This window comes from Streptomyces sp. NPDC043870 (assembly GCF_056435785.1).
This window is the reverse complement of sequence record NZ_JBWKDT010000046.1, coordinates 1-51,138: the sequence shown is the minus strand read 5'-3', so window position 1 is coordinate 51,138 and position 51,138 is coordinate 1. Positions and strand designations below refer to the sequence as shown.

Below are 51,138 nucleotides of genomic sequence, written 5' to 3'. Positions count from 1 at the left end.
ATCCCCACCACCCACTGCGGTAGTCACACTCGTTCCACCCACCAAACCAACCAGCAAACGCCAGAAAAGCACCTAAATCACCGGTATTGGGCCTAAAGGGTGTCCCACAACTGATCTTTGAGTCGGTGCGGGGTGGCTGGTCGATGTGGCTCGATCTTCTATCCGGTCAAGGTGGGGTTGTGCAGGCGGGCGATGCCGGTTATGGCGTGGTGGACGCCGTCACCTTTGAGGCGGCAGTCGCGGAGGATCTTCCAGGTCTCCATGCGGGCGAAGACGTGGTCGACTTTGGCGCGGACCTGTCTGTGGGAGCGGTTGTGCTCCTCCTTCCAGGCGGATAGTTCTTCACCGGCCCGACGGCGGTGGGGCATCACCAGTCCGGTGCCGCGACAGCCGCCATCGGCGATCGTGGTGGTGTCGCCGACGGCGGCTTTGGCGCCGGATTCCTCCCACGCCTTGCAGTGGTTGCCCGGCAGTGGTCGGCCAAGCGCGACGACGAGCCGCGTATCGGCGTCGATGACGACCTGATGGTTGGTCGAGTACCGATAGTTCTTGGACTGCTCGGCGACTTTGTGATCACGGGTTGGGACCAGGGACCCGGGCGGACTGTCTCCCGGTCTGCGGGGCGTTCGTCTCTGCTGCTTCGGGTACGGCGCCGGGGGCGCGGTGTCATCCGGGCCAGGTGCCGGTTAGGCGGCGTACCACGACGGCGCCGCCGCGGTCGGTGGCGGCTTTGACCGCGGCGAAGATCGCCCCCTGCAGTGCTGCCGCCAGGAGGACTTCTTGCCAGGCGCGGTGTTCATCGGTGGCGTCGGGCGCGTCCTGCTCATGGCCGACGATTCTCCAGACCTGTTTGAACAGTGCACCTGCCGCCGCTCCACTGGCCGCCCCGGCCAATACTCCGACCGGCTTGTAAGCGATCTTGGAAGGTTTCACCATTCTCACCTCCTGGCGCGCCGCACCAGCATCACCGTCACCAGGATGCCTGCGCCGCCGGCGAGCAGAGCGATGCGGTTGCGGCGGGCTGCACCGGCAGCTTGGAGAAGGGGCTGGGGGGTGTTGTCGTGCAGGAGATGGGCGGCTTGGGCGGCCTTGTCCTTCGCTTCGGCCGCGGCATGTTCGACCTGCGTCTTGATGTCGCCGACCATCTCCTGGGTTCGCGCCTTGACGTCCGTCTTGTCGGCGAGTGCCTCCAAGGTCTGACCCAGTTCCTCCCGAGTGGCCTGGGCCTCTTCGACCAGTTCCTCGGGCGTGTCGGGAATCGCGTCGTCCTGGGGGGTGCCGGTCATCGGTGACTCATCCTTTCCTTGATCTCAGCGGCATCGGCCTTGACGCCCTCGATGGCTTGCTCGGGCGCCGCGGGCGTGCCTTGAGCGACCTGCTTCTTCCCGGCGGCCGCGAGGACGGCGGCGACAGCCGCCAGAACCGCGGCGGTGATGAGCGCGGACGCCCACACGGGCAGGGCCAGAGCCAGGGCCGCGATCACCGCGGCGACCAGGGCCTGCAGGGCGAGGAATCCGGTCAGGCCCGCGCCGCCGAAAAGGCCGCCGCCGATCCCGAACCTTCTGCCTTTCTGCCGCATCTCGGCCTGCGCCAGCCGCAGCTCCTGCCGGATCAGCCGGGAGAACTGCTCCGATACCTGTTCGACCAGCTCGCCCACTGATTCCTGGCCGTGCCGCACCGGTGGGTGCTCATTGCCGTCCGGCATGGTGTCGCCTCCTCGTGCTGGGGACGTAACCGCGGCTACCCGCGATGGCCGGGCTCACCCTGCAGAGAGCGCCGGGCGTCGACGTCCGCGAGTGGCGCAGCTGCCAGGAAAGGGGGAGTCAGGATTCGCCCATCCCCCTTCGGTCTTCTTCGGTCCACTTGCGAGTGTCGCGCGGTTCGACGTAGGGCTCGTCGTCCGCGGGGTGCCCGGCGATGATCGCTCGTTCACGGGCCATCTCTGCGTCGAATTCCAGCCCGAGGAGGATCGCCAGGTTCGTGATCCACAGCCACACCAGGAAAATGATCACACCGGCCAGAGTTCCGTAGGCCTTGTTGTAGGAGCCGAAGTTCGCCACGTACAGCGCGAATCCAGCCGAAGCGATCATCCAGATCGCCAGTGCCAGGAAGCTGCCCGGAGTGACCCATTTGAAGCCCCGGCCGCGGGCATTGGGGGCTGCCCAGTAGAGAACCGCGATCATGATGATGACCAAGACGAGGAGGACCAGCCACTTCGCGATCGCCCAGACCGTGAGCGCCGTCTGCCCGATGCCCAAAGCCGTCCCGGCCCGCTGGGCCAGGCTGCCGGTGAACACCACGATGAACGCACTGACGCACGCCAACCCCATCAAAACCAGCGTCAGCACCAGCCTGAGCGGTGTCACCTTCCACACCGGACGACCTTCGGGAATGTCGTAGACCGCGTTGGATGCGCGGATGAACGCCGCCACATAGCCCGAGGCAGACCACACCGCCAGCACAAGGCCCACCACCGCGAAAACCGAGCCGGTGCCACTGCTGGACTGCAGCTGCGCAACCGCATCGGTGATGATGCCGCGGGCAGCACCAGGCGTGAGCTTGGTCAGACTGTCGACCATGCTCTTCGTGGTCGACGGCCCTGCAATGCCCAGGACAGAGACGAGAACCAGAATCGCCGGGAACAGCGCCAGCACTCCGTAATAGGTCAGCGCCGCCGCCCGGTCGCCGAGCTCGTCGCCGGTGAACTCCTTCACGGTGCGTTTCAGCACCGCCCACCACGACTTCTTCGGCAGGTCCGAAGGCTCATCGGGGGCAGCGCCAGCACCCCGGGTGCCGGGCCACGGGGGCTCCTCGCTGCCGGCCCTGCCAAGCTCGTTGCGCCGTCCGGAAGCCATACCAGGCGCATGCCCCCACACGCGCGGTGAACTCCCCAACCGGCGCCGATTCCCAGGCAATCCTGCTCGCCCCTGTCTGAGACAGCGGTGCATCACCAAACATGCCTTTAGAGAGAAGTGGGTCGTCAAGCGCGCCCGTCGGTACCTCGCACAGCCACAACCGTGCCATTCGACGGCACTACGGGTGGCCGCCCACCCTGCTTCTCGGCCGCCCCGAGTACACAGCCGGGACCGACGGAGGACGTGTCCATGGGAGGTGCCCGTGCCTCTGAGGCTCGCCCGATCTGATCTCGATCATCCGGCTGGTGGAGGCTCAGCCTGATCCCCGGGAGCTACCAGTGGGATGCCACCGCACCCAATGTCGGGCACGGGGACCTCGCCCCGTGGCTCGGGCCCGACCATCATCGTCGGTGGTTCCCGGCGCGGTGAGGCGGTCCCCGCTACCCGCGGGCCCTCTACGCCAGACCCGCATGCGATCCCTGGCGCCACGTACTCCAAACGCCTGCCGAGACCATGCTGGCGGCGGCGATGGCCCCCAGACGCCGAAGCCCGCCCTCCGCCACCGAACCGTCCGCCGACAGCTGCCAGGCAAGCCTCAGGCTCGCGTTCAGCGATCCGCGAAGGCGTCGTCGGCGCCTCTGCGGATCGCCCGCCGGGGGCGGCCGCGGGCGTCGCGTGGCTGCGGCTTTCCTGGCATCTGGTCTTCTATGCGATCCATGCAAAACAGCAGCAGGGCCACCGCCGGGAGCAGCAGGCACGCGACAACGATCACGATGCGGGGGCTCCTTCCCTGCGGACGACACAAGTCGGCTACCCAGCAGAGCGCCGAGCATTGGCCGACCCGGCGAACCCGCCTGCCGGGGTACTTGCCTCCACGCGGGTCGATCGAGCGCCCGGACGACGGGTTGCACGTAACGACGCGCTGTGGGTTCCAGAGCAATCTCCAGTCCCCCTGGGGCCTACGCACAGCGGGACAGCCGGGCCCAGCATCCTGTCCTGCGAAGGGATTCAGCCGTCTGCCAACCGTGGCATTCGGCCCCGGGATCCGGTATCGCTGCATGGAATACCGCGCTGCGCTGGACGTTTCCGCACTGTCACCCGCGACATCCTAGCCACTGATTGAAAGTGGCACGTTTCCGAAATTCATGCATTGACTGGCACTCGCCGGTTGAGCCAAGCGAAGACGGAAACGCGAAATGAAGAGCAAGACCGAACAGGCTCACAAGGAAAGGAAAGGAAATGCGGAAGACCGCTCGGTGGACTGCGACCGGCGTCGCGCTCACCTTCGCGCTGATGGGCTCAATGGCCGGTACCGCGCACAGTGCCCCGTCCTCGCTGTACGCCCCCTCGGCCCTGGTACTTACCACGACACACGGAGAAAGCGCCGCTGCGGCACCTCAGCGCGCCGTGACTCTCACCTGTACCCCCACCGCGGCCGGCACACATCCTGCCCCCAAGGACGCATGCGCCGCGCTCCGAGAGGCACAAGGGGACTTCAGCCAGCTGGCGCAGATCACGCGAGAAGAGCCGCGCTTCTGCACCAGGCAGTACGACCCCGTCACGGTCACCGCACAAGGCGTGTGGCAGGGCAAGCGCGTGAGCTACGAGCACACCTTCTCGAACGAGTGCATAAAGAATTCCGAAGGCTCGAGCGTCTTCGAATTCTAAGATCCACATGGCACAGCCCAGGGGCAGCGGGCCTGGCCGCAACGGGGCTCAGTTCATTCGGATTGTCGCCTCCTGAGTCCTCTGATTCTGGGGAGCCCCACCGCGTGAGATGAGCGACGGCGTTGAGGCCCGCTGCACCCCGGCCGCGGTCCAGCACTCGGACTGTCCTTGCCATGTTCTGGACACGTATGCAACTACCCATAGTCTGTTCCGCGTTGAGACCTCCGCAACATCCCCTGCGGATTGCGCTTCAGGGTTGCTCGCCTACCTGGACCGGACCCAGCGAGGAGTACCGCACCCCCACGGATGCCGAATGGCAGGAGTTCCTCGGCCACTTCGAACGGCGCAAGGTCGCCGCCGGCCTCTGCGGACGGGCCCTCTCAACCCCCTGCATTCATGAGAACGCCTGCCTGCGATGCCCGAGACCCTGGCCCGACCCGGCTCAACGGGCCCGGATCATCGACATCCGCGACGACATCACCGCCCGCGTCGCAGAGGCCGAGCGAGAGGGCTGGCTCGGCGAGGTCGAAGGGCTCCAGATCACCCTCGCTGGAGCGAACGACAAACTCGCTCAGATCGACCGGCGGGTTTCCGCGAACCGTTGCCCCCCGTTGACCTCCCCCATGCCTACTGCCACGACCGGCCCCCGGAGCGGGCTGTCAGGGCCAGGTAAGAGGGTGCGGCCATGAACATCGTTGGGCAGGGGTGGGTTTGCGGATTCCTGTCCGTCGTCGCGGGTGCCGCTCCTACGCTCCGGCGCATGATGGATCCCGAAGTGCTGGAGCGGATCGCCGCGCGGTGTGCGGAGCTGGAGGGGCTCGAAGAACAGCTGGTCAAGCAGCTGCCGGAGGTACGGGCTGAGCGGGATGAGCCCGCCGTGGCCGAGCGGGTGTGGCAGCGGATGAGTGAGCAGCTCGCCGACGGGTTCGCGGAGGCCGGGTCGCCGGTCGTCCAGGTGGCGGGTCGGGCGGTGCGGCTGGTTCCGGATCGCGCGCCGGGGTTGCCTGAGTCCGCGCTGCCGGCGGAGTACGAGCGCATCCTGACCGCCGTGCGGCAGGCCGACGGCCCGGTCTCCACTCGGCAGATCGCCGAGGTACTGGGCTTGGACACCGGGGTGAGGGGCAAGTTGGAGCCGCCGCGCGGGAAGCTCACGAAGCTGGCCGACCGCGGCTGGCTGCACAAACGACCCGACGGGAAGTTCACCACCCGCGCGTGACCAGGCCGCACACCGGCGGGGCGTAACCGAGGTGCCCCCGGCGGCTGTTGGAATTGTGTGACGAATACCAAAGAGCACGCCGGGGACACCGACCCTGGTCTACCAGTGCCGCCTGCCGCTGTCCACGCGCACCCTGACCTACGTCGCCGACCTGTTGCGCCGCCATCTCAAGGCCATACGCTCCCGGTGGCGGGCATTGCCGCCCGGGAGGATCGCGGTGATCATCCTGGCCGTGCTCCGACACGACCAGCGCCTGGCCGGCATGGCCGACGGCAACGACATCTCCGCCACCACCGTCCGCCGCTGGCGCGACGAGCTGATCGCCCTCCTCGCCGCGAAGGCCCCGCGCCTGGACCGCGCCTGGACCGCGCCCCGAAGAAGATCGCACGGCGCGGCGGAGTCGTCCTGATCGACGGCACCCTCATCCCCACCCAGCGCCGCACCGCCAAAGCGAACCGCCCGAACTACTCCGGCAAGCATCGCCGCCACGGCCTGCACGTGCTTGCCCTGACCGACGAGCGGGGCCATCTGGTGTGGATATCGGCCGCCCTGCCCGGCCGCACCCACGACATCACCGCCGCCCGCCGCGACCATATCCTGGCCCACCTGCGCGCTGCCGGTCTCGGCGCCCTGGCCGACCTGGGCTTTGTCGGCCTGGACGACGACGGGGACGACCCCGTGGTCGTCCCCGGCTTCAAGGCCACCCGCGCCCGCAATCTCGCACCCGCCGAAAGGGAGGCCAACCGCATCCTGGCCGCCGGACGCGCCGCGGTCGAACGCGGCTTCGCCCATCTGAAGAACTGGCGGATCCTCACCAAGCTCCGCACTGACCATGCTCGCGCCACCCACCTGCTTCGCGTGCTGCTCGTACTGACGAACATCGAGGCCACTACAGGCAATTGATCTCTACCGCAGGCAGCCCATGACCAGCACAAGCGCCCGGAACAGCGTCACTGAGCCGGGATCGGCTGGGTGAGGTTCACCGGGTTGCCGTCGGGGTCCTGGATGTGGGCGACGCGCTGTCCCCACGGCATGTCGTTGGGGCCGCCGCGGACCGAGCCGCCCAGCGCCGTCACCCGGCCGAGCATCTCGTCGACGTCGTCGACACCGATGCTGAGCAGGATCCGCGGTGCCGCCCCGGTCCCCGGGTTCGTCTTGGCCACCAGCCCGAGGTCGGTGTCGCCGATGCGCAAGCCGAGGTAGAAGGCCGGGCCTTCCGCAGGTACCCGGAAGATCTCCTCGGCGCCGAACAATTTCGTATAGAAGCCGAGCAGAACGTCCTGGTCGGCAGTGATGATCACTGGCTGGATGGTGGACATGGCACTCCTGTCGAGAACGGTCGTATCGCTGGGTAGACCGTTCGAGGACGGTGAACTCATCGGCAAAACCACCCCGCCGGACGATCTACACCCCAGAGACCAGTACAAGCAGCCCGAAACGGGGTCACACCACCGCTGCTGACCAGCCACTTCAAGATGGCGCAGCCTCATTGAACAGCGTGAGAGCTCTGGAGACGCGTCAACGGAGCGCCCGCGCGGCGCGGTCGGTGGACGGGATCAGGACAGGCCGCGGAACTGGCGAGCCGCCTGCTTCATCCGCTCGGCAGGAGCTGCCCGCAGGGTTCCCAGTCCCGCAGATCCAGCTCCTCGGCAGACCGTGCGGTGAGGCGGGCCATGACCCATAGCTGCACGTCCGGCAGGTTTTCTCGGCTTTGCCCGGTCGCGGCCTCGATGGTCGAGGTGGCCACTGGGGCGAGGATCTGGCCTGCGTACCAGTCGGCGATGCAGACGAGCGTCGTCCGGCGCCCGGCGCGGATCACGGTGGCTCGAGTCTGCAGCGACTCCAGCGTCATCACGCCGGCACGCCCTCCCTAGGCCAGGACGCTCTCCAGCACCAGGCCGCAGAGGACGACCTCGCAGCAAATGACGCGAACACCACCGGCGCGAGACAGATACATACGTCCGATGCACTGTCAGTGGCGGCCCCTAAGCTGGTGGACTGGCTCGTCGACGATGGCATCATCGTGCGCGAGCAGACCGACTGCGTCTTCGGGCCGCCCCTCGGCCACGCCGAGGGCGCGCCGACTCACCCTCCCTGACGCACACGCCGAAGTCCTGCGCCTGGTCGAGCACATCGACAAAGATGTCGCTTCCTGGATCAGCCAAAGCAGCCGCGTCCCAGGGATCCTGTCCACTCGCCCCTGACAGGGCGAAATGCCAAGGAGCGCCACTACTGCCGCTGGCCCAGCTTGCCCGGATGGCGTCGGGAGCAGTTCAAGGCCGTCGTGTTCCGCGCGCCGCCCGGGCAGCCCAGGCGGTCATGACCGCATCCCAGGCCCCTTGCGGAAGGCGTCTACCGCTTCCCGCATCGCTGCTGTCCCACTCCACTCCGGCGACCTGTCCGGCGCGGAGAGTCCGCCGTACGCCAGGGCCATGGCGACGTCGACGAGCCCGTTCGGCTCCCCGTACACCGGAAGCTCCGGACCGCGGACCGTGCCGGGGATCCGCCATCTCCACAATTCTCGGAACGCGACACGCCTGGCCTCTGAACACCATCCTGAGCCGGGGCTCGGCCTCCCGGTGGTCCCTGCGGGCCTCACTCGTGCCGTACCGACCCGCCCGCCCCGGCACCCCCGTACGGGGTGCCGGGGCGGGCGGGTTCATGGGGAGCGTGAGGGTGGCGAGGTCGGGTGGGTGCGACCGGGCGCTTCGGCTGTGCCGGGCCGCACCCATAGTTACAGAGTGCGGGTCAGGCGGTCGGTGAGCAGCCGGGTGAAGCGGGCTGGGTCGGGAAGGTCGCCCCCTTCGGCGAGCAGCGCACTGCCGTATATCAGCTCGGCGATCTCCGCCAGTGCGGGGTTGTCGGCGTTGGCGTCGTGCGCTGTGCGCAGGGCGGTGATCAGCGGGTGTGCGGGGTTGAGTTCCAGGATGCGCTTGACGGTGGGAAGTTGCTGTCCCATCGCCCGGTACATCTTCTCCAGAGTCGGGGTGATGTCGTGGGCGTCCCCCACGATGCATGCCGCCGAGGTGGTCAGTCGCGACGACAGGCGGACCTGCTTGACATGCTCGGACAAGGCGGTGGTCAGCCATGGCAGCAGAGCGGCGTAGTCCTGCTCGCGCTTGGCCTGCTCGGCATCCTGGTCGCCTTCGGCAGGCTCGTCGAGGTCGACCTGGCCCTTGGCGATGGACTGCAGTCGGTGCCCGTCGAAGGCCGGGACCTGGTCGGCCCAGACCTCGTCGACGGGGTCGGTGAGGATCAGGACCTCATAGCCCTTGGCGGAGAAGGCCTCCATGTGGGGGGAGTTCTCCACCATCGCCCGGGTCTCGCCGGTCAGGTAGTAGATCGCCTCCTGGCCCTCCTTCATGCGCTCGACGTACTCGCGCAGGGTGGTGGTTTTCTCCGGGTCGTGCGTGGAGGCGGCCGACACCAGCTCCAGCAGCGCCTCGGTGTTGTCCGTGTCCTCGATCAGGCCTTCCTTCAGCACCCGTCCGAACTGCGCCCAGAGCGTTGCGTAGCGCTCGCCGTCGCCTGCCTGCATGTCCTTGATCGCCCCGAGGACCTTCTTGACCAGGCGCCGGCGTACGCCGCGGATCTGGCGGTTGTGCTGCAGGATCTCGCGGGAGATGTTCAACGACAGGTCGTGGGCGTCGACGACGCCCTTGACGAAGCGCAGATAGTTCGGCATCAGCGCTTCGCAGTCGTCCATGATGAACACGCGCTTGACATACAGTTGCACGCCGCGCTTGGTCTCGCGGGAGAACAGGTCGAACGGCGCCTGGGAGGGGATGAACAGCAGCGCCTCGTACTCGAAGGTGCCTTCGGCGCGCATGTGGACTGTCTCAGCCGGGTCGAGCCAGTCGTGGCTGATCTGCTTGTAGAACTCGTTGTACTCGCCCTGTGTCACCTCGGCGCGCGGTCGGGCCCACAGCGCCTTCATCGAGTTGAGGGTGTCGACGCCGGAGGTGGTGGAGCCGTCGGCGTCGGTACGCTCTTTGGCCATCCGGATAGGCCAGCGGATGAAGTCGGAGTACTGCTTGACGATCTGGCGGATCTTCCACTCGGACAGGTAGTCGGCCAGCCCGTCCTCGCTGTCGGCGGGCTTGAGGTGCAGGGTGACCGAGGTGCCCACGGGGAGGTTGTCGACGGCCTGGATGGTGTAGGCGCCCTCGCCGTCGGACTCCCACTGGGTGCCGGAGTCGGTGCCGGCCCGCCGGGTGCGCAGGGTGACCTTGTCGGCAACCATGAACGCCGAGTAGAAGCCGACGCCGAACTGCCCGATCAGGCTCTCAGCGGTGGCGGCGTCCTTGGACTCCTTGATCTTCTCCAGCAGGCTGGCGGTGCCGGACTTGGCGATCGTGCCGATGAGCTCCACGAGATCGTCCCGGCTCATGCCGATCCCGTTGTCACGGACGGTCAATGTGCGGGCGTCCTTGTCGACCTCCAACGAGATGTGCAGGTCGGTGGTGTCGATCTCGACGAGGCTGGAGTCGGTCAGCGATTCCAGCCGCAGCTTGTCCAGTGCGTCGGAGGCGTTCGAGATCAGCTCGCGCAGGAAGATGTCCTTGTTCGAGTAGATCGAGTGAATCACCAGTCGGAGCAACTGGCGGGTCTCGGCCTGGAATTCCAGCGTCTCGACGCTGCTACCCATGTGGGGCCCTTTCTGTGGGAACGTCATGAACGGGATAGGACTCGGGCCGGGGCGAATCGTTGTCCGCCGTCGGCGTGGTTCAGGGGGAGGACTGCACCCGCATTTGTGACTCTCTGTGATGTGAGTCAGGCATCATCAGTTGCTGTCGCCGTGAGCCGGTCGTGGAGGGCGTCCAGGCATTTGACGAGGTCGGTGTGGTGGGCATCGAGGTAGGGGCGCATGCCGGTCAGGGGGTCGATGAGCTCGGCGGCGTCGGTGGCGCCGAGGGCGGCATACAGGGCCTCCTGGGCTGAGCGCGCTTCGGGCGCGAGGTGGGCGAGCGCGGTGATCTGTCCGGCGAGGCGGCGCAGGTCGGCGGCGTTGGCGCGGGCCCAGGTGGCAGCGGCGCGTTCGGCGGCCCTGGCCTGGCGGGTGGCCGTCACGCGCTGCTCGCCGGTGGTGCCGACGGCGCCGGGGCGGCCGCGCAGGTATCGGCGTTCGGCGGCCTGGCGGCTGGCGACGCCGAGGGGAGAGGCGAGGTCGGCCCAGCTGGCGCCCGCGTCGCGGGCGGTTTCGATCAGGCCGGTCTCCCAGCCGGCGAGCTGCTCGCGCACCTGCCGCAGCAGCATCAGGGAGGCCAGCGCCTGCTCGGGACCGGGGCCGGCGGCGTCGGGTGTCTCCTGCTGGGCATCGCGCAGGGCGTCTCCTATGGCGGCAAGGGCCGCTGCGGCGGCGAGAAAGGACGCCGGGCTGTGGGCGTGAGTGCTGTTCGTGGACGGCTGGTCGGCTGCGGACACGAGCACCTCCCTCGGATTGTCATCGCCCCGACGACATCATGTTTGTCATCCATTGGATGACATGTTACAACGGTGTCAGTGAAGCGCATTGGCAGCGACTGCCTGAACCTGCTGGAGGTGTTTTCACGATGTTGATGCGCACCGACCCCTTCCGTGAGCTGGACCGGCTGGCGCAGCAGCTGATGGGCCCGGGCACCTGGTCCCGCCCGTCGGCGATGCCGATGGACGCCTACCGCGAGGGCGCCGAGTACGTGGTGGCCTTCGACCTCCCCGGCGTCACCGCGGACGCGATCGACATCGACGTCGAGCGGAACATGCTCACCGTCAAGGCCGAGCGCCGGCCGGTGGCGAAGGCCGACGACGTGCAGATGGAACTGTCCGAGCGGCCGCTGGGCGTCTTCTCCCGCCAGATCGTGCTCGCCGATACCCTCGACACCGAGCACATCAAGGCCGACTACGACGCAGGCGTGCTCACCCTGCGCATCCCGATCGCCGAGCGCGCCAAGCCCCGCAAGATCTCCATCGGCGTCGGCTCCGACCGCAAGGAGATCTCCGGCTGACACCGGCCGGACCGGTGCGGAGGACGGGCACCTGACCTCCCCCTCCCCCGCCCTCCGCACCCCGTGGACAGTCCGAAGAGGAAGGGGCGGCCGAGATGACCCTGCGACGCGAAGCGTTCCTCGACCGCGTGACTGAGCGCGGTGAGTACGACACTCCGGAGGAAGCCGAGCGTGCGGCCCGCGTGGTGCTCGCTCTGCTCGGCGCGCACCTGGTCGGCGAGGTCCGTGCCCAGCTCGCGGCACGCCTGCCGGAGGGCTTCGCTCTAATCCTGCTCAACCCACTGCAGAGCGCCGAGCCGCTGCCCCCAGAGCGGTTCGTCTGCGCGACCGCCGCCTGGATCGAGGGCGCCACCGAGCAGACCGCGACCTGGGACGTCAGCGCCGTGCTGTCCACCGTCGCCGACACGGCAGGCGAGGACCTGATGGGACAGATCCTGCTCCAGCTCCCCGCCGGCTACGACCTCCTCTTCGGCCGCCCCCAGCCCACCTGACCAAGACCGGGTGTGCCGCGCCCGGCCCCCATGGCTCCATGAAAGGCATACACCGCAGTGATCTCCGACGCGCGCGTACCGCTTGATCACCAGCAGTCGTACGGGACGGCGTACGAGCAGATGCTGGAGAAGGTCCGCCACGAGGGCGCCTACCCCACCCGCGAGAAGTCCGACGAAGCCGTCCGTCAGGTCCTGGCGGGACTGGGGCGTCAGCTGACCGGCGACGAACGTGTGGATCTCGCCGCCTGCCTGCCCCTGGAGGCCGCACGCGTGCTGACCGCGCAGATCCCCGAGACCCAGCCGCTGACCGGCTGTGCCTTCGTCAAGGACCTCGCCGCCCGCACCGGCGCCTCCCTGGCCACCACCCGCTGGGACACCGGCTCCGTCTTCGCGGCCGTCGCCACCCACGCAGGCCCCGACCTGATCACCCGCATCCTCCGCCAGCTCCCCACGGGCTACGCCCTGCTGTTCGGTCAAGCCGAACTCACCCCCGCCGCGTAGACGACGAGATGCGTGCTCGGGACGGACAGCGACGACCGCGGCGTCGCTGTCGTCCTGTGGCTTCGTTCATCTCTAGGAACAGCGTTTGTCGATGGGTTGCGGAGGCAGTTGGTGATCAACCGGCTCGGGACTGTCGACGAGAGATGACGGCACGTGTCCGGTCCCAGGAGGGCTGGTCATCTTACAGACCTGGCGATCGGTAGGTTGTGCCGTCGAACATTGAGTCGCCCGTTCAAAGGGGGGCGGGATGGAAGACCCAGAGATCACGATCAAGCTCACCCGTGACGAAGCGACGATCCTGTCGGACTGGTTGGAGCGGTTGCAGATGACCGACCTCAGCAACACAGTCGACGATCCAGCGGCCTGGGCACCGATCCATAGGATCGCCGGCCAGTTGGACAGGATGCTTCCCGCCTTGCTCTTCCCTGACTACGACGAGCGGTTGGAGGAGGCACGACGTCGCCTGCGTCCCATCGATGACGGCAGCCCCGAAGCCTGAGCCGATCGAACCTCGAGACAGGGAAGTGGCCCACTTCATGGTGGGCCTGCCCTTGCCTGGCCCCTCGGCCATCCGCTGGACCACGAGCGAAAGCGACGTCCGGTCCGCATGGCGCGGCCTGGTCCCGGCCCGGCAGGAACACCTCCGCGCCCGCATCTGACCCCCGTACGCGCGACGGCCCCGAACCAAGATGTGGTCGATGCTGTTGGTTAATCCGGGGCCGGGCGTGACGTCGGCCTTCAAGACCCGGTTGTGGTCCTGAAGGCCGACGTTGTCGTATGGGGTGGGTGCGGATGTCGATGCAGCCGAAGGGGTCTGGGGAGATCCCGGCGGAGACGGTGCGGGTGGCGCGGGCTGCGTTCCCGAAAGGGAGCCTGGCGATCCGGGTCCGTGATGAGCTGGGGCCGTTGTTCACGGACGAGGAGTTCGCGGACCTGTTCCCGTCACGAGGGCGGCCCGCCTGGTCACCGGGGTGTCTGGCGTTGGTGCTGGTGTTGCAGTTCGTCGAGGGGCTGACCGACCGGCAGGCCGCGGAGGCGGTCCGGGCACGGATCGATTTCAAGTACGCCCTCGGGCTCAGGCTGGACGATCCGGGCTTCGACTTCTCCGTCCTCTCGGAGTTCAGGGGCCGGCTGCTTCAGGCGGACGCTGGAAGGCGGTTGCTGGACGGCATCCTTGCCGCGGCACGGGACAAGGGGCTGCTCACCGGCAGGGGCAAGGCCAGGACCGACTCCACGCATGTGCTGTCTGCGGCGCGGGAGCTGTCCTGGCTGGAGATGGTCTCCGAGACGATGCGCGCGGCCCTGAACGCGCTCGCCGTCACCGCTCCCGACTGGCTGGTCGAGGTCGCTGAGCCGGACTGGTTCAGGCACTACGCCACCCGCGCCGAGGACTCACGGTTCCCCAAGGCTCCGGTGAAGCGGGACGAGGTCGGCCGGCGGATCGGAACCGACGGGATGCGGTTGCTTGAGGCCGTGACCTCGCCCGGTGCGCCTGCCGGGCTGCGGGCGGTGCCGGAGGCAGAGGTCTTGCGGCGGGTGTGGGTGCAGCACTTCCACCTGGTCGAAGGCGAGGTTCGGCGGCGGGACCCAAAAGACCGTCCGCCGGGTGTGATGCGCCTGGTCAGCCCCTATGACGTCGAGGCACGCGGCAGCGTGAAGCTCGACACCTTCTGGGACGGATACAAAGTCCACCTCACCGAGACCTGCGGGGCGAGCACACCGGACCTGATCACGAACGTCGTCACCACGGATGCCACGGTCAGCGACTTCGACCTGGTCCCGGCTGTCCACGCGGCTCTCGCCGAGCGTCGGCTGCTTCCTGATGAGCACCTGGTCGACACCGGTTACGTCACCGCCCGCCATGTCGTGGCCGCCCGGCGCGACCACGACGTGGAGCTGGTGGGGCCGATGATGCCCGCCCGTGGATGGCAGAACCAGGCCGGAGCGTCCGGGACCGGCTTTCCCGTCGGCGCGTTCAGCATCGACTGGGACCGCCGGACGGTGACCTGCCCCGGCGGGAAGAACAGCACCCGCTGGGCGAGGGAACCCGTTCGGGACATGGTCGAGATCCGGGTGCAGTTCTCGAAGACCGACTGCGGATCTTGCCAGGTCAAGGATTCCTGCACCCGCGGACCGCGCCGCAAGCTGACGTTCCAGGACCGGGACATCTATGAGGTCCTGCACCAGCGTCGGGCCGAGCAGGAGACCGACGCGTGGAAAGTGCGCTACAAGCTGCGCGCCGGAGTCGAAGGTGCCATCTCCCAGGCCGTGAATCGCTGCGGACTGCGCAGATCCCGCTATCGCGGGCTGGGAAAGACCGCCCTCCAGCACCAGCTCACCGGAGCGGCGATCAACCTCGCCCACATCGACGCCCACCTCACTGGCACCCGACGAGCCCGCACCCGTACCAGCCACTTCGCAGCACTTCGCCCCGCCGATCTGACAACCAGCAGGGCGAAGTAGACGGCCCCGGATTAACCAACAGCATCAGATGTGGTCTGGTTCGGGGCCGTCGCGCGTACGGACAGACTGGGCACCGGGCCCGGGGAATCAGCTGGCGTCAGGGCGCCGGCCGACGAGCTGGGTGAGCAGCTCGATGATCTGGGCTTGGTTGCGGTCGATCTTCTTGTCGAGGGCTTCGACCTTCTGGTCCAGGTTGCCGATCTGGAGGCACACCGCGGTGAGGTCGGACTTGATGATCCCGAACTCGCGGTCGTGCTTCTCCGCGACCTCTTCGAAACGCCGGGGCAGGGCAGCGAGCTCGCTGTGGGCGATGGGGTCCTCGGGCACGCGGGTACTCCTGCCAGATCACAAGAACCGCAGATAAGAGGACTCCACGATATCGCGCCCGCACCCCACGCCGTCTTCGTTCCACGTGGCCGCAGGCTGGACGAAGACGGCGAGCCCTTACGCCGTTCTCCTCAGCTCGACAGTGGCCTCCATCGGCGCTGCTCCGGCCCACTCGGCTCGGGCCCGACGCAGCGCGGCGAGGTGAGGGGGCGTCGGCTGGCGGCGGCGTTCGGCACGGGCGTCCTACAACCCCCGCTACGCACTGCGCGGTTTCCTGGCTGCGGCCTTCTTCGCCATCGTCTTCTTGGCGGCCGTCTTCTTCCCGGTGGTCTTCTTGGCCACGGTCTTCTTCTTCAGCATCTCGTGGACGGACGCCGACTCGCCGCGGCGCTCCTTCGCCTGCTCGACCGAGGCGTTGAGAGCGGCCATGAGGTCGACGACCTGGCCGGCCGGCTCTTCTCGCTCCGGTAGTTCTGGGGGTGCGTATCCTTCGCTCTTGGCTGCGATCACGGCTTCCAGTGACTCGCGGTATTCGTCGTGCAGGTCGGGCATGCCGTCGCTGCTCATCGTGTCCATGAGCGCGAGTGCGCCCCCGAGCTCCTGCTCGTCCAGCTCGGTCGCCTGCGGCGCCAGCTCGGCCGGGTCCCGGATCTCGTCGGGCCAGCGCATCATGTGGATCAAAATCGCGTCCTCGACGACGCGGAGCAGGCCGAGCCGCTCCGGGCCGTGGAAGGCCATCTTCGCCACGGCCACCTTCGAGGTCCGCTCCAAGGCCTTGCGCAGCAGCACGTACGGCTTGACCGCGATGGGTCCGTCGGCCCTGCAGGTAGTAGCCGTCGCCCACGCTGATCGGGTCGATGCTCTCGGCCGGTACGAAGGCCTCGATGTCGATCGCTTTCGCGGTCGGCAGCGGGATCGCCTCCAGCTCCTGTTCCTGGCCCTGGCCCTGGCCTTGCAGGCAACCCAGGTTGTGCCGAGAGGTAGGCAGGGGCCAGCTCTCACGCAGGGAAGGCCTGGCTCTACTGCGCCTGCTGCCCAGTCACCTCCCTACCCGTGGGAGGGAGGCTTGTCGTAGACGCCAGCCCGTCCTGAGCTGGACCGGTAAGACTCGACCGGCAAGGGCTGCACGGCCTGCGCCGACAGCAATATGTGCCATGGCTGCGCAGGGCTGCTGCAGGAAGTTGTGCCCGGGCAGGTCCTGCTCGCACAGCATCCGCCCTGCCTGCTCTGCAAGACAGGCATACCCATACCCCTGCCTCCGTGACGCCCTTGTCGGGTCCGCACTGCGGCGCAAGTTGCTCCAGGCTGAAGCGGCAGGGCTACCGCAGTCTTCCTGGACATGGGTAGGCCACCCGCACCTGCGGGATACGGCGGGAAGGCGTTACGAAGGTACCTCTCGTCCAGGGGTTGGCTTTGCAAGGCCAGGCAGGGGAGGGGCGGTTGCGAGAGTGAGCAGTTGTGCCGAAAGCGGCGTACTGAAGGTGGAGGGGAACCGCCCCCCACGAAGCCTTTCCGTACCGGAGGTACCTCACCCGTGATCACCAGAGCAGCGCCACCGCGGGTTGACGGCCGTGAGGCGGACGATGCGCAGGGTTGGCAGTTCAACTCGTCTCTCGTGCTGACAATGTTGCTGCTTCTGGTGGTTGGGCTGCAGGGTCCGATCCGCGGAGCGTTGTCCGCGCCGGTGATGCAGAGCTGGATGACCGTGTTCGTCGCGGTGGTCGTCCAGGCCCTGCCCTTCCTCGTGCTCGGCGTGCTGCTGTCGGCGATCATCGCGGTGTTCGTCCCGCCATCGTTTTTCGCCCGCGCGCTGCCGAGGCAGCCCGCCTTGGCGGTGCCGGTGGCCGGGACGGCCGGGGCGGTCCTGCCCGGCTGCGAGTGCGCCTCCGTGCCGGTGGCCGGTGCGCTGGTACGCAGGGGCGTCACCCCCGCTGCGGCGTTGGCGTTCCTGCTGTCCGCCCCGGCGATCAACCCGATCGTGCTGACCGCCACCGCCGTCGCATTTCCCGGCAACTCGCGCATGGTCCTCGCCCGGTTCGTGGCGAGTCTGCTCGTGGCGTGCGCGATGGGCTGGTTGTGGCAACGGCTGGGCCGCACCGACTGGCTGCGCCCACCAGCCCATCCGTCGTTCGACGGCCTCAGCAAGGGGCCGGCGTTCTGGGGATCCGTACGGCACGACGTGATGCACGCAGGCGGCTTCCTCGTCGTCGGCGCGATGGCCGCGGCCACGCTCAAGACCGTGGTACCGGCCGGCTGGCTGCACACCGCGGCCAACAACCCTCTGGTCTCGATCCTCGCCCTGGCGGTGCTTGCGGTGGTGTTGTCGATCTGCTCCGAGGCCGACGCGTTCGTAGCCGCGTCCCTGTCCCAGTTCTCGCTCACCGCCCGGCTGGCATTCCTCGTCGTCGGACCGATGATCGACCTGAAACTGTTCGCCATGCAGGCCGCCACGTTCGGCCGCGGGTTCGCGCTGCGGTTCGCCCCCGCCACCTTCACCCTGGCCGTCCTGGTGTCGGCCCTGGTCGGGGCGGTGCTGCTGTGAACCGGCAGGCGCAAGCAGCCGTGCTGTTCCTCGTCGGCGGGGCGGTGCTGCGCGCCGGCCTCACCGACCTCTACCTGCGCTACGTCAAGGCCGGGCTGCGCCCGTTGCTGCTCGTGGCCGGCATCGTCCTGATCGTCACCGCCGTGGCCACCGTCTGGTACGAACTGCGACGGCCACGCGCGGCCCAGGAGGACCAGCCCGAGCGTGAACCAGACGACCAAGGCAACCATACCCACCGCGAACCACGGATCTCCTGGCTCCTCCTCCTGCCCCTGTTCGCCCTCATCCTGGTCGCCCCACCCGCACTGGGCTCCTACAGCGCCATGCATACCGGCACGGCCCTGCAAGAACCCCCGGGCTTCCCCACCCTCCCCGCCGACGACCCGCTCCCGCTCGACGTCGTCGACTACGCCGGCCGCGCCGCCTACGACCACGGACGCTCCCTCGGCAACCGCCGGATCAAGGTCACCGGCTTCATCGCCCTCGACGGCGGCGGCGCGCCGTACCTCACCCGCATGGTCCTCAACTGCTGCGCCGCCGACGCTCAACCCGTCAAGATCGGCCTGTCCGGGCGGATTCCGCCCATCTTGCAGCCCGACTCGTGGTTCGAGGTCACCGGCACCTACACCGGCAAGCGGACCAAAGACCCCCTCAACGGCGGCGTCATCCCGTTCATCAACGTCATCCAGGCCAGGCCGGTCCCCGCCCCGCACAACGAGTATGGAGACTGAAGAGGGCGAGTGCGCCATCGGCCCGGGGAGCCGCCAATGAGTGCGCCAAGTCGAACTTCCGGGGAGGCGTGCTATTGGCGGCTGCTGCACTGGATGGTCAGGTCCAGATCTTCGGAGAGGCGGCAAGCGGAGGGAGGGTCCACGGCTTCCTGTTACGGTGGCCGACCGTCAGGGACGCGTATCCGCTGCCGGGCGCGCCGAGCCTCGCACGAGTGAAGCGGTGAACCCGTGCCGAGGCGCGGTGAGTACCTGCTGCGCCGGTCCCTGCTCGATGAGCTCGCCGGCGTCCAGCACGGCGATCCGGGCGGCAGCCCCTGCGGTGTCGAGATCGTGGGTGATCAGGACCAGGGCCAGTTCGGGTCGGTCGCGCAGCAGGGCGGCGAGCGTGTCCAGGAGGCCGCGCCGGGTGACCGTGTCGAGGCCGGAGGTGATCTCGTCGCAGATCAGCACCCGCGGCCGGGCGAGCAGGGCCCGGGCGAGCGCGGTCCGCTGCAGTTCGCCGCCGGACAGCTGACCTGGCCTGCGGCGTACCAGCTCTTCCGTGAGACCGAGGCCGGTCAGGGTGTTCAGGGCTTCGGCGAGAGCCTCTCGCGGGTCCGCTCCGCGCAGGCGCACCGCCGTGCGTGCCACCTGGTCGACAACCGGCCGGTATTCGTCGAACGCGGCCCTCGCGTCCTGGAAGACGTACTGGACCGCGGCCAGTTGTTCACGGGTCCGGGCGCGCAAGCTGGGCGGGAGCGGGGTGCCGTCGAGCAGGACCTCGCCTTCGTAGTCCCGGTGGAGTCCGGCGAGGCAGCGGGCGAGCGTGGTCTTGCCGCTGCCGGAGCGGCCGACGACGGCCACGCACTCGCCCGCGCGGACGGTGAGTTCGGGGATACGCGCCACTTCCCTGGTACTACGGGGGCCGTCGCGGTGCCGCGCAGTGAGACCACGCACTTGGAGTGCCGCGTGTCCCTCACACACGGGTGGACGCCCACCCATGTCCCCTTCCGCTGCCAGGAGTTCGACGGTCCAGGGATGCCGCGGAGCGAGCCACAGCTGCTCCGCGGGAGCTGCCTCCACCACTCGGCCGCCACGCATGACCAGAACCTCGTCGGCCAGCGCCCGGACGACGTCCAGGTCATGGCTCAGCAGGACCACCGCGATGCCCTGCCGGGCGATCGCCGCCAGCTGGTCGACAATGCGCCGCTTCGTCACCACGTCCTGCCCCGTCGTCGGCTCGTCCGCGACCACGGCCCTCGCACCCAGCAGCAGAGCCTGTGCCAGGACGAGGCGCTGCTGCTGGCCGCCCGAGAGCTGGTGCGGATAGCGGCGTAGCAGGGACTCTCCCTCCGGGAGCTGCGCGAGCGCCAGGGCCTGCTGGATGCGCGCTCGAGCCGCTGCCCGGCGCTCGGGCCTGGGCAGCGTCCGCGCCTGGTCGCGAGCGATGTCCCGCAGCAGTAGGCCGACCCGGCGTGCCGGGTTGAGGACGGCGCCGGGGTGTTGGGGTACGTACCCGACGAGGCCGTCGGATGGCCGTACGTCGCCTGTCACCCGGGCATCCGCCGGGTACTCGCCGAGCAGCGCGAGGCCCGTGGTCGTCTTGCCGCTGCCGGACGCGCCGACGAGCGCGGTGACCTTCCCGGGCCGGACCTGAAAGCTGACCCCGTCGACGATCGCCCGGCCGTCGATCTCGATTCGAAGGTCCTCGACCTCAGCGACCGCGTTCACGCTCGTTTCCTCTCTTCCGGTGCGGCTTTTCCAGTGCGGCGTCGAAGAGCAGGTTGCTCCCCATGGTCAGGGCGACGATCAGCAGCGTCGGCACCACCACGGCCCAGGGCTGCACGAACAGCCCCGTACGGTTGCGGTCCACCATCACCGCCCAGTCGGAGGCGTCCGGCGCGACACCGACGCCGAGGAAAGCCGCGGTGGCCACGAGGTAGAGGACGCCTGTCAGCCGTACGCCCGCGTCGGCGGCGAGTGTGCGCGCGATCGACCTGCCGACATAGCCGACGGCCAAGCGCCACCACGTCTCCCCCTGCAGGCGCAGCGCCTCGACGGCTGGTCGTGAGGCCGCCTCGACCGCGGCCGCGCGGACGATCCGCCCGGCGTCCGGGATGTTGACCAGGGCCACCAGCAGTGACAGGCCCACTGCCCCCGGCGAGAAGACGGAAGCCACCAGCAGGATCAGCAGCAGCGACGGCACGGCGAGCAGCACGTCCAAGGGCCGCATCAGCAGCTCTTCGAGCCATGTCCGGTGTGTGAGCGCGCTGGTGAGCCCGAGCGGAAGGGCCACCAGGTAGGCCAGAGCCGTCGCGGCGAGGGCGACGAGGACCACGGACCGCCCACCGAGCAGTATCTGCTGCCACACATCCCGGCCGACGAAGTCGGTGCCGAGCCGGTGTCCACCACCGAGCGTGAAGGAGGGCGCTCGTGGCCCGGACTCGCCCGCGAAGAGCGGCCCGAGCAGCGCGATGGCGAGCGGTACGGCAACGATCACCAGCCCGAGCACGAAGCGTCCCGGCCGGACGCCGGCATGCCTTTTCATGCCGCCACCCCCGCCCGGGGCGCGAAGCGGTGGGCAACCAGGTCGGCGCCCAGATTGAGGACGACAGCGGTCAGCCCGAAGACGACCGCGAGGCCCTGCACCACAGGAACGTCCCGTTCCGCGACAGCGTGCATCAGCACCGTTCCCAGCCCGGGGATCACATACAGCGTCTCCACGACGATGACCCCGCACAACAACCAGTCCACCGTGCGCGCGAGCTGCTGGGCGGCAGGCGCGATCGCGTTGGGGAGCGCGTGCGCGTAACGGATGCGGACGCCGGAGATGCCGTAGCGGCGGGCCTGGGCGACATACGGCGAGGCCAGCGCATCGATCATGCCCGCCCGTACCAGGCGCGCCAGCGAACACACCGGCCGTGACAGCAGGACGAGAACGGGGATCACCAGCGCCGCAGGGTGGGCGAGCAGGTCGGTGCCGTAGCCGACGGCGGTCGGCGGCAGCCAGCCGAGGCGCAGGGCGAACACGGTGACCAGCAGCACGCCGAAGGCGAACTCCGGGACCGCGTACACGCCGAGCGTCACCGAACTGACGAGCCGGTCCACGAGCCGGCCCTCGTGCCGGGCAGCAAGCACACCGAGGCCGACTCCCACCGGCACCAGCAGCACCACCGTGAGCACGGCGAGCAGCACGGTCGGCCCGAAGCCGTCCGCGATGTACGTACTGACGGGTCGCCCCGAGGCCAGGGAGGTGCCGAAGTCGCCGTGCAGCAGCCCGGCCGCCCAGTCCGCCAGGCGTTCGTGGGCGGGCCGGTCCAGGTGCAGCGCCTCGCGGATGGCCGCGATCCGCTCAGGGTCGGGCTGGTCGCCGGCGAGTGCCACGGCGGCGTCGCCCGGCAGAGCCTCGGTGAGGGCGAAGACGAGCAGCACGACGGCTGCCGTCTGCGCCCCACCGAGCAGCAGCCGCCGGGCGACCCAGGACCGGAGTCCGATCACGCCAGCCAGACCTTGTCGAAGCGGGCCCAGTCGAGGGAGTTGGCGGGGGCCTTCTGCTCGACGCCCCGGACGCCCCGGGCGGTGCCGAGGATCCAGTCGGCGAAGCCCCAGATCAGGAAGCCGCCCTCGGTGTGCAGGCGGCGCTGCATGCGCTCGTAGACCGCGCCGCGGTCCTTCTTGTCCTTGGTGGACTGTGCCTGCTGGTACAGGGCGTCGAAGTCCTTGTGCCGCCAGTGGGTCGCGTTGGTGGTCGAATCGGTGAGCAGGCGCTGGGAGATGTGGGACTCGATGGGCATGGCGCCTGAGCGGTAGGAGGCCAGGGTCCCGGAGTCGAGGATGTCCTTCCAGTAGCTGTCCTTGCTGCCCATCTTGATCTCGATGGTCACTCCGGCCTTGGCAGCCTGGTCACGGAAGATCGCCGCTGCCTCGGTGAATCCGGCGGCGACGGGGGAGGTGTCGAGGGTGACCTTGAGCTTCTCGGCGCCGGCCTCCTTCAGCAGCTTGCGGGCCCGGTCGAGGTCCTGGACGCGCTGCGGCAGGCTGCCGGCGTAGTACTCGTAGCCCTTGCCGAAAAGGTCGTTGCCGATCTCGCCGGCGCCGGACAGGGCTCCGTCGACCAGTTCCTTGCGGTCAGCGATCAGGAAGAACGCCTCGCGGACCCTCTTGTCGTCGAACGGCGGCCGGTCGGTCTTCATGACGAAGCCCTGCATGGCGCTGTTACGCAGCCGGACGATCCGGATCTGCCCCTTGTTCTCGTGGGCGCGGGCGGTGGCGGGGTTGAGCTCATGGGCGTACTCGACCTGTCCGCCGAGCAGGGCGTTGGTGCGTGCCGATTCCTCGTTGGCGACGACGAACTCCAGCTCGTCGAGGTAGGGGGCGCCGTCCCAGTAGGAGGCGTTGCGCTTGAAGACGGCGGACTTGCCGGGCGCGAAGGACACGAAGCGGAACGGGCCGCTGCCGATCGGCTTCTTGTCGAAGTCCTGAGCGCCGTCGGGCACGATGTATGCGCCGAACGCGGCAAGTACGTTGGGGAATTCGGCGGTCGGGCGCTTGAGGACGAACTCGATGGTCCGCTCGTCCAGGGCTCTACTCGCCTTCAGGTCGATGGGTTCCAGTGATGCCTTGGCCCGGAACGCCTTCGCCGGGTCGGCGATGCGGCGGTAGCTGTAGAGGACGTCCTGGGCGGTTACTGGCTTGCCGTCGTGGAAGGCGGCCTTGCGCAGGGTGACCTTCCAGCGGTCCAGGCCGGCGTTGGGTTCCCAGGCCGAGGCGAGCCGGGGCTGTGCGGACAGGTCGGCTCCGTAGTCGGCGAGCTTGTCGAAGAGGGCCTTGGCGCGGGCGGCGTCGGCGAAGAGGTTGCTCAGGTGCGGGTCGAGGGTCTCGCTGGCACCGCCGCCTGCGAAGGCGGCGCGCAGCCGTCCGCCGCGCTTGGGCTTGCCCTCTGCCTTGGCGGGGTCGGCGGCGGTGCCGGAGCCGGCGCAGCCGGTGAGGGCGAGCGCGCCGAGTCCGGCCACGCCTCCGGCTGCGGCGAGGAAGCCCCGGCGGTGCAGGCCGGGAAAGCGGGAGTCGTTGACGGGGACGTCGTTCATGAGGGTGTCCTTGCTGTGCGAGCGGATATCGGCGTGGGGGGCGACGGTGTGTGGGGTTTCAGCGGGCGCTGGTGAGGCGGGCGACGAGATGGAGCCGGTCGGCATCGGCCGTGGCGGCGGGCAGGTCGCCCTCGCGCCACGGCGGATCGGTGCGCGGACCGGGCCGGTCGTACAGGGCGAGCACCTCGAAGCCGTGAGAGGCGAAGATGTGACGCAGTTCCTGGGGGAAGAGCAGTCGCCAGGCGGAGCGCTGCTCGACCGGCGCAGATCCGTCGTCGGCGCTCCACACCCGCGTGCGGCGCAGCAGTTGCGCGGCCCGGTCCACGTGCAGGGTGGTGGTGGACCGGTAGGCGGTGCCCTGCCAGGTGAAGCCGTTGACGGACGGACAGTCGAGGAGTTCCGTCCGGCCGAGGAAGAAGGCCCCGTTGCGCATCTCCGCGACGAGTAGCCCGCCGGGTGCCAGAGAACGGCGGCACGAGGTCAGGAAGCCGTCGAGTTCGTCGTTGGTGTGGCAGTACAGCAGGGCGCTGTCCAGGCACACGACGGCGTCGAAGGACCGTTCGCCCAAGTCGAATGAGCGCAGGTCGGATCGGAAGTAGTCCGGTCCTGGGTGGTGGGTGCGGGCGTACTGCAGCATCGCCTCGGACAGGTCGGCGCCGGTGACCGTACGGCCCGCGCTGTGGAGATACGCGGCGTCGCGGCCCGTACCGCATCCGATGTCCAGGACCCGTGGACCGGCCCCGTACCGGCGCAGACAGTCCTCGGCCCAGCGCCCGGCCAGCCGTGTCTCGTCGGGGAAGCGAGCCTCGTACAAGGCCGGGTTGTCGGTCAGCAGGTTTGCGTTGCTCATGTGTGTCTCCTCACGCCGGCACCGGTACGGCCGCCATGGGAGCGGGAAGGACGCGGAGGCGGTGCAGCCATGCGACGCCTGCAGCCGAGGCGAGTCCGAAGATCAGGCAGCACGCCCATGGCAGCCACTGCGCCGCCGCGCGTTCACCGGCGTCCATAGCCCAGCCGACGACCGTGTTGCCCACGGCCGCGGCGATGCCCGAGACCACGTAGAACAGCCCGAAGTAGGTGCCGGTGAGCTCCGGGCGGCCGAAGCGGGGGATCAGCTCCATCACGAACGGCTGGGCGATCATGACGCCCAGGTAGAGCAGCACCGCACCGGCCAGGACGGGCAGCGCGCGGAGCGCCGCGCCTGCGGCATCGCCGTGCGCCGTCCCGGCGTCCGCCACCACCATGGGTGGTACGAAGGCGAGTCCCATCAGCGCCAGACCGGCGCTGATCCATCGCGCCCGGCTGCCCCGCTCCTTCAGCGCCCGAGTGATGCGCAGCTGCAGCCAGAGGTTCGTGAGGGTGCCGGTGAGGAAGACCATGCCGGCCGCGCCGTCCCAGCCGGTGGCCTGGCGCGCCCCTTCCGGTAGCAGCAGATACAGCTGGTTCTCCATGGTGAACATGCCGACCATGGCCAGGGCGAACGCCACGAACCCGCGATTGCCGACCACCTCTCGCCAGTCCGCAAGGACGCTGTTCGTGGACGGTGTGACCTCGCGTGCCGGAAGCACAATGGCCTGAGCGACCGTGAGCACCGCGAAGATCCCGGCCGCGGTGAGCGCGGAGGCGCGGAAGTCGACCAACAGCAGTGCGCTGCCGAGCAGCGGCCCTATCAGGGCGCCGGTGGTCGCGCAGACGTTGAACAGGGCGAACGCCTCGGCCTTGCGCTCCCCGGCCTCCAGGGCGAGATACGCGCGCACGGCCGGGTTGAACAGCGCCCCGGCCAGTCCGCTGAGTACGGAGGCGGCCAGCAGCACCGGCAACCCGTCGCCGAGAGCGAAGAGCCCGAAGCCGACGGTGCGCAGCGCGCAGCCGGCGATGATGACTCCGCGCGCTCCCAGCCGGTCCGATGCCGATCCGCCGATGAGGAACAGGCCCTGCTGGCTGAGGTTGCGTACGCCGAGCACGATGCCGACGACAGTGGCCGAAAGCCCGAGATCCTCGCTCAGATACACGGCGAGGTACGGGATGAGCAGGTAGAAGCCGGTGTTGACGCCGAGCTGGTTGACCAGGAGGAGCCGTATCGCGAGGGGGAAGCCGCGTATCTCGTGCCACGTCTTCACCTGCGGTCCTCCTTGGTGCGCGGGCGGACACCCAGGCCGGGGTAGCGGCTCGTCCGTATGGTGCCGTCGGCGCCGCCGATGCCGGTCCAGGGGTCGTCGGCGAGCAGCAGATGCCCGTCGAGGTCGATCCACCGGGCGCGATCGGCTAGGTGCACGGCGGGGGCGATGCCGAGCGTGCTGGCGGTCAGGCAGCCGAGCATCAGCTCGGTGCCGGTGCCGTCGATCAGTTCGGCGATCCGCAGTGCTGCGCTGACGCCGCCGCACTTGGCGAGCTTGACGTTGATGCCCTGGACGCGTCCGGCGAGGCGGCGGGCGTCCTCGTGGCCGACCGCGTCCTCGTCGGCGATGAGCGGCAGCGGCGAGCGGTCGGCGAGTCTTGCCAGCGTCTCGGGGTCGCCGGGTGCGATCGGCTGCTCCACGGCTTCGATGCCCAGCTCCGCGAGGCGGGGCAGCAGCCTCTGGGTCGTGCTGACCGTCCAGGCTCCGTTGGGGTCCAGGAGCAGCCGCGCGTGGGGAGCGGCGGCGCGTACCGCCCTTACGCGCTCCAGGTCGTCGGCGGGGTCCGGGGAACCGGCCTTGATCTTGATGACCGAGAAGCCGTCACGCACCAGGCGGGCGGCCTGGGCTTCGGCCCGGCTCGGCGACGTGATGCCGATGGTGCGGGCGGTCGCGGCGGACGGCGCGACGGAGGCGCCGAGCAGGGCGTGGACCGGGATGCCCGCCTGCTTGCCCAGGAGATCGAGCAGAGCGGACTCGACGGCCGCGGTCACGGCCGGCGGAGTGCTCTCCCGGCCTCCGTTGCGCAGGGCCTCCAGGGCGCTCTCCGGTTCGGCGAAGCGGGCCAGCCACTGGGATTCCGCGTGCAGCAGTCGTCCGAGGGTGTCGGCGTCGAGGCCGTAGTACACGCTGGTGACGGCCTCACCGTGGCCGTGCCGGCCTGCGTGTTCGATGGACAGCCAGATGGCCTCGCGGGCCGCCATGGTCGAGCGGGATATGCGCAGCGGCTCGGCGAGTTCGAGGCGTACGGTGCGCTGACGGGCCTTCACGGACTTCCTTCCAGATGCGGGGTTCGGCTGTCCAGCGGGTCAGTGACGGCGCTGCACCGCGCCCATCCGCTGGCCTCCACGGCCCTCGGGTGCGGGATCTCGACCGGGCGAGTGGCGGCGGTGGCCAGATCGAGACCGTGTGCGGCGGTGAAGTCGTCGTCGTAGACGGTGGAGAGGTAGCGGTGCGGCCCGTCGGGGAAGACGGTGGCGACGACGGCTCCCGGGTGAACACGGGCGGCCCAGGCGGCCACCAGCGCCACAGCTCCGGTGCTCCATCCGCCGCTGACGAAGTTGCCGACGGCCAGCCGTCGGCAGGCGTCCGCGGCCTCCGCCGGCCCGACCCAGTGGACTTCGTCGAAGGCGTCGTAGGCGACATTGCGCGGATGGATGCTGCTGCCCAGGCCGCGCATCAGACGCGGTCTGGCCGGCTGGCCGAAGATCGTCGATCCGGTGGCGTCCACGCCGATGAGCCGGAGCCCGGGCCAGTGACGGCGCAGTGGGCCGACGACACCGGCGCTGTGGCCGCCGGTGCCGACGCTGCACACCAGCACGTCCAGGTGGTCGAGCTGTACGCCCAGCTCGGCGGCGAGGGAGGCGTAACCGGCGATGTTGTCCGGGTTGTTGTACTGATCGGGCCAGTAGGCGTCCGGCAGCGATGTCAGCAGTGCACGCAACCGGGCCAGCCGGGCGGCCTGCCAGCCGCCCTCAGCAGCCGGACGGTCGACCAGCTCCAGCCGGGCGCCGTACGCGCGCAGCAGCTGTCGCATCGAGGGCTCCAGCTCGGTGTCGCCGACCAGCACGATCGGATGCCCCAGGGCCTGACCGGCGAAGGCCAGCCCGATACCGAGCGTTCCGGAGGTGGACTCCACCACCGGGGCACCGAGTCGCAGTTCGCCGCGCTCCTTGGCTCCGAGCAGCATGGAGACGGCTGCTCGCGCCTTCATCCCGCCGACGCCGAGACCTTCGAGTTTGGCCCAGAAGCCGGGCTGCGGGCAGGGCAGATCGACGGTGACGCGGGCGAGGGGGGTACGGCCGAGCAGGGCGAGCAGATCCCGGTTGCCCGCGGGGCTGAGGACGGCTGTGGTCACAGGGCCGCTCCGGAGCGCTCGCTGCCGCCGTAGCGGTGGACAATTCCGGGCCCGCCGTCGAGCCAGAAGAAGGGATAAGGCTCGGCGGACACCGCGCTGACTCCGGCGCCGATGAGGCGCGGCAGCACCGCGCTGCCGGTCTGGGCGAACATCACCAGCGGCTTGCCGTGCCGCAGTGCGTGCTCGCGCAACGGCTCGAAGCTGCCGTTGCCGAGTGTCATGCCCGAGGCGAGGACGGCGTCGCAGCCTTCCAGTTCTGTGAGCGCGTCGGTGCGTACCGGCTCGCCCCACTCCGTCGTGCCGCCCTTGAGGTCGCAGGGGATGTAGGCCAGACCACGTGCGCGCAGCGCCCCCAGCAGTGAGTTGACCACTCCGACGACCAGCACGGTGCCGCCAGGCGGAACATCGAGCAGGTCGACGACGGCCCGGGCCCTGGCCCGGGACTTCTCCAGGGAACTCCCGGCGGGAAGGGCGCAGGGGCGTGCGCCGCTCACGGGGCTGTGAGGGAGGACGTGCATCAGGTAGGCGTCGAGTGCGGCGATCCGCACCGAGAGCAGTTCGTGCGCCAGAAGGCGGCCGACATCGGCGCCGACGCAGTCATCGATCGCGCCGTCGGGCAGTTCGCCGGGCTCCACCGCGCAGGAGCCCACGGCTTCGGCCAGACGCAGGCTCAGCACTTCGTTGCGGTAGCCACCGCTGCGCCCGTCGTGCCGTACGGCCTGACGCGTGGTGAAGGCAACGGCGATCCGAGTTGTCCTCGGGTCAGGTCCGAAAGCGCCCCGGAGCACACGGTCGACGAGTTCGTCGTACGAGGCCGCGGTGAGGTTCGTGTGGGTGGTGGCGGTCATCGTCCGGCCACCTTCGGGCAGAGGGACGACAGCAGTGTCTCGGCGCGGTCGCGGGCCCCGAGTCCGTCGGCGTCGCCGGCCATGACATGGCCCAGGTACTCGTTGTTGCTGCCCGCCGCCGTGACGACCCTTCCGGGCTCGGGCAGCTGTATCTCCAGCAGACCCGCTGCCTTGCGTACGCCGTCGGCGCCGTCAATGGAATCCAGCACTCCGCCGGTGTCCGGCACCAGGAACGCGATGGCGGCGCTGCGCAGACCGGTGGCTCGTAGGCGCAGGTCCGGTTCGCGGCCGAGGGCCACGTCGACGCAGGCGGCCGCGAGGTCGATACCGGTGACATGGCGAATCAGTTCGGTGATGCGGTTGCCGGCGGGGCGGGGGTTGACCTCCACCACACGGGGGCCGTCGGCCGTCAGCTTGATCTCGGTGTGCGCCACGACCCTGTCCAGACCGAGGGCCTTCAGCGCCCGAAGTGCCGTCTCCACGGCCGCCTCGGCGTCAACGGCGGTGAGCGCGGCGGGGAACATGTGGCCGGTCTCGACGAAGGCCGGCGCCCCTCCGATGCTCTTGTCGGTCACACCGACCACCTGCGCAGCGCCGGCGAACGACACGGTCTCGACGCTGACTTCCGGCCCCCGGAGCAGCTCTTCCAGCAGGACCACGGGCTCGCGGCGCTGCCCGCGCGCGTTGACGGGGAAGTCCGCGAGCGCCCTGTAGGCGCGGGCCAGCTCCGACTCGTCGTCGATGCGCCGTACGAACATCCCGGCGCACAAGTCCACGGGCTTGAGGACGAGCGGGTAGCCGAGCTCCCGCGCCGCGCCGGCGGTCTCCGCCCAGTCCGCACAGACCGCGAAGCGTGGCCCCGGCACTCCGGCATCGGCGAGGACCCGGCGGGTCGCGTCCTTGCGGCAGGCGTTCTCGATCGCCGTGGGAGCCGGGCCCGGCAGCCCGAGGCGTCCGGCGATCCGCGCGGCCGTCGGAAGGTAGTAGTCGCAGGAGGTGATCACCCCGTCGAAGCCCAGCGCACCATGGGCTCGCTCGACGAGGGGCAGCAACGTCTCGACGTCGTTGGTGTCGGCGGTCAGCACGTTGCGCGCCGCCAGCAACGGGTGTGCGATCCCCTCAGAGGCGGAGCGCAGGTAGTGGTGCAGATCGCGGGTGAGGAAGGTGAACTCGTGCCCGCCCTCGCGGATCGCTCTTGGCAGCAGCCTGCTCATCGATCCGACCCAGCTCTCGACCATCAACAGATGGGCCACGGCTTCCTCTTCTCAGAACGCGGGTTGGACTCATGAGGCGTCGATGACACCCGTCCGGGACGGCCCGCCTTGACGGAGCCACACGTTATCGACAATCGTTTTCATTGTCATCTGATCCAGTGTCGATTCTCTGAATGTGAGACCCGTGACTCCCGCTGCATGTCACCGGGGCGCTGTGCGTCCTCGTGGCGCCGCCGCCCTGGTCGCAACGCGTGCGCGGACAGCGCCGCGGCCGCGTACCTGGTCAACGGGACCGCGCCCGCGACGGATCTGCACTGCGTCGACCCCGGCCTGCCGGCGCCCCGAGTCCCCAACGAATGAGCTCTCAGCGAATAAGGAGTCAGCGATGACCGATGCCCTGCAAGACGCACCGCACCCCTCGTACACCGTGCGCCCTGCCACGGTCGCCGACGTGGAGGGAGCGCGCCGCGTGATGCTCGAGACCTTCTACCGGGACTTCGGCTACGGCTACGTACCCGAATGGCACCGCGACGTCGTCGACATCGTGGGCACCTACCTGGACGACCCCCGGCATCTGCTGCTGGTGGCTGTACACGGCGGTGAGGTGGTGGCCACGACCGGCGTCCGATCGGTCGGTCCGGCTCATCCGCCGCACCCGCGCTGGCTTGCCGAGCGCTACCCGCCGGGCACGACCGCGCAGATCGTCCGTGTCTACGTCAAAGCCGGGCACCGGCGGCATGGTCTGGCGCGGACCCTGGTGCGCAGGGCATGCGACTTCGCCGCCGCCATCCCGGGCTACGACAGCATCTATCTGCACACCAATGTCCACGTGGAGGGGGCCGAAGTTTTCTGGCGGAGCATGGCCAAGGAGGTCTTCGACGCCCGGACGACCGGTGAGCACGGTCCCGGTGTCGGCACGGTGCACTTCGAGATCCCGATGCCTCGGTGACGCAACCCTGAATTGGAAATGGAATCCATTTCCATGTAGCGTTTGCGTCGCGCCGCCCAGAGAGGACCCGAACACCATGGCTGTACCCAAGCGGAAGATGTCCCGCAGCAACACCCGTCACCGCCGCGCTCAATGGAAGGCGATCACGCCGCAGCTCGTGCCGATCACGGTCGACGGCGTCGCCTATCTGGTGCCGCAGCGGCTGACCAAGGCGTACGAGCGCGGTCTGCTGCGCCCCGAAGGCTGACGGGCATGGCCGAACGACTGCCCGTCACCGTCCTGTCCGGCTTCCTCGGAGCGGGCAAGACCACGCTGCTCAACCATGTTCTCAGCAACCGCGAGGGCCTGCGCGTCGCGGTCATCGTCAATGACATGAGCGAGATCAACATCGACGCCGCACTGGTGCGCGGCGGCGATGCGGCCCTGTCGCGGACCGAGGAACGCCTGGTCGAGATGACCAACGGGTGCATCTGCTGCACCCTGCGCGACGACCTGCTCGAGGAGGTCGACCGCCTCGCCCGCGAGGACCGCTTCGACTACCTGCTCATCGAGTCCAGCGGCATCTCCGAACCGATGCCCGTCGCAGCGACCTTCGCCTTCCCCCGCGACGACGGCGCCACCCTCGGTGACCTGGCGCGCCTCGACACCATGGTCACGGTCGTCGACGGCGCCAACTTCCTGCCGGAACTGGCAGGCGGGGACGGGCTCGTCGAGCGGGGACTCGACCAGTACGAGGACGACGAACGCACCGTCAGCGATCTGCTGATGGACCAGATCGAGTTCGCCGATGTCATCGTGCTCAACAAGCTCGACCTCGTCGATGCGCGGACCGCCGACCGGCTCCGGGCAGCCCTGACACGTCTCAACCCGGCGGCCAGGATCGTGGCCGCCACCCGCGGACGCGTGGACCTCGGCGACGTTCTCGGCACCGGCCTCTTCGACCTGGAGCGTGCGCAACAGGCCCCGGGCTGGGTCATGGAACTCAACGGCGATCATGTCCCGGAGACCGAGGAGTACGGCATCTCCAGCACGGTCTTCCGCTCCGAGGTGCCGTTCCACCCGGGCCGCCTGTGGACGTTCGTCACCGAGGAACTCGACAGCGGGACCTTCGGGCAGATCCTGCGCTCCAAGGGCTTCTTCTGGCTGGCGAGCCGCCCCCATGTGACCGGACTCTGGTCGCAGGCCGGCTCCGTAGCCCGCTTCGAACCCTCGGGCGCCCGGGACGCGGACAGCGGCGCCCAGGGCCAGGAACTGGTCTTCATCGGCACCGGCCTGCGCACCGAGGCACTTCAGGCCGCCCTGGCCGACTGCCTCATGAAGGAAGGCGAGAACCTCCCGGCCGTCGATCCGTTTCCCGCGTGGGACACCTACGGCATCGACGACGCATGCGAGCACGAGCACGTGTCCGAGCAGGGGCACGAGCACGGCCGCGGCCACGAGCACGAGCACGAGCACGAGCACGCCGAGCTCGTACCGCAGATGTGAAGCCTCCGGGTTGGGCAGTGGTCGCAGCCACGGCACTGCCCAACCCGGTACGGGGGTAGTAGAGGCTGCCATGCCGGTTCGACCGTGTGTCCGACGATGGCGGGGATCGGCCAATCTCCGGGAGCAGCGGATCTCGCGGCTATCGTGATGCCTCTCCCAGACAACCGGAGCCGACGTGAACGAACCGGACGGGTTGCTGAAAGACCTGCGGGTCGACACATCCGGGCGGCCTGCGACGGGCAAAAGTCCGGATCGCCCTGCCCCGGCGTCGGTCCTCGTCGCCGGGGCCGTGTCGGTACTGGCGCTCGTCGGGCTGGCCTGGACCGCAGGAGCAGCGGACTGGCTGAGTCACCCCGGCTTCCGAGCGTGGCAGACGATCTGCGTGGCCATCACCGTTCAGGCCCTTCCGTTCCTCATCCTGGGCACGCTGATCTCCGGAGCGGTCAGCGCCTTCGTACCGGCGCATGCGTTCAGCAAGGCGCTCCCGCGCAACCCCGCACTCGCGGTGCCGGTCGCGAGCGCGGCCGGGATCGTGCTGCCGGGCTGCGAGTGCGCCTCCGTACCTGTGGCAGGGAGTCTGATCCGGCGGGGCGTCACACCGGCTGCCGCTTTCGCGTTCCTGCTGTCGGCGCCGGCCGTCAACCCGATCGTGCTGACCGCTACGGCCGTTGCCTTCCCGGGTAGTCCGCAGATGGTTGCCGCCCGGCTCATCGCCTCACTTGCCGTCTCCGCTGCGATGGGCTGGCTGTGGCTGAGGCTCGGGCGTCCGGAGTGGCTGCGGATGCCGGCCCGGCATACCGGCCACCAGCACGGACACAGCCGATGGGAGGAGTTCCGGCTGGGCTTCCAGCACGACTTCCTGCACGCCGGCGGATTCCTCGTACTCGGCGCGATGGCTGCGGCGACCTTCAATGTCGCCGTGCCGCGATCGGTGCTGGAGACGTTCTCGGGATCGCCCTGGGTGTCTGTGCTGTTCCTCGCCGGGCTCGCCGTCGTCCTCGCCGTCTGCTCGGAGGCCGACGCCTTCGTCGCCGCCTCGCTGACCGGCTTCTCGCCCACGGCCCGACTGGCCTTCATGGTGGTCGGTCCCATGGTCGACGTGAAACTGATCGCCCTGCAGACGGGAACGTTCGGCCGGTCCTTCGCCCTCCGGTTCTCGGCGGCCACCGCCGTGGTCGCCGTCACCTGCAGTGTTCTCGTCGGGTGGTGGCTTCTGTGAGATGCACCTTCCAGGCACTGCTGCTCCTGGTGACCGGAGCCGGGGTGCTGCGCGTGTCGCTGTTCAGCGACATCAGCCTGCGCTACGTGAAGGAAGGGCTCCAGCCGTTCCTTGTCGCGTCCGGGATCGTCCTGTGCGCAATGGGACTGATCGGCGCTCGCCGCGACGGGATGCCCTTCGGAGGCCGCCAGGGGTCCGAAGGGTCCCCCGGCGACGCCGCCATGCTCACGGAGCACGGGCACGACCACACCCGTGGCCCTCGCATCGCCTGGCTTCTGCTGCCGCCCGCGCTCGCACTGCTCCTGTTCGCCCCGCCGGCCCTGGGCTCCTACACCGCGGTACGTGACAACCCGAAGATCGTCGAGGACTACGAGCGCTTCGAGCCACTCCCCACCCACGGCCCCGCCCCACTGTCGCTGACCGAGTTCATCGCGCGGGCGCAACAAGACGACGAGCAGAGCCTCAGGGGCCGCACCGTACTCATGCAGGGGTTTGTCACGCCGGGCAAGGACGGGACCTGGGATCTGACCCGGCTTCTGGTCGCCTGCTGTGCGGCCGACTCCCAGTCGTTGACCGTAACGATGCACGGAGCGGAAGCACCACCCGCCGACACCTGGGTGAAGGTGACCGGTACGTGGCACCCGGGCGGCGATCTGGGCACCACCTCGGCAGCCCTGGCACTTGACGTCGCAACGATACGAAGCATTCCGGAGCCGCCCGTCCCGTACATCGACCGGGCCCCTTCCATCGGCTGACAGCGCGCTCCGGTGGAAGACGCGAACCGTTGGCATGAGAATCCAAGTGATAACCGTTTCGGTTTCGGTTTCGCTTGCTCGGAAGACGCATATGCGCGTGTCCTCGGCCCGCCGCCCAGCTTGCGGCCCAGCTCGCGGCCCGGCCTTCCTGACCGGTGTCGCGCTGGCGCTGAGGCGTCCCCCGGAGTGTGGACACAGGGGCTCATGCTGCGATTGTGAGCTGCTCGTAGGTGCTGCTGTTCGAACTCGGCTGGTGAGAGGTAGTTGAGGGCACTGTGGTGCCCGGGGGCGTTGTAGTAGGTGAGCCACTGGAAGATCTCCAGCCTCGCCTGACGCATGGTGGAGAACAGCCTCTGGTGCATCGTCTCCCTCTTGAGCCCCTGCCAGAACGACGCGGCGAGGGCGTTGTCATAGCTCGAACCGACCCGGCCCATGCTTCTGCGGATCCCGAAACCGTCGCAGACCTGCGCGAACGCGGCCGACGTGTATTGCGAGCCCCTGTCCGCATGGAAGATCACCCCGTCCACGCGGCCATCTCGGGTCGCCACCGCCATCTCCATCGCGTCGATGACCAGTTCGGCCCGCATGTGTGAGGCCAACGAGTAGCCGAGTACCCGGCGCGAGCAGATGTCGAGGACGCAGGCGAGATACAGCCAGGAGCCGCCAACTGCACATACGTGATCTCGCGGCACCATTTCTCACCCAGCTGCGCGGGACCAAGACCTCGCAGCCGAGGACCCGCATCTCCAACCTGATACGCGGCCTGCTCACCCAGTTCCACCCCAGCCTCGAACGGGCTCTCGGGCCCCGGCTCGATCACCCGGCAGTAACCTGGCTACTGGAACGCTACGGATCCCCCAAGGCCCTGCGGAAAGCCGGCCGCCGCAAACTCATCGAGGTGATCCGCCCCAAGGCCCTACGCATAGCTGTCCGGCTGATCGACGAGGTATTCGACGCGCTCGACGAGCAGACCGTCGTCGTTCCCGGCACAGGCACCCTCGACATCGTGATCCCGTCCCTGGCCCGCCAGCTCGGGGCCGTCCACGAACAACGACGAGCGGTGGAAGCCCAGATCAGCACCCTGCTGGAGGCACGCCCTCTTTCCGCGGTCCTGACCTCGATTCCGGGGGTCGCGGTCAGGACCGCCGCCGTCCTGCTGGTCACCGTCGGCGACGGCACCAACTTCCCCACCGCCGCCCTTCGCAATGCTCCGCGACGACACCTTCTACGAACTCCGCGTCCCTCACGCGATGGCTGCATGACCCAGCCCACAGGCAGTTCGACTCACATCAGCATCTTGTGTCGTCTTCCCACGCCGAGATCTCCGCGGCACCCCGACGGACAGCTGCTTCCGGGTCCCGGGCAAGCTGCCCACAGGCCGTTGCGACGTCCGGCAAACCGTCCGTTCTCACGAGCGCGTCATGCACGCCGGTCTGGATCCAGTCAGCCTGGTGGTCGTCAGCGTCGGCAACCGCGAGAGCGATGAGCCTTACGGCTGCCACCGTCCCCACCCGGGCCAGCGCCTCTGCCGTCTGCCGTGTCACCGCCGTGTCCTCGACGTCCAGCAACAGCCCCACCAACGCTTCCGCAGCCTCAGGAACATCGGCGAAGGAAGCAAGGTCATGCCCGGCACGAACACGTTGCGACCACGAAGGAGACGAGGCGCCAGCCAAGGCTGCCTCCAACTCACTCATCATCTCCGACACGACCAGACAGTCTCATGCCCCACGTCGAAGTTCGACCCTGGACCGAAGCTGCCCACCCACTTGACCAAGGACATAGAGACACCCCCGCACCCGCGGGGATGGTCCCCCAGCATCGTCGCCCCGGACGCCGAAGCACAGCTACTCCCCGCACCCGCAAGGGATGATCCCTACCGTGTTGCATGGCAGAGTTCAGCTGCAAAATGCTCCTTGTACTCGCAGGGACGGTCCGGGTGCCCCGGCCGTTGTCGGCGTCGGCGCAGCGCTACTCCCCCGCATCCGCGGGGATGGTCCCGAGGCACGCAGGCCGGCCGTCACGCCCTCGACCTGTGTCGTCGTACTGGCTCATATGCAGAGCCAGGTACGGGTTCACCTGCAGACGCGATCGTTCTCCATCGCTGCGAGGTCGCCGCCAGTAGCGGCACCAGTTGCTCGCTCAAGCGCTCACCTTTTGCGCTCGAGGGCAACGCCGCCACCGTCTGGCCTGGTGTGCTGGCCGATGGGGGCGAAAATCGCTGCCCGGCTTTGGCCCTCGCCCGTGATACTCCGTCGCATGGCGTTGACACAGCAGCTCGCACGAGTGACCCCTCAGTACCTTGAACAGTGTCGTGAAGCCGCTGCGGGCTCGCCGGACGGAAATCCTCACTGGGACCCGCCCCTCGACGACACCGTGGATCTCGACTGGGCGATCTGGGAACTGCTCGCGTTCTACCGGCGCATGCAGCCCGATGAGCAGCACCTCCGCGTCCTTGAGCGCAGCATCAAAGGGGACCCCGACGGCAACATCGCCTTCCTCGACCATCCCGAGGTCTACGACGGCTTCGATGCCCCTCCCGCTCTCCTGGCTCCCACAGCAGTGACCGAAGTGGCCCGCGCACTCGCTGCCATGGATATCAAACCCTTGCTTGAGACTCTCGCCGCATACCGCGAGGCCGGCGGATTCTCGGCGTTCACCGAAGACCCGCGCCCGTATCTGGCTGAGCACTTCGCTCTGTTGCAGAGCTTTTACAGCACCGCCAGCCAGCGAGGGATGACAGTGGTGACCTGGGTCGACTGAGCACCAATGCCGTCTGCGTCCTCGGGTGAGTCAGTCCTAGGTGATTCCTTATACGCGAGGGATCCCTCATTAACCGGGGAACCCGATCCCTCGCCTGATCCACGGGCACGTTCTCAGGCCAGCCCGGCCGCCACCGGGCCAGCCACTCGTCGAAGTCCTCGCGCAAGAACCGGCGCTCAACGGGCTTGAGTCGCACCTGCTGCCGCTCATCGGCCCACCAGACCTCGAACTCCGCCACAGTCCCTACCGCCGGCCAGCGCTCCGCGGCAGAGCGGTACGCGCAGGGTGGAGGGCTGACCGCGGAGCGGCGGCTGTTATTGAGCTGTTGAACCGCAAACGGGGGAAGACCCGGGTCGTGTTGGCGAACGCGATTTTCGAGTACCGCCGGCGATGGGCAGATAGGTGATGTCACCGATCCATGCCCGGTCGGCGGACCCACCGCCTGCTCGTCGCGCTCCAGCGCCCGGCGGTCAACGCGTTAGACATGGCCCTCCGCAACCGGCGCCCCGAACCAGGCGGAGCACTGGGCTACCGCACTCCGATCGAGTACGAGCTACTCTCCGAACAAGACGCCATCCCCGCCGCCAACTAGCCACCGCAGCTGGAACCCAAACCGTGGGGCAGGTCAAGATCACCCGATCGTGCAACAGACCCGGAGGAAGCCCCTCAGGGCGGGAGCCGGGCCAGAGGGTGCCGATGCGGCGGGGGGTGCCACTCCCCCGCCGCCGGGGCCAGAGCAGCCGGTCGGCAGCTCCGGCCAGTGCTGCCAGAGCTCTTCGAGGCTGGTCAGCACCGCCAGGATCTTGTTGAGCGGCAGCGTCTCGCCCTCGGCGTACGCGCCGCCGGTCAGCCTCACGGGCCCGGGTAGTCCTGGTAGGTGCGGCCGAAGCGGACCGCCAGCAGCACGAACGCCGATCGACGGGCGACGGACGGCGGCATCGCGGCGCGGTCACCGTGGTGGCACGCGGACCGCGCCGCCCTGCCCGGCGGGGGATCAGCCCCCGATGGGCCGGAAGATCCCGCCCGGAATGACCACCGGACGGTCGATCGCCTTGAAGCGGTACTCCATGTTCACGTCGTCGATCAGGAACGGCATCCGGTTCGCCGCGTCCTCAATCACCATGAAGCTGATGTTCACCTTCTGCGGAGACGAGCTGTAGAAGGCGTCGGGCAGCGTGACCGTCACCTTCTCGTAAGAACCGTTGGTCCCGCCCTTGTTCATCCGGTCGTGCAGCTCATGGGGCGTGCCGTCCTCCGCAGTGGCCTCCACGATCAGCTGGCGGAAGCCGAAGCTGCCCGTCCCGGCGTGGACCACGTCGCTGCGCACCCAGAACGACAGCACCGGAACCCGGTACGCCGGGACCGTGACCTGCTGCGAGATGCGGCTCATGCCGGTCAGGCCCTGGCCGCCCAGCTCCGCCTTGCCGGTGCCCGAGTGGGCCGGCCACGCGGAGGAGTTGTTGATGGGGTGCCCTGCGAACGGAGTCACCTTCTCGTTCCAGGACGCGTTGCCACTCTCGAAGCCGGGGTTCGCGATCTCGGACGTGCCCGCGCTGGCGTTCGGTGCGGCCATGAACACGCCTGTGGCCGCAACGGCGGTGGCGGCAGCGAGAATGCTCGCTCTCCGCGCTCTCTTTCTCATAGGTCTCCTGGCTGTTTTCCGGTTTCCGAACGGGGACGCGCCGCAACAGCCGGGCGGCCGACCCCCGTACGCCCCTGACGGCATGTCAAGAGAGTGCTGCGGCGGGCCCTGCCCGAGGAGTACGGTGGTCAGCCGTCTCAACCGCGGCGCACACTGTAACGCCTCGGTGTGACAAGCCGGCCGAGGGGTCCCCCCGCTGGGGAGGGCGACAGTCAAGCGCGACCAGCACCGATGGCTGCGCACCGGTTCGCCGGCCCGCCGCTTCCGGCCGTGCGGCGGATGAGGCATCAGACCATCGGCAGGCTCTTCATGAGGACGATGCTGTCGTGATTCGTAACGTCCCACCGCCAGGCTCCGATCGGCGCGTACCCGCGTCGGAGGTACCAGTCGACAAGCTCTGTGGCCTGCGAGGAGGTATCGATGACGACCTGCGTCGATCCAAGAGCAGCGATCCGTGACTCGGCCAGCGTGAGCAGTCGCTGTCCGAGTCCAGTGCCTCGTTGTGACGGTTCTACCGCCAGTTGCCAGAACGAGCCGCCTGTCGCGGGGGCGGGATATCCAGGCGGCGTGGAGTGCGGAGCTGACACGGTGATCATGCCGACTATCGCGTTCCCGTTCACCGCGACCCAGCACTCGCCTTTGCTCAGGCGGTGCTGTGTGTCCTGAGCGGATTGGTAGGAGGCGAAAAAGACCCGCCCAGCGGCGGCGTGATCCGCGTATGCGCGGTGGAGCAAGAGAGTCAGCTCCTCTACCGAATCGCCGTCGCGGAGGCGCCTGACCTGGACCGTTGCTGACGTACGTGCTGCCGAGTCTCTGTTCATCCCCGTAGTCAAGCGCACTCCTGCGTTGCGTCCGGCTCGGTGATGTGACTTGCCTTTGAGCCGGGTCGTTGCGCTGGGCACGGGACGGGGTGATCTCAGTGATGCCGAGTGGGAACGGCTGCGGCCGTTCCGTCCGGTCATCAACAGGCGTTGTGGCCGGTGGCGGGATCACCGGCAGGTGATCCCTTCTCGGCGAATTCGAAGTCCTCCGGCGAGAAGACACAGGCCGGCTGCAGCCAGGACAGGAACGCCCGCGAGTTCGCGGAACCTTGGCGTCACCGCTGAGCACCGTCTCCCGGAACTGGTTGCGCAAGGCGGCGCCCAGGGTGTTGATCGAGATCGGCATCACAGTCTCCCCACTGCTGTTCCGGAGTCCCACATCTGGCCAAGAGCACACGGATTCGTGGCATGCCCAGTGATTTAGGGCCGCCCGGAATTCCCCTCAATGTCCAATTCCAGCCGCCGGCACATTTCACCAGTACGGGACGGAAGGGACCCGGCAAACATCGCCTTGCGCGCTCTGCCGGCGCGAGCGGTTCGGCTGAGGCTCTCTACGCCTGCGTGAGATTTTTCTGCATTGAGGAGCCCGGCATCGAAGCTCTGCCCCCGACGCGGTGGCGAGACAGTTCTGAGGCGTCTGGTGAACCCGGGGAGCGCCGGATGACCACCAATCCACGGACGGTTCTGCACGTCCACTTCCACCTGCCAGACGCGAGTGCGGAGTTGTACGAGCAGCTGCTTACGCTCCTCGAAGGCATCACCCCGCGCGGGTTCCACGATCATTACGACCAGCCGCGGGAGTGCGATGCCTTGCTTCTTCACAGTAACTGCTGCGCAAGTTCAGGCCGATCTTCGACCCACCAGGCCCGGGCTCGCCTCCCGTGACTCGGTGGACGCGAGGCGACCTGGCGTGAACGCGCACTGAACGCCGAGGACGCACTCAAGACTGCGCATACAGAGATCACCACTCAGCGCACCGGCATCGGCGAACTCATCGGTGAGTTCCGCGACTTGGCAACCATGCGGATCGAGGAGACCGTCCAGCGGATCACCACAGAGAACACCATCCTCAAGCAGCGGCTCCGCCAGATCACCGCCGAAAACCGCATCCTCGACGAGCGGCTCAAGGCCGCCCGCTCCAACCTCCGCTTCCAAGACAGACGCGTCGCCGACCTCGAAGCCCGCATCGCCGAAGCGGGATCAACAACCTGGTTTTGCCCGGCTGGGGATCCATGGTTGTCAGTGCGGCGGGTCATACTCGTGCTGCGGTGCCGCCCGGGCACCGCAGCACGAGGGGAGCGACATGGCTGAGGTGCTGGTTTTCCACCACGGGCACGGGCTGACCGCTGGCGTCCGTGAGTTTGCCGAGCAGCTGCGACAGGCCGGACACACCGTCCATGCCCCGGACCTGTTCGAGGGGCAGGTATTCGACAGCCTCGAGGAGGGCATTGGCTACGCCGAGAGGGTCGGGTTCGGCACGGTCATCGCGCGCGGAACCGCCGTTGCCGAGGAGCTGTCTGCGGAGCTCGTCTACCTCGGGTTCTCACTTGGCGTCCTGCCGGCGCAGAAACTGGCCCAGACCCGCCCGGGCACGCAGGGCGCGTTGTTGCTCGAGGCGTGCCTCCCGGTCTCGGAGTTCGGCGGTGCCTGGCCCCAGGACGTCCCAGTCCAGGTGCACGGCATGGACACAGATCCGTTCTTCGCCGGGGAGGGTGATGTGGTCGCGGCCCGCGCGCTCGTCGAGACGGCGGCGGATGCTGAGCTGTTCCTCTACTCCGGCGACAGGCACCTGTTCACCGACCGCAGCTTGCCATCGTACGACGAGCATGCGGCAACGCAGGCCACCCTCCGGGTGCTCGGCTTCCTCGACCACATCAAATAGCCAACCGAAGCGGGATCAACATCCTGAGCCTGTCCCACTGTCCACCCCGCGAGACCACTCGGACGAGCGGGGCAGCAACGGTTGCGATCGACTGCAGCACCGACCGCAGCACCGACCGCAGCAGCGGAGTTTTGCGGGCGCGGCGTTGTCAGCCCTCGATCTGCTCGGTAAACGTCACTGCGGTGCACGCACCGTTCAGACACCGAAAGCGGCGCCCGCGAGATCACCGGCCGGGACTGGATGGCGACCCGGCCGACGTGGCCGCCGACTGCGTGGTGCGCTGGTGCTCCCAGGACGAGGTCGGCCACGGGAGCCAGGTGCGGGAGGGTGGCGTCGCCCACTTCGGACCACTCGAGTGAGCGATCAGCACCTCCACGGTTCCTGTCTCCCTCGACACTCAGTCCGTCGGCAGGAGGTTCAACACGCAAGGACACGATTCGTCCCAGCCACGGGCGGTGCCGCGACGTTCCAGTTGGAGATGAGACATCGCTGGATGATCTGCTGGCTGCAGTAGCGAACAGAGAGCACAGAGAGCTCGATCACGGGCCGGCAGGCGGTGGTGGAGGCTCACTGTGCAGGAGGCGGGTGAGGGCATCGCCGACTGAGGGATCCAGCGGACCCGAGTGGTCGAGGCCCAAATGGCGGGCCAAGTCGCCGACGTGCAGACGAGTTGCGGCCTCCAACAGCAGCGCATACGTGTCAGTGGCGGTATGGGTGCGCTGCCACGCGGTGATGGCAAGGGTGACGGCGACGAGAGCGGCGGGCCACCACCAGATTGCCAGCGGCGCGTACATCAGGGTCCATCCGCCCAACGTAGTAGCACAGGTGATCGCTTGACGACCAGTGGTGATCTCGGCCCGGACCGTCTCGGGCAAGTGGAGCCACAGGTACGGCCATATCGTAGCCAAGTCCAAGTGGCAGTCGCGCTCCAGGCGGACCTTTGAAGCATGGACGCGATCTCCGCTCCAGGTGGGCCGATCCGGGAGTTCCAGGGCAATGCGGGTCCTGTCCCGGTGGGCGGCGTGCAGTGCGGTGGAGTCCGGGTGACCTTCTTCTGCAAGGGCCTCATGGACGTTGCCGAGCTGTTGGTGGAACTCGGCATGCGCCCTGTTCCAATCGCGCCGCCGGCGGCTGACCCTTCGGCTGGCGAGTTCACGTAGATGAGTCGGCCAGGCACGCCAGTCGGCGGCCATGGTGACCTGTTCGACGAGCGAGCCGAGACTCTGCGCGACGAGGCCGGCGACGGCCGCTCCGGCGAGCACCGCGGCCAGCAGCACCACCTGCCCGCCGGTGGTGGTCGTGGCTGGCGCTTCGGCCCATTCGGCTATCCGGCTGACGAGTCGGCCGACATCCAGCGCATGGGCGTGACCGAGGGTGAGGGCGGCCGTGGCGACGGCGAGGTAGAGGGCGCCGGGCAACACCAGTAGGGACAGCCACCGTTCGGCGAGTCTCTTTCCCAGCTCACCAAGGAAAGCGCCCATCGTCAGAGCGACTTTCGACGGAGGTCCTGCCCGCTGACTGCGCATCGCAGGGGAAGCGGGCCCATCTGAGGCCACCGCCTACCCGAGCAACGGCCCATCGGACACATGTAGAAGACCGCCAGCGGCCCGTCGCCGAGTCCGGATGGCCTCAGCGCCCGGGTTCGCTGCCCGTAGACTCCCAGCGCGTCACCGCTGGCCTGAATGGCGGTGTGCAGCGCGTTGAGCGGGCCGGTGATGTCCTGTCCGGCGGCCAGGGCCTCCAGCAGCCGCTGCAGCGCCGGGGGATCGTCGGTGCCGTGGGGGTTGAGGTCGGACCGGATCTGATCCAGGTGTTCGCACACATACGCCAGGCCGTTTGCGATCCGCCTCGCCGCTTCGTCCACTCTTAGGCCCCCGGATGTGTGCGTTCACGGTGTGCAGGTGCCTGATGTCGGCACGCCTGATTCGTGGTTGGCCGTTCCTCCGCCAGGTACTACGGCACGACGATCATATCCGTCGAACACGCACTCTTCTACAGAATGTCGGAATAGCCTTACTATCGGTGAGCACGTTGGGGGGAGGCTCGTGGGAGATCGGGAAGAACGGCTCGCCGCAGTCCGGGCACGGCTAGTGCAGGTCAGCGCCGAGGACCTCTCGCCGGTGCTGGGACCGGGCGTGCTCAAGGAAGCACGGCGGCTGGCCAGGCTATTGCATACGGACGACGACGACCTTCCCGCTTACTACGTTCTCGGCTGGCTCCACTGGTACCGAGCGCAAGCCCTGCCCCCGCGTCGAAGCCGACGAGAGCTCATCGCCGCGCTCAAGATGTTCACTCCGTGCTTCCTCGCCGGGGTCGGCGATATTCCCGACCCTCTGCTGCCCCTTCTCGCCGAACAGATGGTCCCCACCGGCCTGCGATTCCTCGAACAGGTGCACAACCCGCCGGACGAACACCTGGTCACCGCCACCGTGGAGTTGTGGCAGCAGATCGTGAATGCCGCACCCGCTGACCATCCCGACCGAATCCGTTACCTGCACAGTCTGGTGCTGGCTCTGGACGCCCGGTTCGAACAGGACGGTGATCGGACGGACTTGGACGCCGTGATCGTCCTGCTGGAGGATGTGGTTACCTCGATGTCCGGTGATCATCCCGACCGGGGACGGCATCTGATGGAGCTGGGACTCACGCTGCGGATGAGATCGCAATGCACTGGCAGCACGGAGGACCTGGACAGAGGGATCGAGACCAGCCGGGCAGCAGTCGCCGCCACGCCGGCCGATCATCCCGACCGGGCACTGCGACTGGCGAACCTGGCGGACGCGCTGCGACTTCGCTTCGACCGCAGGGGCGCGCCGGACGACCTGAACGCCCTGGTCGCTGCCTTGAAAGACGCGGTGGCCAACACCCACGACGATCACCCCAGCCGGGAGCTGCGCCTGGCCAACCTGGGCGCCGCGCTGCAGGCCCGGTTCGAACGCACTGGGCAGCTGGAGGACCTGCACGACCTCATCGTCACCCTCGAAGCCGCCGTTGCCGCAAGCGAACCCGGTCACCCCGAACTGGCACGGCGCCTGTCCAGCCTGGGAATCGCACTGCGGAGCCGGTTCGAGCACACTGGCAGGCAAGCGGACCTGGACGCCGTGATCGCAGTTCTGCAAGCCGCGGTTGCCGCCACCGACAGCGACGGCCCGCAGCGGTCACTGCGCCTGGCCAACCTGGGCGCCGCGCTGCAGGCCCAGTTCGAACACACCGGCAATCCGGACGACTTAGACGCCGTGATCGCCCATCTCGAAGCCATGGTGGCCGTCACCGGTCCGGACGACCCGGATCTGGTGCGGTACCTGGGCGGTCTGGGCGCCGCGCTGCAATCCCGGGCCGACAGTGCCGGGCGACCGGCGGATTCCGATACTGCGATCTCCGTCTTCCGGGCCGCGCTGAAGGCCTCCCCTGCCGACCACGCCGAACGACTGGCGCACCACATCGGTCTGGGGGCCGCATTGGAGGCCCGGTTCGCCCGCACCGGGGAATTGCAGGATCTGGACGCCGTGATCGCCAATCTCGAGGCCACGGTGGCCGCTACCGATGCGGACGCCCAGTACCGGCCGACGCAGCTGACCTCTCTGGGAATCGCACTGCGGACCAGATTCTGGCGCACCGGCAGGCAGGCGGACCTGGATGCCTGCATCGCCGCCTTCGCTGCCGCGGCAGCGGCCACCGGTACGGGGCATCGCGACCGTGCTGCCTACTTGTCCAACCTGGGCGCCGCACTGCGGATCCGGTTCGAGCGCGTAGGCGGGCTGGAGGATCTGGATGCCGCGATCACCACCCTCAATACCGCCGTGGAAAGCGCACCTCTCGGCCATCCGGACCGGACGCTGTGTCTGTCCAACCTGGGGGCCGCACTCCAGAGCCGCTTCAACCGCACCGGGGAGCTTCAGGATCTGGACGACGCCATCCGGGCCGGCCGTGCCGCACTCGCTGCCGCGACACCCCGCGATGATCACGACAGGGGCGGATTCCTGTCCAACCTGGGGATCTCATTGCAGACGCGGTTCAACCACACCGAGGAGCTGCAAAATCTGGACGAGGCGATCGAATTCCTGGAGGCCGCGGTGGCTGACACCGCGGACCATCCCAACCGGCCGGCGTTCTTGTCCAACCTGGGGGCCGCACTGAGCAGCCGTTACGGGCGCACTGGGACGGTGGACGATCTCAACGACGCGATTGCTGCGCATGAGGCCGCGGTGGGGGCCACGGCGACCGACCACCCGAACCGGGCGTCTCTTCTGTCGAACCTGGGAGATGCGCTGCACTTCCGGTTCGAGCGCATGGGTGCCCCTGCCGATCTGGACGCGGCATTGTCCGCCTGTGTTCAGGCGATGGAGGTCGAATCGGCCCATCCCTCGGAGCGTATCCGCGCGGCCGGCCTGGCAGCGGGCATGATCGGATCGTCTCAGCCCGCCCGCGCGGCCGACCTGCTGGAGACCGCGGTACGGCTGCTGCCCGAGGTGACCCCTCACCGACTGGAGCGGAGCGACCGGCAGCACACGATCGGAGGCTTCAGCGGACTCGCCGCGAATGCCGCCGCCCTCGCGCTCTCCGGCGCCGACGTCCCCTTGCGGGAACGAGCGACGCGGGCGCTGCGGCTCCTGGAAGCCGGCAGAGCCGTATTGCTCAGCCAGGCGCTGGACACCCGCAGTGATCTCACCGACCTCACGGAGTGCCATCCCGGGCTGGCCGCACGTTTCGCCGAACTGCGGGACCTGCTCGACCAGCCCCGGGACTCGGCCGCCACAGCACCGGCCGGTGACGCCGCAGACCTGCTCAGCCGTGCGGCGACGGACCGACAGCGGCTGGCAGAGGAGTTCGCCGCAACGCTGGCCGAGATCCGCGCCCTGGAGAACTTTGCCTCGTTCGCCCTCCCGCCGACCACCGATGAGCTGCTCGCCCAGGCTGCGTCCGGGCCGGTGGTGCTGTTCAACGTCAGCCCCTACCGCAGTGACGCCCTGCTGCTCACTCAGGGCGGCATCACGGCACTGGAACTCCCGGCCCTCACCGTCGACGATCTCTTCCATCAGATCCGTGTCTTTCAGCGTGCCCTGGACGCCACAGCGGACCCGACGCTGACCTCATCGGACCGGCGCGCCGCCGAGGCCGCACTGAGCCGCGTCCTGGAATGGCTGTGGGACTCCGCTGCTGAACCCGTTCTGCACGCACTCGGCCACTCCAGTCGACCCGCACCGGGCATGCCTGCCGAGGACTGGCCCCGGGTGTGGTGGGCGCCAGGAGGACTGCTCGGCCTGCTCCCTGTCCACGCCGCCGGCCACCACACCGACCCGCCCGAGGATCCGGGGCGGCGCAGCGTGATGGACCGGGTCGTCTCCTCATACACCCCCACCATTCGCGCGCTGCGCCACGCACGCCGGCACAATCCGCACCCGGGTACCGGGACCGACCGGGCGCTGATTGTCGCCATGCCCACCACACCCGACGTGGAGGGGCGACTGCGTCACGTCCCCGACGAGACTGCCATGGTCCGAACTCATCTGCCCCACTGTGTCCTGCTCACCGAACCTGACAACACACCGGCCGATGCCCCCGGCCCCGTCGAAGACCACGTGCCCACCAGGCGCAACGTGTTCGCCCAGCTGCCCGAGTGCCCGATCGTTCATTTCGCCTGCCACGGCGCCAGCCACCCCACCGATCCCTCTCAAAGCCTGCTGCTCCTCCACGACCACGACCGTGCTCCCCTCACCGTGGCCAGCCTCGCCGCCGTCAGACTCGACCAGGCCCAGTTGGCCTATCTCTCGGCCTGCCGCACCGCCCGCACAGACACCATCGCGCTGGTCGACGAGGCAATCCACCTCACCTCGGCGTTCCAACTCGCGGGATTCCCCCATGTTGTCGGCACTCTGTGGGAGATCGACGACTCCCTCGCCGTCACCATCGCCGACACCTTCTACACCGCACTGCACACCGAAAGCGGAACCCTCGATACCAGCAGGGCCGCACGAGCCATGCATCGCGCCGTGCGCGCCGCCCGCGACCAGCTTCCCCGCACCCCCTCCCTCTGGGCCGCCTATCTCCACGCTGGTGCCTGACCGCACACGGCAACTGCGGAGAACACATCTGTCCTCCCCGTGCGACAGGATGGCTACCGACAAGTCGGAATCAGGTGTGAGGGATGGCGGAGACATGGGCAGCGGGCCGTCGCTGAACCGCAGCCTGGAGGTCCGGGAACAACCATCTTTACGGAGATGTCGGCTCTGGCAGTGGCGACCGGGGCCATCGACCTCGACCAGGGCTTCCCTGACGCCGATGGGCCTGCTGAGGTTGCCGAGGCAACGGGTCGGGCGATTCGCGAGGGACGCGGCAACCAGTACCCGCCGGGTCCCTCGGTCAGGCTGTCGTCCGGCCTGCGGTCCTTCGGCTTCGTGCCCGGCGGGTGCTGGAGCCGGCCGGTGCCCTGGGTGTACTCGTCGAAGTGCTTGATGATGTCCCCGGCGTCCTTCCCGCCGGGACCGCTGCGGTGAAGGCGGCCAGGCCCTCGTCGAGGAGTGCCCGCCCGGGTTCGGTGGCAAGTGCTGGCGGGTCATCTCCACTCCGCGAAGCACCATCCGCAGCGCCATCAAGAAGTGGTAGGCGTCGAGGATGGTGGTCCACCCGTCGCCGTTTCGGACTCGCTGCAGCTGGAGCTGAACGGTGCTCTGCCAGGTCCACGCTTCGGTGTGGCCGATGTTCGCCCCGTGCTCGGTATGGAGCCACGGCTCGTTGGTGGTGTTCACGGCATCGTCCCCCGCATTCGGTAGTGAAGGGTGCATAGCGCAGGAACCCGGGTGCGGCCACAGCCACCGGTTTGCCAGCTCGGAGTCCGGCTACGGGTGCAACGCGCGGGCGCACACGGCCGATCATCCCGGGCCGGTGGGCGTTGTCGCAGGTCAGACCCGCAGCACAGGCTCCATTGCACCTGTGTTGCAGGAGCGCGTTGCAGGGCGCGTTGCACCCCCGGTGTGCAGGCAGAACCTCACAGCAGGCTCGGGCCTGGTGCAGCGGCACCGCTTGCAGTCGGCATGGTTTTGTTCGCGACTCGTGAGCAAAGCCATCGGCGCAGCCGGCGCACTCCAGGCAGAAGGACGAACGGCGCGCCGCGGAGTGGGAGCGCATCGATCAGCCGTTGGCCGCCGTGGCCCCGGGTGCACCGAGCGCCGGCTGATGCGGGCGTGGTCGACGAGCTCGCGGGCAGCGCCGCGCGGGTGGCGAGGGGACGGCGGGCGGCGCGCCGGGACGTGGTGATCAGAGCCTCGCGTTCGTCGCGAGGGAAGAAGGCGGGCCGTCGCCAGAGCGCTTCTGCAACGGCCCGCCGAATTGTGACTGAGCGTCCCACTTGGCGAGTGAGTGCTTGAGTTGGCGGGCCGTCTACTCGAGAGGGCCCGGCCCCGGCCGGGGGCCAGGGCTGGGATCACGTCACTCGTTGCCTTCCCCCAAGTCGTAGTGGGCCTTCGTGGCCTCGTAGCGCTTTTTGTCGTTTTCGGCCTTCTTCAGGAAGGGTGCCCTGGCCTGCTCGGACAGCTCTTCCCACTCCCTCCCGAGGACCTTTCCGATCTGGCCAAACGAAACATCCGGGTTCTGACGCTTCACTCGCTCACGGTTGGCCTCGGAGTAGAACATCTAGGCCGACAGGGGACGCTTGGGGGCGTCAGCGTCCTTCTTCCGGCGTGACCGGTGGGGCCGGTCTCCTTCTTCGGCCTTGCTTCGCCTGGTGCGCTTGTCTTCGGCGGTCTTGACGGCTCGGGGACTCATCGGCTCTCCGGTTCTCGAAACGACGGTGCTGCGAGGCAGTCAGGCTGCTTGGGCGTGAACGCTGTCGAGGACGCCGCCGACGGTCTCCCAACCGTCGACGTCCTCGTAGAGTTCGTCGATGCCGAGTTCCATCTCCAGCATGGAAGCGACGTTTGTGAGACCCTCCTCGTCGGCGTCCAGGTCGTCGACCAGGTCGGTGAGCACGACAGTTGGCCAGTGTGAGCATCACATTTGGCCGCGGGCGGCGAGCTACGCGTGTACCCGCCAGCACTTGCCATCGCGCCTCCAGACTCCGAAGCATCCGTGAAGGCTGACACGCGACGAGCCTCGCCGCGGCTGGCGCCGGGTTTGAGCAGTTCAGTTGACCTGCGGCTTCGTAACCTTCTTCGGCGCCGGTGTGACGCTTTTGGGCGCCGTGGCGCAGTGCGGCGTGAGCCGACTGGTCATCGTCCGAAGTGGCCCACACGATGCCAAGGAGGCGCTATGGGCAGGGAGTTCTGGCGGACGATTCAGATGGCTATCGAGAAGGACACCTGGACGGCACACGTGGTCGTGCTGTTCTGCGGCACAGGTGCTGCGCTCGGCGCATACATGACAGTCATGATTGGTAGCCTGCCGGGATGACTGCGACCTTCGGCGAAGCCGTCCGCGCCCGACTGCAAGCCCCGAACATCTGGTACGTCGGCACCGTGTTCCCCGACGGGGCGCCGCAGGTCAGCCCGATGTGGGTGGACCTGGAGGGAGAGGGAGAGCTGACGTTCAACACCTCGGTGGGCCGAGTGAAGGAGGAGAACCTGCGTCGCGACCCCCGCGTCTATCTCTCACACGCGGACGATGCCGATCCCTTCGACCGAGTGCAGATCAATGGCGAAGTGGCCCGCTTCATCGAGGGCGAGGAGGCGCACGAGCGAATGGACCGGCTGGCCCAGAAGTACCTGGGTAGCGAGCGCTTCGAGTGGCTCATGCCGGGAGAGCGACGGGTCGCGGTGATCGTGCGCCCGGTCAAGGTCCGGCACATTGTCGGGGTGGAGCGGTTTCGGCCGGGCGGCCCCTGCCCCGCTCCCTTAGCGTCGTCGCCGGCACGGCTTCACCCCCGGCTGTGACTGAGCGCCACAGCTACGCTGCCGCCGCGAGGCCGGGGTGGCACCTCCCGTCGCGCCGGAAAGCACACCTCGCCTGACCAGGATGCCTGGGCAGGCGACGCCGGAGAGCCCCGGGGGAGCCGCCCAGCGTCACTGTGCTGTCCGGCCGTCAGCGTCCCTGGTGGACGCCTGTCCGGGCCCTGTGAGTCGGAACGCCGCGCCTCGTGGGCCCTGCCACCTGGGCGAACGGGCCACCTCATCACGTGTACGGCCCTATCCGGTAGGCGGCGCACGGCTGGTTGTGGGCGATCATCATGAGATTCGTGCCGGGCCAACCTGATCGCGAATGTGATCCTCTCGGGCAAGCAGCGCCCCCTGCCTCGGCTGACCGCGCCCTGCTGCCGGTCGCCTTTGCCTCGGTCCCGCGGTCGTCGCTGGCCTGCCTTGGCCTCGCCAGCCGGCGGCAACCCCGGCCCAGCCAGTTCGACCCCTGCAAGCCCCACCTGGACAAACCCTGGGCAGAAGGATGTCAACGGCCGTGTAGTTCTCCCCGGTGGCGGCCAGGAGTTCGCCCCACTGGCGGCCACCGAGATGTCCCCGGTGGCAGCCAGATAAGTCCCCG

Annotated in this window: 53 protein-coding genes and 4 pseudogenes; 26 read left to right on the top strand and 31 right to left on the bottom strand. The window is 68.6% G+C overall.

The window, feature by feature from the left end; all coding sequences use genetic code 11:
• Window positions 1–158: 158 nt before the first annotated feature.
• From AC0699_RS34090 to AC0699_RS34065, 6 genes and pseudogenes are all read right to left on the bottom strand, one after another.
• Window positions 159–596, bottom strand: a pseudogene (locus AC0699_RS34090) (transposase family protein); the annotation flags it as partial.
• Between the two features lie 70 nt (window positions 597–666).
• Window positions 667–933, bottom strand: coding sequence for a DUF4235 domain-containing protein (locus AC0699_RS34085; protein WP_478668140.1), 267 nt, complete (start codon window positions 931–933; stop codon window positions 667–669).
• 5 nt (window positions 934–938) lie between these two features.
• Complete coding sequence (locus tag AC0699_RS34080; protein ID WP_478668129.1) at window positions 939–1,286, bottom strand: DUF3618 domain-containing protein; 348 nt, start codon at window positions 1,284–1,286, stop codon at window positions 939–941.
• Window positions 1,283–1,705, bottom strand: coding sequence for a phage holin family protein (locus tag AC0699_RS34075; protein ID WP_478668125.1), 423 nt, complete (start codon window positions 1,703–1,705; stop codon window positions 1,283–1,285). Before AC0699_RS34075 ends, AC0699_RS34080 begins: the two co-directional genes overlap by 4 nt.
• 118 nt (window positions 1,706–1,823) lie before the next feature.
• Window positions 1,824–2,855, bottom strand: a complete 1,032-nt coding sequence (locus tag AC0699_RS34070; protein ID WP_478668122.1) for a YihY/virulence factor BrkB family protein — start codon at window positions 2,853–2,855, stop codon at window positions 1,824–1,826.
• Window positions 2,856–3,462: 607 nt separating this feature from the next.
• Entirely contained in the window at window positions 3,463–3,627 is a 165-nt protein-coding gene (locus tag AC0699_RS34065) for a hypothetical protein (protein WP_478668119.1), read from the bottom strand.
• Between the two features lie 467 nt (window positions 3,628–4,094).
• Between AC0699_RS34065 and AC0699_RS34060 the strand changes: the two genes are divergently transcribed.
• The 4 genes from AC0699_RS34060 to AC0699_RS34045 all read left to right on the top strand — a co-directional run bounded on the left by AC0699_RS34060 (window position 4,095) and on the right by AC0699_RS34045 (window position 6,642).
• Window positions 4,095–4,523 (top strand): subtilase-type protease inhibitor, encoded by a 429-nt coding sequence (locus tag AC0699_RS34060; protein ID WP_478668116.1) that lies wholly within the window; start codon window positions 4,095–4,097, stop codon window positions 4,521–4,523.
• 760 nt (window positions 4,524–5,283) lie between these two features.
• Window positions 5,284–5,739, top strand: coding sequence for a hypothetical protein (locus tag AC0699_RS34055; RefSeq protein WP_478668114.1), 456 nt, complete (start codon window positions 5,284–5,286; stop codon window positions 5,737–5,739).
• A gap of 232 nt (window positions 5,740–5,971) precedes the next feature.
• Window positions 5,972–6,148 (top strand): hypothetical protein, encoded by a 177-nt coding sequence (locus tag AC0699_RS34050; protein ID WP_478668142.1) that lies wholly within the window; start codon window positions 5,972–5,974, stop codon window positions 6,146–6,148.
• Window positions 6,100–6,642, top strand: a complete 543-nt coding sequence (locus tag AC0699_RS34045) for a transposase family protein (RefSeq protein ID WP_478668135.1) — start codon at window positions 6,100–6,102, stop codon at window positions 6,640–6,642. The genes AC0699_RS34050 and AC0699_RS34045 overlap by 49 nt, the downstream gene beginning before the upstream one ends.
• Before the next feature lie 47 nt (window positions 6,643–6,689).
• Here the strand turns inward: AC0699_RS34045 and AC0699_RS34040 are convergent, their stop codons facing one another.
• The gene (locus AC0699_RS34040; protein ID WP_478668110.1) at window positions 6,690–7,058 is read right to left on the bottom strand and encodes a VOC family protein; all 369 of its coding nucleotides are present in this window, start codon (window positions 7,056–7,058) and stop codon (window positions 6,690–6,692) included.
• A gap of 272 nt (window positions 7,059–7,330) precedes the next feature.
• Entirely contained in the window at window positions 7,331–7,594 is a 264-nt protein-coding gene (locus AC0699_RS34035) for a hypothetical protein (RefSeq protein ID WP_478668107.1), read from the bottom strand.
• Window positions 7,595–7,714: 120 nt separating this feature from the next.
• Between AC0699_RS34035 and AC0699_RS34030 the strand changes: the two genes are divergently transcribed.
• Window positions 7,715–7,837 carry a hypothetical protein gene (locus tag AC0699_RS34030; RefSeq protein WP_478668104.1) on the top strand — a complete coding sequence of 41 codons (123 nt, stop codon included), beginning with the start codon at window positions 7,715–7,717 and terminating at the stop codon, window positions 7,835–7,837.
• Between the two features lie 636 nt (window positions 7,838–8,473).
• Here AC0699_RS34030 and htpG read toward each other — a convergent pair.
• Both htpG and AC0699_RS34020 read right to left on the bottom strand, forming a co-directional pair.
• Complete coding sequence (htpG, locus tag AC0699_RS34025) at window positions 8,474–10,387, bottom strand: molecular chaperone HtpG (RefSeq protein WP_478668101.1); 1,914 nt, start codon at window positions 10,385–10,387, stop codon at window positions 8,474–8,476.
• A 125-nt stretch (window positions 10,388–10,512) separates the two neighbouring features.
• Entirely contained in the window at window positions 10,513–11,163 is a 651-nt protein-coding gene (locus AC0699_RS34020; RefSeq protein WP_478668097.1) for a type III effector protein, read from the bottom strand.
• A 128-nt stretch (window positions 11,164–11,291) separates the two neighbouring features.
• Here AC0699_RS34020 and AC0699_RS34015 point away from each other — a divergent pair, with 128 nt between their 5' ends.
• From AC0699_RS34015 to AC0699_RS33995, 5 genes are all read left to right on the top strand, one after another.
• Window positions 11,292–11,723 carry an Hsp20/alpha crystallin family protein gene (locus tag AC0699_RS34015; protein WP_478668094.1) on the top strand — a complete coding sequence of 144 codons (432 nt, stop codon included), beginning with the start codon at window positions 11,292–11,294 and terminating at the stop codon, window positions 11,721–11,723.
• A 95-nt stretch (window positions 11,724–11,818) separates the two neighbouring features.
• A complete protein-coding gene (locus AC0699_RS34010) occupies window positions 11,819–12,214 on the top strand; it encodes a DUF2267 domain-containing protein (protein WP_478668091.1) in 396 nt (131 codons plus the stop codon).
• A gap of 57 nt (window positions 12,215–12,271) precedes the next feature.
• A complete protein-coding gene (locus AC0699_RS34005; protein WP_478668088.1) occupies window positions 12,272–12,715 on the top strand; it encodes a DUF2267 domain-containing protein in 444 nt (147 codons plus the stop codon).
• A gap of 247 nt (window positions 12,716–12,962) precedes the next feature.
• Complete coding sequence (locus AC0699_RS34000; protein ID WP_478668084.1) at window positions 12,963–13,214, top strand: hypothetical protein; 252 nt, start codon at window positions 12,963–12,965, stop codon at window positions 13,212–13,214.
• Between the two features lie 293 nt (window positions 13,215–13,507).
• On the top strand, window positions 13,508–15,178 hold the full coding sequence (locus tag AC0699_RS33995; RefSeq protein ID WP_478668082.1) for an IS1182 family transposase: 1,671 nt from the start codon (window positions 13,508–13,510) through the stop codon (window positions 15,176–15,178).
• Between the two features lie 87 nt (window positions 15,179–15,265).
• Here AC0699_RS33995 and AC0699_RS33990 read toward each other — a convergent pair whose 3' ends face one another.
• Together AC0699_RS33990 and AC0699_RS33985 are read right to left on the bottom strand one after the other, a co-directional pair.
• Window positions 15,266–15,505 (bottom strand): hypothetical protein, encoded by a 240-nt coding sequence (locus AC0699_RS33990; RefSeq protein WP_478668079.1) that lies wholly within the window; start codon window positions 15,503–15,505, stop codon window positions 15,266–15,268.
• A 255-nt stretch (window positions 15,506–15,760) separates the two neighbouring features.
• Window positions 15,761–16,294, bottom strand: coding sequence for a Ku protein (locus AC0699_RS33985; protein WP_478668076.1), 534 nt, complete (start codon window positions 16,292–16,294; stop codon window positions 15,761–15,763).
• Between the two features lie 745 nt (window positions 16,295–17,039).
• Here AC0699_RS33985 and AC0699_RS33980 point away from each other — a divergent pair.
• Together AC0699_RS33980 and AC0699_RS33975 are read left to right on the top strand one after the other, a co-directional pair.
• Window positions 17,040–18,047 (top strand): permease, encoded by a 1,008-nt coding sequence (locus AC0699_RS33980; protein ID WP_478668074.1) that lies wholly within the window; start codon window positions 17,040–17,042, stop codon window positions 18,045–18,047.
• Entirely contained in the window at window positions 18,044–18,778 is a 735-nt protein-coding gene (locus AC0699_RS33975) for a TIGR03943 family putative permease subunit (RefSeq protein ID WP_478668071.1), read from the top strand. Before AC0699_RS33980 ends, AC0699_RS33975 begins: the two co-directional genes overlap by 4 nt.
• Window positions 18,779–18,946: 168 nt before the next feature.
• Here AC0699_RS33975 and AC0699_RS33970 read toward each other — a convergent pair whose 3' ends face one another.
• Genes AC0699_RS33970 through AC0699_RS33925 form a run of 10 tightly spaced genes read right to left on the bottom strand, consistent with a single transcriptional unit; the run spans window position 18,947 to window position 30,199 of the window.
• Window positions 18,947–20,488, bottom strand: coding sequence for an ABC transporter ATP-binding protein (locus AC0699_RS33970; RefSeq protein ID WP_478668068.1), 1,542 nt, complete (start codon window positions 20,486–20,488; stop codon window positions 18,947–18,949).
• A complete protein-coding gene (locus AC0699_RS33965) occupies window positions 20,472–21,305 on the bottom strand; it encodes an ABC transporter permease (protein WP_478668065.1) in 834 nt (277 codons plus the stop codon). Before AC0699_RS33965 ends, AC0699_RS33970 begins: the two co-directional genes overlap by 17 nt.
• Window positions 21,302–22,255 carry an ABC transporter permease gene (locus AC0699_RS33960; RefSeq protein WP_478668063.1) on the bottom strand — a complete coding sequence of 318 codons (954 nt, stop codon included), beginning with the start codon at window positions 22,253–22,255 and terminating at the stop codon, window positions 21,302–21,304. Before AC0699_RS33960 ends, AC0699_RS33965 begins: the two co-directional genes overlap by 4 nt.
• Complete coding sequence (locus tag AC0699_RS33955) at window positions 22,252–23,844, bottom strand: ABC transporter substrate-binding protein (RefSeq protein WP_478668059.1); 1,593 nt, start codon at window positions 23,842–23,844, stop codon at window positions 22,252–22,254. The genes AC0699_RS33960 and AC0699_RS33955 overlap by 4 nt, the downstream gene beginning before the upstream one ends.
• A 58-nt stretch (window positions 23,845–23,902) precedes the next feature.
• On the bottom strand, window positions 23,903–24,694 hold the full coding sequence (locus AC0699_RS33950) for a class I SAM-dependent DNA methyltransferase (protein ID WP_478668055.1): 792 nt from the start codon (window positions 24,692–24,694) through the stop codon (window positions 23,903–23,905).
• 10 nt (window positions 24,695–24,704) lie between these two features.
• Window positions 24,705–25,964, bottom strand: coding sequence for an MFS transporter (locus tag AC0699_RS33945; protein WP_478668052.1), 1,260 nt, complete (start codon window positions 25,962–25,964; stop codon window positions 24,705–24,707).
• A complete protein-coding gene (locus AC0699_RS33940) occupies window positions 25,961–27,010 on the bottom strand; it encodes a mandelate racemase/muconate lactonizing enzyme family protein (RefSeq protein ID WP_478668049.1) in 1,050 nt (349 codons plus the stop codon). Before AC0699_RS33940 ends, AC0699_RS33945 begins: the two co-directional genes overlap by 4 nt.
• Window positions 27,007–28,098, bottom strand: coding sequence for a PLP-dependent cysteine synthase family protein (locus AC0699_RS33935; protein WP_478668047.1), 1,092 nt, complete (start codon window positions 28,096–28,098; stop codon window positions 27,007–27,009). Before AC0699_RS33935 ends, AC0699_RS33940 begins: the two co-directional genes overlap by 4 nt.
• Window positions 28,095–28,946, bottom strand: a complete 852-nt coding sequence (locus AC0699_RS33930; RefSeq protein WP_478668044.1) for a Rossmann-like domain-containing protein — start codon at window positions 28,944–28,946, stop codon at window positions 28,095–28,097. The genes AC0699_RS33935 and AC0699_RS33930 overlap by 4 nt, the downstream gene beginning before the upstream one ends.
• Window positions 28,943–30,199: an ATP-grasp domain-containing protein gene (locus AC0699_RS33925; RefSeq protein ID WP_478668041.1), complete on the bottom strand. Its 1,257-nt coding sequence runs from the start codon at window positions 30,197–30,199 to the stop codon at window positions 28,943–28,945. The genes AC0699_RS33930 and AC0699_RS33925 overlap by 4 nt, the downstream gene beginning before the upstream one ends.
• Before the next feature lie 346 nt (window positions 30,200–30,545).
• Here AC0699_RS33925 and AC0699_RS33920 point away from each other — a divergent pair, with 346 nt between their 5' ends.
• From AC0699_RS33920 to AC0699_RS33900, 5 genes are all read left to right on the top strand, one after another.
• Window positions 30,546–31,109 (top strand): GNAT family N-acetyltransferase, encoded by a 564-nt coding sequence (locus AC0699_RS33920; RefSeq protein WP_478668037.1) that lies wholly within the window; start codon window positions 30,546–30,548, stop codon window positions 31,107–31,109.
• Between the two features lie 76 nt (window positions 31,110–31,185).
• Window positions 31,186–31,356, top strand: a complete 171-nt coding sequence (gene rpmF / locus AC0699_RS33915; RefSeq protein ID WP_478668035.1) for a 50S ribosomal protein L32 — start codon at window positions 31,186–31,188, stop codon at window positions 31,354–31,356.
• Window positions 31,357–31,361: 5 nt separating this feature from the next.
• The gene (locus tag AC0699_RS33910) at window positions 31,362–32,594 is read left to right on the top strand and encodes a GTP-binding protein (RefSeq protein ID WP_478668032.1); all 1,233 of its coding nucleotides are present in this window, start codon (window positions 31,362–31,364) and stop codon (window positions 32,592–32,594) included.
• 175 nt (window positions 32,595–32,769) lie between these two features.
• Window positions 32,770–33,813 (top strand): permease, encoded by a 1,044-nt coding sequence (locus tag AC0699_RS33905; protein WP_478668030.1) that lies wholly within the window; start codon window positions 32,770–32,772, stop codon window positions 33,811–33,813.
• Entirely contained in the window at window positions 33,801–34,568 is a 768-nt protein-coding gene (locus AC0699_RS33900; protein WP_478668026.1) for a TIGR03943 family putative permease subunit, read from the top strand. Before AC0699_RS33905 ends, AC0699_RS33900 begins: the two co-directional genes overlap by 13 nt.
• A 233-nt stretch (window positions 34,569–34,801) precedes the next feature.
• On the opposite strand, the pseudogene AC0699_RS33895 reads toward AC0699_RS33900, so the two are convergent.
• Window positions 34,802–35,298: pseudogene (locus AC0699_RS33895) on the bottom strand (IS3 family transposase); the annotation flags it as partial.
• On the opposite strand from AC0699_RS33895, the pseudogene AC0699_RS33890 reads away from it, so the two are divergent.
• Window positions 35,283–35,766 (top strand): annotated as a pseudogene (locus AC0699_RS33890) (transposase); the annotation flags it as partial. The pseudogenes AC0699_RS33895 and AC0699_RS33890 overlap by 16 nt on opposite strands.
• A gap of 91 nt (window positions 35,767–35,857) precedes the next feature.
• On the opposite strand, the gene AC0699_RS33885 reads toward AC0699_RS33890, so the two are convergent.
• Window positions 35,858–36,265 carry a HEAT repeat domain-containing protein gene (locus AC0699_RS33885; RefSeq protein ID WP_478668132.1) on the bottom strand — a complete coding sequence of 136 codons (408 nt, stop codon included), beginning with the start codon at window positions 36,263–36,265 and terminating at the stop codon, window positions 35,858–35,860.
• 559 nt (window positions 36,266–36,824) lie between these two features.
• Between AC0699_RS33885 and AC0699_RS33880 the strand changes: the two genes are divergently transcribed.
• Both AC0699_RS33880 and AC0699_RS33875 read left to right on the top strand, forming a co-directional pair.
• Window positions 36,825–37,328, top strand: coding sequence for a DUF1877 family protein (locus AC0699_RS33880; protein WP_478668023.1), 504 nt, complete (start codon window positions 36,825–36,827; stop codon window positions 37,326–37,328).
• 418 nt (window positions 37,329–37,746) lie between these two features.
• Window positions 37,747–37,920 carry a hypothetical protein gene (locus AC0699_RS33875; protein ID WP_478668019.1) on the top strand — a complete coding sequence of 58 codons (174 nt, stop codon included), beginning with the start codon at window positions 37,747–37,749 and terminating at the stop codon, window positions 37,918–37,920.
• A gap of 39 nt (window positions 37,921–37,959) precedes the next feature.
• Here the strand turns inward: AC0699_RS33875 and AC0699_RS33870 are convergent, their stop codons facing one another.
• The 3 genes from AC0699_RS33870 to AC0699_RS33860 form a co-directional block, all read right to left on the bottom strand.
• Window positions 37,960–38,184 carry a hypothetical protein gene (locus tag AC0699_RS33870; RefSeq protein WP_478668016.1) on the bottom strand — a complete coding sequence of 75 codons (225 nt, stop codon included), beginning with the start codon at window positions 38,182–38,184 and terminating at the stop codon, window positions 37,960–37,962.
• A 138-nt stretch (window positions 38,185–38,322) separates the two neighbouring features.
• Complete coding sequence (locus tag AC0699_RS33865; protein ID WP_478668013.1) at window positions 38,323–38,901, bottom strand: hypothetical protein; 579 nt, start codon at window positions 38,899–38,901, stop codon at window positions 38,323–38,325.
• Between the two features lie 356 nt (window positions 38,902–39,257).
• Window positions 39,258–39,791 carry a GNAT family N-acetyltransferase gene (locus AC0699_RS33860; protein ID WP_478668010.1) on the bottom strand — a complete coding sequence of 178 codons (534 nt, stop codon included), beginning with the start codon at window positions 39,789–39,791 and terminating at the stop codon, window positions 39,258–39,260.
• A gap of 1,020 nt (window positions 39,792–40,811) precedes the next feature.
• Between AC0699_RS33860 and AC0699_RS33855 the strand changes: the two genes are divergently transcribed.
• On the top strand, window positions 40,812–41,102 hold the full coding sequence (locus AC0699_RS33855; RefSeq protein ID WP_478668007.1) for a hypothetical protein: 291 nt from the start codon (window positions 40,812–40,814) through the stop codon (window positions 41,100–41,102).
• Window positions 41,095–41,673, top strand: coding sequence for a dienelactone hydrolase family protein (locus AC0699_RS33850; RefSeq protein ID WP_478668003.1), 579 nt, complete (start codon window positions 41,095–41,097; stop codon window positions 41,671–41,673). Before AC0699_RS33855 ends, AC0699_RS33850 begins: the two co-directional genes overlap by 8 nt.
• Window positions 41,674–42,212: 539 nt before the next feature.
• Here the strand turns inward: AC0699_RS33850 and AC0699_RS33845 are convergent.
• Entirely contained in the window at window positions 42,213–43,154 is a 942-nt protein-coding gene (locus AC0699_RS33845) for a hypothetical protein (RefSeq protein WP_478668000.1), read from the bottom strand.
• A gap of 2 nt (window positions 43,155–43,156) precedes the next feature.
• On the bottom strand, window positions 43,157–43,537 hold the full coding sequence (locus tag AC0699_RS33840; RefSeq protein ID WP_478667997.1) for a hypothetical protein: 381 nt from the start codon (window positions 43,535–43,537) through the stop codon (window positions 43,157–43,159).
• A 181-nt stretch (window positions 43,538–43,718) separates the two neighbouring features.
• Here AC0699_RS33840 and AC0699_RS33835 point away from each other — a divergent pair, with 181 nt between their 5' ends.
• A complete protein-coding gene (locus tag AC0699_RS33835; RefSeq protein WP_478667993.1) occupies window positions 43,719–47,735 on the top strand; it encodes a CHAT domain-containing protein in 4,017 nt (1,338 codons plus the stop codon).
• A gap of 94 nt (window positions 47,736–47,829) precedes the next feature.
• Window positions 47,830–48,035: pseudogene (locus AC0699_RS33830) on the top strand (aminotransferase); the annotation flags it as partial.
• A 1,063-nt stretch (window positions 48,036–49,098) separates the two neighbouring features.
• Here the strand turns inward: AC0699_RS33830 and AC0699_RS33825 are convergent.
• Window positions 49,099–49,302 (bottom strand): HMG-box domain-containing protein, encoded by a 204-nt coding sequence (locus AC0699_RS33825; protein ID WP_478667991.1) that lies wholly within the window; start codon window positions 49,300–49,302, stop codon window positions 49,099–49,101.
• Between the two features lie 171 nt (window positions 49,303–49,473).
• Window positions 49,474–49,638 carry a hypothetical protein gene (locus AC0699_RS33820; protein ID WP_478667988.1) on the bottom strand — a complete coding sequence of 55 codons (165 nt, stop codon included), beginning with the start codon at window positions 49,636–49,638 and terminating at the stop codon, window positions 49,474–49,476.
• 279 nt (window positions 49,639–49,917) lie between these two features.
• Between AC0699_RS33820 and AC0699_RS33815 the strand changes: the two genes are divergently transcribed.
• On the top strand, window positions 49,918–50,058 hold the full coding sequence (locus AC0699_RS33815) for a hypothetical protein (protein WP_478667985.1): 141 nt from the start codon (window positions 49,918–49,920) through the stop codon (window positions 50,056–50,058).
• Window positions 50,055–50,537: a PPOX class F420-dependent oxidoreductase gene (locus tag AC0699_RS33810; RefSeq protein ID WP_478667982.1), complete on the top strand. Its 483-nt coding sequence runs from the start codon at window positions 50,055–50,057 to the stop codon at window positions 50,535–50,537. Before AC0699_RS33815 ends, AC0699_RS33810 begins: the two co-directional genes overlap by 4 nt.
• Window positions 50,538–51,138: the final 601 nt, after the last annotated feature.

Bases quoted from the DNA above. Each gene is read 5' to 3' on its own strand.
- AC0699_RS33880 (WP_478668023.1), top strand. From the start codon at position 36,825: ATGGCGTTGACACAGCAGCTCGCACGAGTGACCCCTCAGTACCTTGAA.
- AC0699_RS33825 (WP_478667991.1), bottom strand. From the start codon at position 49,302: ATGTTCTACTCCGAGGCCAACCGTGAGCGAGTGAAGCGTCAGAACCCG.
- AC0699_RS34075 (WP_478668125.1), bottom strand. From the start codon at position 1,705: ATGCCGGACGGCAATGAGCACCCACCGGTGCGGCACGGCCAGGAATCA.
- AC0699_RS33955 (WP_478668059.1), bottom strand. From the start codon at position 23,844: ATGAACGACGTCCCCGTCAACGACTCCCGCTTTCCCGGCCTGCACCGC.
- AC0699_RS33810 (WP_478667982.1), top strand. From the start codon at position 50,055: ATGACTGCGACCTTCGGCGAAGCCGTCCGCGCCCGACTGCAAGCCCCG.
- AC0699_RS33910 (WP_478668032.1), top strand. From the start codon at position 31,362: ATGGCCGAACGACTGCCCGTCACCGTCCTGTCCGGCTTCCTCGGAGCG.
- AC0699_RS34060 (WP_478668116.1), top strand. From the start codon at position 4,095: ATGCGGAAGACCGCTCGGTGGACTGCGACCGGCGTCGCGCTCACCTTC.
- AC0699_RS33885 (WP_478668132.1), bottom strand. From the start codon at position 36,265: ATGATGAGTGAGTTGGAGGCAGCCTTGGCTGGCGCCTCGTCTCCTTCG.
- AC0699_RS33930 (WP_478668044.1), bottom strand. From the start codon at position 28,946: ATGACCGCCACCACCCACACGAACCTCACCGCGGCCTCGTACGACGAA.
- AC0699_RS33865 (WP_478668013.1), bottom strand. From the start codon at position 38,901: ATGGCCGCACCGAACGCCAGCGCGGGCACGTCCGAGATCGCGAACCCC.
- AC0699_RS33855 (WP_478668007.1), top strand. From the start codon at position 40,812: ATGCGGATCGAGGAGACCGTCCAGCGGATCACCACAGAGAACACCATC.
- AC0699_RS33920 (WP_478668037.1), top strand. From the start codon at position 30,546: ATGACCGATGCCCTGCAAGACGCACCGCACCCCTCGTACACCGTGCGC.
- rpmF (WP_478668035.1), top strand. From the start codon at position 31,186: ATGGCTGTACCCAAGCGGAAGATGTCCCGCAGCAACACCCGTCACCGC.
- AC0699_RS33950 (WP_478668055.1), bottom strand. From the start codon at position 24,694: ATGAGCAACGCAAACCTGCTGACCGACAACCCGGCCTTGTACGAGGCT.
- AC0699_RS33860 (WP_478668010.1), bottom strand. From the start codon at position 39,791: ATGAACAGAGACTCGGCAGCACGTACGTCAGCAACGGTCCAGGTCAGG.
- AC0699_RS34070 (WP_478668122.1), bottom strand. From the start codon at position 2,855: ATGGCTTCCGGACGGCGCAACGAGCTTGGCAGGGCCGGCAGCGAGGAG.
- AC0699_RS33815 (WP_478667985.1), top strand. From the start codon at position 49,918: ATGGGCAGGGAGTTCTGGCGGACGATTCAGATGGCTATCGAGAAGGAC.
- AC0699_RS34015 (WP_478668094.1), top strand. From the start codon at position 11,292: ATGTTGATGCGCACCGACCCCTTCCGTGAGCTGGACCGGCTGGCGCAG.
- AC0699_RS34055 (WP_478668114.1), top strand. From the start codon at position 5,284: ATGATGGATCCCGAAGTGCTGGAGCGGATCGCCGCGCGGTGTGCGGAG.
- AC0699_RS33965 (WP_478668065.1), bottom strand. From the start codon at position 21,305: ATGAAAAGGCATGCCGGCGTCCGGCCGGGACGCTTCGTGCTCGGGCTG.
- AC0699_RS33845 (WP_478668000.1), bottom strand. From the start codon at position 43,154: ATGGGCGCTTTCCTTGGTGAGCTGGGAAAGAGACTCGCCGAACGGTGG.
- AC0699_RS34010 (WP_478668091.1), top strand. From the start codon at position 11,819: ATGACCCTGCGACGCGAAGCGTTCCTCGACCGCGTGACTGAGCGCGGT.
- AC0699_RS34040 (WP_478668110.1), bottom strand. From the start codon at position 7,058: ATGTCCACCATCCAGCCAGTGATCATCACTGCCGACCAGGACGTTCTG.
- htpG (WP_478668101.1), bottom strand. From the start codon at position 10,387: ATGGGTAGCAGCGTCGAGACGCTGGAATTCCAGGCCGAGACCCGCCAG.
- AC0699_RS33875 (WP_478668019.1), top strand. From the start codon at position 37,747: ATGCCCGGTCGGCGGACCCACCGCCTGCTCGTCGCGCTCCAGCGCCCG.
- AC0699_RS33850 (WP_478668003.1), top strand. From the start codon at position 41,095: ATGGCTGAGGTGCTGGTTTTCCACCACGGGCACGGGCTGACCGCTGGC.
- AC0699_RS33995 (WP_478668082.1), top strand. From the start codon at position 13,508: ATGTCGATGCAGCCGAAGGGGTCTGGGGAGATCCCGGCGGAGACGGTG.
- AC0699_RS34080 (WP_478668129.1), bottom strand. From the start codon at position 1,286: ATGACCGGCACCCCCCAGGACGACGCGATTCCCGACACGCCCGAGGAA.
- AC0699_RS34000 (WP_478668084.1), top strand. From the start codon at position 12,963: ATGGAAGACCCAGAGATCACGATCAAGCTCACCCGTGACGAAGCGACG.